This window comes from Flavobacterium esculini (assembly GCF_048284325.1).
Lineage (GTDB): Bacteria > Bacteroidota > Bacteroidia > Flavobacteriales > Flavobacteriaceae > Flavobacterium.
Map to the genome: position 1 here is coordinate 57,672 of NZ_JBLVPI010000014.1, position 57,671 is coordinate 115,342.

Sequence of the window (57,671 nt, forward strand, 5' to 3'; positions counted from 1 at the left end):
AACGTAAATGTGAGATAAACTTGAAATTGGGTCGTCAATTACGATGATTTTCTTTTTCCCAGTTTCTGTTGCTTCTTTCTTTCCTCTACATAACTCTATAAAGTAAAGGAAGCTAATAATCATTTTTTCTCCTTCACTTAATGAACGAAAAACTTTGTCTTCATTTTCTCCACGTACTATTTTATAGTGGTTTTCAGAATGTTTTTTGATTTCAAAATCTGTAATACCTAAATCAATCAAACCACTTTTTATATTAGCAACAGCTTCTTCGATATTTATAGTTTGTTTTTGCTGTTCAGCAATAATTGCGTTTTGAGCAATAATTTTTGTTGAAATTTCTTTTAACGAAACTACTAAAGAATCTGTTTTACTTTTTGAGGTCAATTTTTCTGTAGCAATAGAACTAATTTTATGGTCATAATCCCAACGCATTATTTCCCAAAAAGTTTTTTTAATAGTTTTTTTTACTGTTTCTTTTTGGTCAATATTATTATTGTGTTCAGCAATAAGCAAGTTGATTTTTGTAATAATATCGTTTAGTTCCTGCAATGATTCAGAGGAATTATTAAGAGTAATAGAAACGCTTGGCGTTTTTATTTTATCTTCAATAAGTTTTTTATTGTCTTCAACAACTTTTAAAAACGCATTGTATTTAATTTCAAAGTCCTTTTTGTAATTTTCAAACTTGGGATTTGCTTCAAAATTTGATTTACTTGGGATTTCTTGAATAGATTTTGAATATTCCTCTAAAAAAGATTTCAATGAATTTACGTCTGTTTCGTATGCTACATCAAAATAATTTTTTATGCTTTCAATTAGTTCATTTGAAATAGTTCTTTGTTGGCAAAAAGGGCAGATTGTATTTTCTTGAGTTTGTATTTCTGGTAAAAAAAGTAAACCTGTTTTTACCCAATCTGAATTACCAAGTACTTTGATTAATCGTGAAACAGAACTATTTTCATTACCTACAATTTGGTCGTTAAACAAACTTTCGTTTTCTACCCCTTGTGATGAAAAAGTAATTTGTGATAAAATAGCAAATTTTTGAGCGTTGTCGCCTGAAATTGATTGTAAATCACTTTTTAAATCGTCTATATTTTTTGTGGGTTTTACAGTTGGTTTGCTTAAACCAATAATTTGATTGAATAAACTATCTTTTGAACCTTTGTATCCTTCTAAACAAAATTCGAGAACTCTGTCGCCTCCACTATAATCTGTCTTAATTTTCCAAACAGAATCTTTTGCAGTATTTTCTTTTTGGTTAATTGACGACTTTTCAGTTTCAAGTTCTTTACTTTTCGCTTCTTCTTCAATTTTTAGCGTTGAAATTTCCTTTAATGCATTGGTAATGTTCGTTTCTGCAACTTTATTTTCTTTTGAAAGTGTAAAAATTCCTTTTAGATTTTCAGGTTCAAAAAAGTTTTCTAAAATAAATTTTTGATTGTAAACAAGTATTTCGTGGCTTTCGTCTAATCCTTCAATTGAACAATTTTTATATTTTTCGTCAGAGCTTTGATGTAAATAATTTGATAAGGTGCTTTTCCCTGTACCGTTTAAACCATAAATAAGATTTACATTTTTATCGGTTTCCAAAGCTGTAGAACTTTTGTAACTGGCTACATTATTTAGGTTTAATTTTGTAATCATTTCAAATTTGTATTTCGTTTAGCGGTGTCGTTTTTTAGCATGAGGCATAACTTGCATATAATAGCTACAAACTAGCTCATATCCATCCAAAATCAGGTTACTTTGCGCTACAAATAGTATTCTATATGTTCTGCTAATGTAGTTTATTTATTACGAATTATTGGTATTGAAATTGGTAAAGTAATCGAATAGAAACAAATGAAGTTAGGAATCAGATTTCCTAGCCCCGATAGTAGCGGCATCCTTTATGTTCTTTCTTTAAGAACATAAAGATACAGCGGAGAGCGGGAAGTAGCTCCATATTCCGACTTCCGCCAGAATGACAAACCCTCTGAAATGTCATCTTGTCAGATTTTTTTACGCCAATTTTAACATAAACTGACAATTTAAGGACGTGTATTGCATTGGCACAAAGATTGACTTATTGACTTCGAGCTATTAAAATGAGTATATAATAAAATTAAATATATTAAAAATGGGTAAAATAATCGGAATTGATTTAGGTACAACAAACTCTTGTGTTTCTGTAATGGAAGGTAATGAAGCAGTAGTTATCCCTAATGCTGAAGGAAAAAGAACAACGCCATCTATCATTGCATTTGTAGAAGGTGGAGAAATTAAAGTAGGAGATCCTGCTAAGAGACAAGCGGTAACTAATCCAACTAAGACTATTGCTTCTATCAAACGTTTTATGGGTCATTCTTTTTCTGAAGTTTCGGCTGAAGCAAAAAGAGTTTCTTACAAAGTAGTAAAAGGGGACAACAATACACCACGTGTTGATATTGATGGTCGTTTATACTCTGCACAAGAATTGTCAGCAATGACACTTCAAAAAATGAAAAAAACTGCTGAAGACTATTTAGGTCAAACAGTTACTGAAGCAGTTATTACTGTTCCTGCTTACTTTAATGATGCACAACGTCAAGCTACGAAAGAAGCTGGAGAAATTGCGGGTCTTAAAGTTATGCGTATTATCAACGAACCTACAGCTGCAGCTTTGGCATATGGTCTTGATAAAAAAGGTAAAGATCAAAAAATTGCTGTTTACGATTTAGGTGGAGGTACATTTGATATTTCTGTTCTTGAATTAGGAGACGGAGTTTTTGAAGTATTGTCTACAAACGGAGATACTCACTTAGGTGGGGATGATTTTGACCACGAAATTATTGACTGGTTAGCTGCTGAATTTTTAACTGAAGAAGGTATTGATTTACGTTTAGATCCAATGTCTTTGCAACGTTTGAAAGAAGCTGCTGAGAAAGCAAAAATTGAATTGTCTTCTTCAACTGAAACTGAAATCAACTTACCTTACGTAACTGCTACAGCTTCAGGACCAAAACACTTAGTTAAAAAATTAACTAGAGCTCAATTTGAAAAATTAACTGATTCATTAGTAAAACGTTCTATGGCACCAGTTGCTAAAGCGTTGAAAGATGCAGGTTTATCTGTTTCTGATATTGACGAAGTTATTCTTGTAGGAGGTTCTACTCGTATGCCAAGAATTGCTGACGAAGTGGAGAAATTCTTTGGTAAAAAAGCGTCTAAAGGAGTTAATCCTGATGAGGTTGTTGCTATTGGAGCAGCTATTCAAGGTGGAGTTCTTTCTGGAGATGTAAAAGATGTATTGTTACTTGATGTTACACCTTTATCTTTAGGTATCGAAACTATGGGTGGTGTTATGACAACTCTTATTGAGTCTAATACAACTATTCCAACTAAAAAATCTCAAGTTTTCTCTACAGCTGCAGATTCTCAACCAACAGTTGAAATCCACGTTTTACAAGGAGCTAGAGCAATGGCTGCGGATAACAAAACTATCGGTCGTTTCCATTTAGATGGTATTCCACCAGCACCAAGAGGTGTTCCACAAATTGAAGTAACTTTTGATATTGATGCTAATGGTATCATCAAAGTTTCGGCAACTGACAAAGGAACAGGTAAATCTCATGATATTCGTATCGAAGCTTCTTCTGGTTTAACTGCTGAAGAAATCGAAAGAATGAAAAAAGATGCAGAAGCTAATGCTGATGCTGACAAAATTGCAAGAGAAAGAGCTGAAAAATTGAACGAAGCTGACGGAATGATCTTCCAAACTGAAACTCAATTGAAAGAATTAGGTTCTAAATTATCTGATGAAAACAAAGTTGCTGTAGAATATGCATTAACTGAATTGAGAATGGCTCACCAATCTCAAGACATTCCTGCAATTCAAACGGCTCTTGACAACATCAATGCTGCTTGGAAAAAAGCAACTGAAGCGATGTATGCTCAAGGAGAACAAGGTCAAGGTGAAGCACAGCCTCAAGGGGATGCTGCTCAAGGAGACAATGTTGAAGACGTTGAATTCGAAGAAGTAAAATAATAATTTCCTGTACTGTAGAGACGCGATTTATCGCGTCTTTGCAATGGTATAAAGAAAACCGTTCGCCTTTGGTGAACGGTTTTCTTATTTGGTAAAATGACATAAAGACGCACTGCAGTGCGTCTTTACAATCATAAAATAAAAACCCTGCAACATAGTACGTTGCAGGGTTTTTTGATAAAAATGTTGCTGTACCAGCATTAATTATTTCAAGCTCCCAACCATGTCTTCCGGTTTAACCCAAGCATCAAAATCCTCTGAAGTTACATAACCCAAACCAACGGCTTCCTCTTTTAAAGTAGTTCCATTTTTATGTGCGGTCTGAGCAATTTCAGCAGATTTGTAATATCCAATTTTAGTATTTAAAGCGGTAACCAACATCAATGAATTGTCAACCAATTCTTGGATTCGTTTGTAGTTTGGTTCGATACCTTGTGCGCAATGCTCGTCAAAAGACATACAAGCATCACCTAATAATCTAGCTGATTGCAAGAAGTTTGTAGCCATCAATGGTTTGAAAACATTCAATTCATAATGACCTTGCATTCCTCCAACAGCAATAGCTACATCATTCCCCATAACTTGTGCGCAAACCATAGTTAATGCTTCACATTGTGTTGGGTTTACTTTTCCTGGCATGATAGAAGAACCTGGTTCGTTTTCCGGAATAATGATTTCTCCAATTCCTGAACGTGGTCCAGAAGCTAGCATACGGACGTCATTGGCAATTTTATTCAATGAAACCGCTAGTTGTTTCAATGCACCGTGTGATTCTACGATGGCATCATGTGCTGCTAAAGCTTCAAATTTGTTTTCGGCAGTTACGAATGGATGACCCGTAAATTCAGCGATATATTCGGCTACTTTTACATCGTATCCTTCTGGCGTGTTTAATCCGGTTCCCACAGCTGTTCCTCCTAAAGCCACTTCTGATAAGTGTGCCAAAGTATTTTTAACTGCTTTTAAACCGTAGTTCAATTGCGCTACATAACCTGAAATTTCTTGTCCTAATGTCAATGGCGTAGCATCCATTAAATGCGTGCGACCTATTTTAACCACAGTATTAAATTCAACTGCTTTGGCATGAAGGGTGTCTCTTAGTTTTTCAACACCAGGAATGGTGATTTCTACTACCGCTTTGTACGCTGCAATATGCATTCCAGTAGGGAATGTATCATTCGAAGATTGTGATTTGTTTACATCATCATTAGCTTTGATGAATTGCTCGCCTTCGCCAATGTTGAATCCTTTTAGAACTTGTGCACGATTTGCAACCACTTCATTTACGTTCATGTTACTTTGCGTACCTGAACCCGTTTGCCAAATTACCAATGGAAATTCGTCATCTAGTTTTCCGGCTAGGATTTCATCACAAACGGCTGCAATTGCATCGCGTTTTTCGACTGGTAAAACGCCTAAATCGCAATTAGCGTAAGCCGCTGCTTTTTTTAAGAAAGCAAAACCTTCAATAATTTCTTTTGGCATGGAAGCCGATGGACCTATTTTGAAGTTGTTTCGGGAACGTTCTGTTTGTGCGCCCCAATATTTGTCTGCAGGAACCTGCACTTCACCCATCGTGTCTTTTTCTATTCTAAATTTCATTGTGTTGTTATTTATAAGTATTAAGTAGTTTAGTAGATTTTTAGCCCCGATAGCAGTAAAAATCCTTTTATGCCGTCCCGAAACTTCGGGACGGCATAAAAGATTGCAACGGATAGCGGGATCAGCTCCAAATTCTGAGCCCAAAAATACGGATAATTCCCTTTTTATAAAAATTGATTGGTAGTTTTTGTTACTTTTTATTGGTAAGAAAAGGAATTAAACTTACATTTGTGGCTACATTCAAAAATTCCGGAAAACATGTTTGAATTTTCACAGTACTTAGGCTTTTTACTTTTCTTAACCGTTCTTACAATAGGATTTTGGTTAATGTTTTTTCTTGTTGGTTTCGTATCCTATTGGGTAGGAGGAGCGACTTGGGAAGCATATAAAGAGAAAAGAGCAAAAAAGAAGCAAGAACAATCAGTATAATCTAATTGTTTTATAAAAAAAGGACCCGTGAAAACGAGTCCTTTTTTTTTGTGGTAAAAGATACTTCCGGAGCTATTTTATAAGGAAGAGCATTAATTGTAATAGATTTATTCTTAAATAAAAAAGGACCCGTTTTCACGAGTCCCTATTATTTTATCCTTGAAAATCGCCTCCATCGCCATTTTCATTTTGATTTTTCTTAGGTTTTTCTTTTTCATTTTTAGGTTTGTTGAAACGATACGTAAATGATACGTTAAACTGTCTTACTCTCCACTGCATTTCAGAATAAGAATTCAGCACGCCTGGAAGATTTGTTTCCATAATTCTTTTTCGGGAATTGAATACATCACTTACATTAAAAGAAAGGGTTCCTTTGTCTTTCATCACATCTTTGCTGAATGCTAAGTTGGCACTAAAATTACCTAGACTTCTACCTTGTGCGTTGTCTTGTGGGCCATTATAGGTTGCATTAGTTTGCCAGTCAATTTTGTAGGGTAAATTAACTTTTGATGTTATACGAGCGAACCAGGAAGTTGTTGTATTGTCAAAATTTTGTATAACTTCTTTATCATTAAAATCAATATATTTAAAATCACCTTGTGTTTGGTTTCTGAAGAAATTGAAGTTCCCGTTTAATTTCCACCATTTGTATGGAGAATAATTTAAGGTAAATTCAAATCCAGTTCTATACTCTGTAGCCAAGTTTATTGGGGAACTGAAAATAACTGGTGTTCCATTTACAAAATCGCCAGACTCTCTTCTTGCAAATTGGAATGCACCGCTGGTTTTGTTCACGTATAATGAAGTGTTGAAGGTTAATTTATCCCAACGTTTGAGATATCCTAAATCAATAGCATCACTGAATGCCGGATCTAAATCAGGATTTCCCATAAAAATATTGATGTTACTGGATAAATTGCTGAATGGATTGATCATTCTCCCTCTAGGTCTTTGAATTCTTCGGCTATAGCTTATGGAAGCACTACTTTTCTCTGAAAGTTCATAAGTCAAGAAAGCACTAGGGAAGAAGTTATTGTATTTTTTAGTGTTGAAATCATTCGTTGCCAATTGGTTGATTTCTATATTTGAATCTTCAAAACGCAATCCTAAAAGGGCTGAAAATTTATTTACTTTCATACCATATTGCGTGTAAATGGCATTCACTTTTTCTTTGTATTCTAATGTATTGGTGAAGTTTGGGTCAATCACTCCATCATTTTGCACTTGGTAATCAGTGACTAATTTAGAGAAATCACCGCGATATCCTGCCTCAAATTGACTTCCTTTTCCCAAAGGTAAAACATAATCTGCTTGAAGTAAATTTCTGTTTTGAGTTTGATTGTTTATCGTTTTATCAAATAAAACTGCACTTGAATTTGTGGATGTGTCAGTAATTAAAGCGTTATTTTTATCGTCGTTAGAGGAAAACGAACCGTCAACAGTTAATTTATGGCCGTCTTTTTTAAAGTTTTTGATAAAATTTGTTGCAAACTCTACATTTTCACTTTTACTGTCTTCTTTGTTGATACGAGTTCGAGTATAGTCGTAAACACGGTTAGCATTATAGTTTTTTTGGAAAACATTATCCGTGTTATCACCATTATTTTTTCTGTAATTAAAAGTATTAGTCCACGAAGTAGATTGGTCTATATACAATTCGATACCAAAATTCCCATTATAACCTTTGCTGAATCTATCGTTATCTCTATTTTCATCCACATAATTTCGAATCGAATTATCGGAATTTAAATATTCAGTATTTGTAATCATATTTCCAGGGCTACTTCTGTAATTATAACCTTGATTGGTAAAAAGATTAAAATTCTTTGATTTAAAATTTAAAGTACCGCTCAAGCCATAATTTTCAGGATAACCTGTAGAAGCAATAAAAGTTCCATTTAGTCCCAGATTCTTTCCTTTTTTTAAAATAATATTCAATAAACCACCTCCGCCTTCCGCATCATATCTGGCCGAAGGATTCGTTATAACTTCTACTTTTTCGATAGCATCAGCAGGAATTAATCGCAATGCATCAGCTATATTTATCGCATTTGAGGGTTTTCCATCGATAAGTATTTTTACATTGTCATTACCACGAAGACTTATATTTCCTTCCACATCCACTGAAACTGATGGAATATTGTCAAGAACATCACTAACTGTTCCTCCTTTTACCATTAAATCGCTACCCACATTATAGACTTTTTTGTCTAATTTTATTTCAACAGTCGTTTTTTCAGCTCTTATGACCACTTCATTCAATTGCGCCGCATCTTCATCTAAGGCAGTTGTGCCTAAATTAATATTTTGCTGAATGCTTTTTTCCTTGATTTCAGATAATTTGAAAGAGATAAACTCAATTTTTATATTATAAATGCCAGGATTCACATCAATACTGTATTCTCCTTTTGCATTTGTAATTCCGCCGGCAAGTGCTTTTGGGTTTTTAGCGTTTATGAATGTGATTGTTGCGTATTCTAACGGTTGCTTGCTCACTTTTTCAATTACTTTTCCGCTTACTTTTACTTTTTGTACAGGGCTAGATTCCTGAGCAAAATTTATTAGGCTTGTAAATAAGAATGCAAGCGCTAAAAGGGTTTTTAACTTTTTGGGCATTTTTGTAGTTTTAGTTTTTCTTTTTAGATTGTAGAAAACAGCTTTGGTTTAATTTGTAAATCATAAAAAAGTGTTAATTTAATTATAGTAAATCAGTCACAAGATCTAGATCTCTACCTATTATTGCTTTGTTTCCTTTGATGACAATAGGTCTTTCAATCAGAATTGGATTAGAAACCATTGCTTCAATGATTTCGTCATTCGTCATTGGTTTATTTTTGAAATTTTCTATCCAAATTTTCTCCTTTTGGCGCACTAATGCAAGAGGTTCAAAATTTAATTTTTGAATAAGACTTTTTAATTCATCAAATGTTGGAATGTTGTCAAGATAATTAATGATTTCAAATTCTTTTTCGGATTTTTTTATAAAAGTGAGGCAGTTTCTTGATTTTCCGCAACGCGGATTGTGGTATATTTGTATCATCTGTTTTTTAAGTAAATTGAGAATTAAAATTTTATTGTTAGAGTGACAAAAGTAAAATTTGTTACTCTAATTTTAATACTATATAAAAATAAAAAATCTATGTTTATAGAACTAGGAATAAAGTCTGAGAATAAGTTTTGGAAGTATATTTTAGGATCAGTAATAATTATTTGTGCTTCTTTTTTAGGTCAGGCACCTTTACTAATTGCGTTGTTTTATGAAACACTTGTAAAAGGGAAACCATATCCTACTACCAATAATGATATTATGCGTTTTTTTGAACCAAATTTGACTTTGTTTTTGATATTAATTTCATTTGTTTTTGCAATGCTTGGAATTTTATTTGTTGTCAAATATTTGCACCGTCAAACGATGCTTTCCATAACTACATCAAGAATTAAGGTAGATTGGAACAGGGTATTGTTTTCGTTTTCTATTTGGTCAATTTTCACCATTCTGTCAACAGTATTATTTTATTTTTCGAATCCAAGTGATTTTGTAATTAATTTTAAACCCATTCCATTTGTAATTTTAGTTATTATAGGAACGTTATTAATACCAATTCAAACCAGTACCGAAGAATATATTTTCAGGGGCTATTTGATGCAGGGTTTTGCGAATCTTGCTAAAAATAAATGGTTCCCATTAATTATGACTTCTGTTATTTTTGGAGCCATGCATATTTCAAATCCGGAAGTTTCTAAAATAGGGAACATTGTTTTAGTGTATTACATTGGAACAGGATTATTATTAGGAATCATTACCTTGATGGATGAAGGAATGGAGCTGGCCTTAGGTTTTCATGCTGCCAATAATTTAGTTAGTGCTTTATTAGTGACTTCTGATTGGTCTGCGTTTCAAACCCATTCTATTTTTAAAGATATTTCGGAGCCTTCGGCTGGTGTAGATGTTATATTGCCTGTTGTAATCATTTACCCGATACTTTTATTTATCTTTAATAAAAAATACAATTGGACAAACTGGAAAGAAAAATTAACAGGAAAAATGGAAGAACCAACACCTTATAATCATTTAAAATCAATATAATTACCATGGATAAAATCACTTACAAAAACGTGAATAATCATTTTAAGCTAAATGGGTTTCATCTGAATCGAAAAGATTTATGTAGAGTAGCGTACAGTTTTATTAAAGAAGGTGAGGAGCACGAAAAATCTGTTGGGGATTTTATACTCGATTGGTTTGATAAAAAAAGCTACATCGAATTAAATACATCTGGAACTACAGGAAGCCCAAAAATTATTCATATGGATAAACAGGCCATGGTAAATTCGGCTTTGGCAACAGGCGATTTTTTTGATTTACGTCCAGGAGACAAAGCCTTACATTGTTTGCCAACGAAATATATAGCAGGAAAAATGATGTTTGTCAGAGGTTTTATTTTGGGGCTTGACATGGATTTTGTTGCGCCAAGCTCGCATCCGCTGTTGCATAATGAAACTAAATATGATTTTGTTTCGATGGTACCTTTGCAGGCTGAAAATTCATTAACGGAATTAAAAAACGTAAAGAAAATGATTGTTGGGGGCGCTAGAATGAGTAGTCCGCTAGAAAAAAGCCTCTCTAAATTGAGTACTAAAGGGTATGAAACTTATGGCATGACAGAGACAATTACGCATATCGCTGCCAAGAAAATAGGAGAGAAGGCATTCACTGTCTTACCTAACATAAAAATATCTCAGGATGATAGAAATTGTCTGGTTATCAATGCGCCAAAAATCTCAGAAGAAACAATTGTAACGAATGATTTGGTCGAATTGATAAATGAAAATGAATTTGTTTTTTTAGGTCGAATTGATAATGTAATAAATAGCGGAGGAATTAAATTGATTCCCGAACAAATTGAGGAAAAGTTATCGAATAAAATTCTTTCAAGATTTTTTGTGACTGGAATTCAGGATGCTACTTTGGGCGAAAAATTAGCCTTAATTATCGAAGGTGAAAAACAACCTTTGGACGAAACGATTTTTGATGGTTTAGACAAATATGAAAAACCCAAAGAAGTGTTTTATGTTTCAAAATTTATAGAAACCCAAAATGGGAAAATAAAGAGGAAAGAAATTCTGGAACGTATTTAGAATATTCTATCTAGTTACTTGATATAAAAAAGCATCTTGTTTAAAAACGGGATGCTTTTTTAGTTTTTTATTATTGTTGCATTTTAAAATAGTAATCGGCTGAATGTTTCCCGCTTCCATAAAATAAGAAAAAGACGCAAATTCCTAGTATGAGTATTGCTAACGATAAATTTTGCGAATGCATTTCTCCCATAAAATTTACAATAATTGCCCCAATCAGTATTGGTAATTGCGCTATTATTGCCCATCTGGTAAGTAAACCAAAAGCAATCATTATTCCCCCAACCATATGTGCCGGTGCGATGTAATGTATCAGAAACATTCCCCCACCAATTTTGTCGATTGGAGATATTAAATCTTGTAAGTATTGGATGTTTGTTATAAAAGAAATTCCTTTCATAAACAAAAAGATTCCAAGTGCTATTCGTACCAAATCAAGTGATAAATAAGTGTGTGCATTTGCCCACTTATTTAAATTTTTTACGTTGCTCATAATACTATAATTTAAAATAATTAACACTAAGTTACTGATTTTTATAGATATATAAAAATATTTTTTTTTAAATTTAAAGCATTTATTTTTGACTATTATTGAACCGGAATACCGTTTTCTAATAAAAAAGCGGTATTAGCGATAAGAAAACTCAATATATGAAACGGTATTTTACCTTGAGACCAAGACTATTTTCAGCATGACCATGTGCTAAAAATTGAGTGAAATCCATTGATAAACCGAGTTTGTTTTTTTTACTACCAATGATAAAATACCTTCCCATATAGAAAGCTGAAGAAAGTCCAAATTGCTGGGCTCCTCCGCCAAATTCAGATACAAAGCCTAATCCGAATTTTCTGTCTGCATCTGAAAGGGCGTACCCTAATCCGGATTCTATTCCCCAATACCATTTGGGAGTAAAACTATATTGCGTATTAACCTTTATGGAAAAGATACTAAAGTTACTGTATAAGGTCCTTTCTTTTAATGTGCTCTCAGGTGTTAATGTAGGTGTGTTTTTTTTTACAAGCCAGTAATCATAATCGATTTTAACACCCAAGTCCCATTTTGGTGAAACTTTTTTCCATGCCCTTATGTTAATGCCAATTTCAAATTTATGGGAGCGATACATTTGAATGTGTACCGGCAATGATAGATTAATACCGGATTCTAAATAAATTTTTTTGTTTTGTTCAGATGAAATCTCATTTTCAGATGCTGTCTGTGCAGTAACAAACTGTACAAATAGCAGCACCATGCTTAAGAATACAATCGGAATCTTTTTCATTTTTTCTGAGAATTAATTAATTTAAATATTCAGAAATTACTTTATTGCATTGAAAAAAATAAGATAGTAAAGACGATTGGTATTTGTTGTTTAATAAGACAAAACAAAGATACAAATAACTATTAATCAATGATATAAAGATTAATTAAATATTGATTCTAAGTTTTTGTTGAGTGTGTAAAGTATATTATAAATTTGGAAACGATTTTTTAAATGCCTGATTTTATATCATCTAAAATCCAATTCATTTCAGGGCCATTTTCTTTTGTTCGATCTTCAATTGTAGGAATTATTTGCATATCAGGAAATATGCCACGACCTTCTAAAGTTGTTTTGAAATAAGGAGCCATATACATTAATCCAATGCGAATTTGGATGTTAGTATTTGGCAATTTTACACGAGGCATAAAACCAGCAACGGTCCCATTATAGGCTCCACCTGTTTCTTCGCCTACAAAATAGGTTCTTTTGGAACCTTTTAAATTAGAAGAAATAATGCTTGAAGCCGAAAAACTTCCGCCATTGATAAGAACATAAATTTTTCCTTTGAAAGCATTTTTACTCACTTTATGAGGCTTAGTTTGTGTTGCATAGTAATTTTTTCCGTTTAGGTTTTTATGAACAGTGAACAGTAAATAACTATACACTATTGGCGAAAAAATCGTTTTTAAAGCTTTAAAACCAAAAGAACCACCGCTTAGATAGGCTCCTTTAAATAAGCTCGATTTTGAAACGACCTCAGATTTATCCAAAAATACAAAAGTGGAATCTGCTAAAAAGGAATATAAATCGACAATTTCACTTACTCTTCCGCCTCCATTATTTCTAAAATCAATAATAAGCGTTTTTGACTGATGCATTGCAATTTTACTAAAGCTTTCTTTGTAAAAAGTTTTATAATCGCCAATTTTGAAACTTCTAATTTTCATTATGGCTATACTGCTGTCTTTTTCTAAAAAGTGCAGGTTCCGATTATAATTTTTTTCAACGGAATAATAACCATTAACCTTTTTCTTTTTTCTGATTTCTTTCGACTTGGCTTTATCTTTAAGAACCCGCTTTTTTTTGATTTTTTTAGAATGCGTGCCATTTGTATCTTTCTTTTTTCTTTTTATTGTAATGGTTTTTAAGCTATCATTAAATTTGAAATCAAATTTCAGACTATCCTTAATTCCATATTCATTGGTGAATAGTGTAGAAAAACGTTTGCCTGAATAATTGGTTTTGTAAGTGGTATTATAACCGTCAGAACTATAATATTGGTTGTATTCCTGAATTAAATCGCTTGGCTTTGTATTGTTTACAGCAATGACTTCAGTTCCTATTTTTATAGTTTTGTCATATGACTTGTTTTTTACAACATACAATTTTTCATTGAAAAGCTCAAAATCAAATTGTGAAAAAGGGCCCGCTCCTTTTTTAATTAAGACTTTGGTTTCTGCTTTTGTCAATAATTTCGTTGGTGGATAAACCAAAAGATGTCCTTGTCGCACCGCAGCAACCACTGGACTTAATTTTTTGTAAAAATTAAAAGAGGTTATTGGTTTTGTAATTGTTGCTTTTAGACTGTCAAATTTATAATCTAAGGCTTCCTTACTTATATACCAGTATAAATTGGGGTGTAATTCCTGTAATTTTCGATAAGTAAAATCAACATCCGATTTTAACTTCTCTTCCGATATCAAATCATTCAAATGCTTGTTGTGCTTTTTTATGGAAGCACATTGAACAAAAAAGAATACTATAAAGAGGTATAGAGCTGTTTTTTTCATGTTTTTAACTACGTAAGTTTTTCCTGAACACTGACTGCGATCTAAATTTAGAAATTTGCTGTCCGGAATTTAAACCTGAATAACTCCTAAATTAAATTTCTTTTCAATAGGCGAGTGGTTGGCCGCTTCGATACCCATAGAAATCCAGGTTCGGGTGTCTAAAGGATCAATTATGGCATCAGTCCATAATCTGGAGGCAGCATAATAGGGCGAAACTTGTTCGTCATATCGTGCCTTTATTTTATCGAATAATTCTTTTTCTTTAGTTTCATCCACAACTTCCCCTTTTGCTTTAAGCGAAGAAGCTTCAATTTGTGCCAATACTTTGGCTGCTTGCGTTCCACCCATAACGGCTAGTTCCGCACTTGGCCAAGCAAAAATTAATCTTGGATCATAGGCTTTGCCACACATGGCATAATTTCCTGCTCCATAGGAGTTTCCAACAATAACTGTGAATTTTGGAACAACTGAATTGCTTACGGCATTCACCATTTTCGCACCATCTTTAATAATTCCGCCATGTTCTGATTTAGATCCTACCATAAAACCGGTAACATCTTGAACGAATACTAAAGGGATTTTCTTTTGGTTGCAATTAGCGATAAATCGGGTGGCTTTGTCCGCGCTATCGGAATAGATTACGCCTCCAAACTGCATTTCGCCATTCTTTGTTTTTACCACTTTTCGTTGGTTGGCAACAATTCCTACTGCCCAACCGTCAATTCTGGCATAACCGGTTATAATGGTTTGTCCGTAACCATCTTTGTATGCTTCAAATTCGGAATTATCAACTAAACGATTGATGATTTCCATCATGTCATATTGTTCATTACGAGCTTTTGGCAAAATACCATAGATTTCATTTTCGTCAAATGCTGGTTTTTCCGATTTAATTCGGCTATAACCCGCCTTATCGAAATCACCTATTTTATCAACTATATTTTTTATTTTGTCTAATGCGTCTTTATCATCTTTGGCTTTATAATCTGTCACACCTGAAATTTCACAATGTGTGGTTGCTCCGCCCAATGTTTCGTTATCAATGCTTTCGCCAATGGCAGCTTTCACCAAATAACTTCCCGCAAGGAAAATACTTCCCGTTTTTTCGACAATTAAAGCTTCATCGCTCATAATTGGCAAATAGGCCCCACCGGCAACACAACTTCCCATTACAGCAGCGATTTGGGTAATTCCCATGCTGCTCATTTGGGCATTATTTCTAAAAATCCGACCAAAATGTTCTTTATCCGGGAAAATTTCATCTTGCAAAGGCAAATAAACGCCTGCACTATCTACTAAATAAATGATTGGTAGCCGATTTTCCATCGCAATTTCCTGCGCACGTAGGTTTTTCTTTGCGGTAATTGGAAACCAAGCACCCGCTTTTACGGTAGCATCATTGGCCACAACAATACATTGCTTTCCTTTGATATAACCTATTTTAACCACAACACCACCTGAAGGACATCCGCCGTGTTCGGCATACATTCCTTCACCAACAAATGCGCCAATTTCTATGCTTTTAGCTTTGGCGTCAAGCAAATAATCGATGCGTTCCCTAGCGGTCATTTTGCCTTCACCATGTAATTTTTGGATGCGTTTTTCACCACCACCTAATTTAACGACCGTTAATTTTTGTCGCAATGCTGAAAGTAAAAGTTTATTGTGGTCTTCGTTTTTGTTGAAATTCAAATCCATGATGAAAGAATATTAAAAAAATAGTTTGCGCTAAAATACAAAATCCAACGAAATAAATTTTATTATTTTAATTGGTTTAGAAAGAAAATCGAATGTATGTTTGACATTAAAACAAAAAAACAGAAGGTAACTTCTGTTTTTTTATGAATTTAATAAAAAAGTGATAATTTATTTTTTCGAATCATTTACGAGTCTTTTCAAAATTGCCCATTGTTTTAATGCATCACGAGCTTCAACGGCCGGATAGCCTAACATGGTTTTTCCTGCAGGAATATCTCCCGTAACACCAGATCCAGCACCTACAATGGCACCGTCGCCAATAGTGGTGTGGTCTTTTATAGAAGCGCTTCCGCCAATTATAACCCCGTTTCCTAGTGTTACGGAACCAGCCAATCCACTATTTCCGGCCATGATACAAAAACGGCCTAATTTACTGTTGTGGCCAATTTGGACTAAATTATCAATTTTACAACCATCACCTAAAACGGTAGAACTGAATTTCCCTCGGTCAACGCAGGTATTGGCGCCAATTTCAACACTATTTCCTATAATAACATTTCCAATTTGTGGGATTTTAACCAAACCTCTTTCGGGATCCGGTCGAAAACCAAAACCATCTGCTCCAATTGTCGCATTGGGATGTATAATACAATCATTTCCTATGTGACAACGCTCTCTGATTACAGCTCCTGACCAGATTATAGTATTTTTTCCTACGGTACATTCATCCAAAACAGTAACATTAGGATATAGTGTTGTATGGTCACCAAGTACAACTTTAGGGCCTATGTAACAACCTGCGCCAATTCTAACGCCATTACAAATAATCGCTGTTTGGTCGATAACTGCAGTTGGATGAATATCAATGTTAAATAACGGGGTTGGAGGGGCAAAAAGAGCTAAAACTTGCGACATGGCTAAATCCGCATTTTTCACCTTAATAAAAGCTCTGTTTTCTCCTGGCTCTATCGAAATATCCTCGTTTACAACTGCAACACAAGCTTTAGAAGTTGCCCAAAGTTTTTCGTATTTTTTGTTTCCAATAAAAGAAATTTCGGATTCATTAGCTGCTTCAAGTTGTTCAGGAGCAGTGATATTTTGGATCGTACTTCCGACAATAACCCCTTTTAAAATTTCATTTATTTCTTGGATGGAATAGGATTTCATTACGTATTAGATTTGAATTTGGTAATTTTATCAAATAAAGCAATTTAGAGTTAAAATTCCTAATGCTTTATTTATTACCAAGTTTTAAAATTCGTAGAATAAAAAATTGGAGTTAGAACAGTATAATAGTTTTATGATAAATTTGCTACGTTTGTAAGTAAGAATACAATTCGAATTTAGAATGCTAATGTGATTTTCTTGATGGCTATTTAATAATATCCCCAAAATAATGAAACTTTTAAACCCATTTTTGTTTTTGCTTGCAATACTATTTTTTTGTGATACCCTAAAGGCTCAAACAAATACTACTACGATTAAAAATGCATTATTAATTGCAGCGCTTAATAAAAGTAAGTTAGAAAATAGCAAACAATTATTGGTAGTGTACAATTATCAACCGGAAAGTTCTACTGCTTTTTTTGTAGCATTAGAGAAAAAAGATAAGTGGTTGGTGAAATATGGTCCAGTAAAAGTTGGTATTGGTAAAAATGGTTTTGCACCGCCACTTAATAAACGTGAAGGTGATGGAAAATCCCCAACAGGAATATTTAGTTTTGGAAAATTATATACGTATGAAAAACAACTAAACACACTATTGGAAAACCAACAAACAACTGCCGAAGATAAATGGATTGATGATCCTAATTCAGAGGACTACAATACGTATGTGAAAGGTGCTACCAATGCAAAATCGTATGAAAATCTATTATTAAAGACTGATGCTTACAAGTATTGTATGGTTATAGAATATAATATGAACCCAATTATAAAAGGAAAAGGGAGTGCAATATTTTTTCATTTGGCTGTTAAAAAACCTCTTTTTACTGCTGGTTGTGTTGCTATTGATGAAGAAAATATGAAGTTGATGGTAAATTGGTTAGATCCTAAACGAAACCCAACAATTATTATGGGGAATTTTAATGTTTTGAAAAGCGGTTTGTAAATCTTAGAACATTAAACGTCTGAAAATAAGCTATTATAATTAAAAAAAAATCCTCTCAAACATTTCGATAAACGAAAGTGGAGAGGATTTTTATATAAAATTTGGGATTTCTCCTTCTCCCGAAACTTCGGGAGAAATAATAAGTTAGAGACTGAAAGCTGAAAACTATTCCTCTTCTTTCTGTCCCATCATCATTAAATAGGCTTTCAAGAATTCATCAATTTCTCCATTCATAACGCCGTCAACATTGCTGGTTTCGTGACCTGTTCGAACGTCTTTTACTAGTTTATAGGGCTGCATCACATAATTCCTGATTTGTGAACCCCATTCTATTTTCATTTTACCAGCTTCGATATCAGCGCGTTGTGCCTGTTTCTTTTTTAGCTCAATTTCGTATAATTGAGACCGTAACATTTGCATCGCACGTTGTCTGTTATCTTGTTGGGAACGTGTTTCGGAACATTGTATTTGAATTCCCGTTGGTTTGTGAAATAATTGTACTTTGGTTTCGACCTTATTTACATTTTGTCCACCTGCGCCACTGGATCTTGAAGTTGTAATTTCAATATCAGCCGGATTAATATCAATTTCGATACTGTCATCTACAAGCGGATAAACATAAACGGAAGCAAATGAGGTGTGACGCTTAGCATTACTGTCAAAAGGCGAAATTCGAACCAATCGGTGTACGCCGTTTTCTCCTTTTAAATAGCCAAAAGAATAATCGCCTTCAAATTCGAGTGTTACGGTTTTTATACCCGCAGATTCTCCTTTTTGGAAATTCAGTTCTTTTATTTTGTATCCATATTTTTCGCCCCACATCATGTACATGCGCATGAGCATTTCGGCCCAATCGCAACTTTCGGTTCCACCGGCACCAGCAGTTATCTGCACAACAGCACTCAAAGTATCGCCTTCGTCCGAAAGCATGTTTTTGAATTCTATTGCTTCTATATGATTGGCAGTAGTCGAGTATTGCTCGTCTAATTCTTCGGCCGTAAGTTCTCCTTCTTTATAAAAATCATAGGCGAGTTGCAACTCATCAGTCATTTCGACTGCTTTGTTGTAATCTTCAATCCACTTTTTCTTGTTTCTAAGGTTTTTTACAATGACTTCAGCTTCTTTTGCATTGTTCCAAAAGTCGGGAGCAAAAGTTTTTTCTTCTTCGTTTGAAATTTCAATTAGTTTGGCATCAACGTCAAAGATACCTCCTCAACGCACCAAGGCGCTCTACAATACCCTTTATTTGTTCGGTAGTTGTCATAAATTATATTAAATTAAATAGGTCGGTTTTCCAATATTTATACAAAATGCCGTTATATCATTCATTTAGATTAGTTTTAACTGAACTAGCTTGAATTAACAAACGGTATTATGTAATTTTGTGGCACAAAAATAGAAAAAATTTACGAAGGGACAATTCTTGAATTGTCCGTACTGAAAATAAAAATAGATATGGAAATAAATTTAGTTAGCGATACGATTACCAAACCTTCTCGCGAAATGTTAGTGCATATGTTGAATGCCAAAGTGGGAGATGACGTATACAAACAAGACCCGACTGTAATTGAGCTCGAAGCTAAAGTTGCCGAAATGTTCGGGATGGAAGCAGGGCTTTTTTTTCCATCAGGAACTATGGCAAACCAAACGGCTATAAAATTACATACACAACCAGGGGAACAATTAATTGCTGATAAATATGCGCATGTCTATCATTACGAAGGTGGTGGTGTTTCTTTTAACAGCGGTGTCTCCTGCTGTTTATTAGACGGAAATCGCGGAATGATAACTGCGGAACAAGTGGCTGGAGCAATTAATGATCCAGAGTTCTATCACAGTCCGTTAACGAGTTTAGTTTGTGTGGAAAACACAACTAATAAAGGTGGCGGTGCTTGTTATGAATTGGAAGATTTACAAAAAATAAAGCAGGTTTGCGATGCCAATAATTTGAAATTTCACATGGATGGCGCCCGAATCTGGAATGCATTGGTAGCCAAAAAGCAAGATCCTAAGGCATTTGGAAAACTATTCGATACTATTTCGGTTTGTTTGTCTAAAGGTTTGGGAGCACCAATAGGTTCGGTTTTACTGGCTGACAAAGCGACGATTCACAGAGCGTTGCGAATCCGAAAAATATTAGGCGGCGGAATGCGTCAGGTTGGTTATTTGGCGGCAGCCGGAATTTATGCCTTAGATAATAATATGGAGCGTCTTGCCGATGACCATCGAAGAGCTAAAGAAATTGCCGAAGTGTTAAAAAACGTAAGTTGGGTAGCTTCGGTAGAGCCGGTGGAGACTAATATCTTGATTTTTTCATTAGTTCCAAATTGCATTGAAAAGAATTTAATTGAATTGTTAAAACAAAAAAACATTTCGATAAGTTCTATGGGGCATGGAAAATTGAGAATAGTAACGCATCTTGATTACCGTGAAGTGATGCATACGTATGTTATGGAAACCCTACAAAAATTAGTGTAATTCTGTTTGGAAAATTTGTTTGAAGTTTAAGGTTTAAAGTTTTTATCGCAATCAAAAAATGTTAAACCTTAAACTTTAAATTTTTTATTTAAAAAGATTATCCATTCCTGGAATCATTGGCATATCCATTTTTGCAACAGCATCAAGTTCAGCTTCATTTGTTTTAGTCGCTTTTTCAATCGCTTTATTTAGGACTAAAATCATATAATCTTCCAGTTGTTCTTTGTCTTCTAAAAGAGAATCGTCAATAGTGATTGATTTTATTTTTCTGTTGGCTGTCAAAGTAACTTTCAACAAACCGTCGGTACTTTGCTCGTCAATAAGCACAGTGTCTAAACGCTTTTTAGTGTCTTCTATTTTTTGTTGGGTTTCCTTAAGTTTTCCCATCATTCCCATTAAATCCATTTTGATAAATTTTAAATATTGAACTACGAAATTACTACATTCGGGTTAATAAGCATGTTAAATAAGATAGAAAATTGAATCGTTTTAAAATGTCTTTGTGCTATTTTTGTAGCTTCACTTAAATATAAAGAGCAAACGATGCCAGAAAATATACAACCACCAGTTGCCAAAATAATTCCAAAAACATTAGAAAACCTAGGTGATTCAAGAGTTGATAATTACTTTTGGTTAAACGATAGAGAAAATCCTGAGGTTATTGATTACCTGAATAAAGAGAATGAGTATTACCATAAAATGACGGATCCTACCAAAGAGTTCCAAAAGGAATTATTTGAAGAAATGAAGGGGAGAATTAAGGAAGATGATGAGTCTGTTCCCTATTTATATAATGGATATTACTACATCACCCGTTTTGAAACTGGAAAAGATTATCCTATTTATTCTCGAAAAAAAGAAAGTCTTTCGGCAAAAGAAGAAATCATGTTCGATTGTAATGAGTTGGCCAAAGGACAATCTTATTTTCAATTGGGTGGTTTGAGTATTAGTCCGGATAATAAATTAGCTGTTTTTAGCACGGATACGATTGGGCGACGTATATATACTATTCAGGTTAAGAGTTTAGAAACCAATCAAATTTTAGAAGATAAAATAGAAAAGATTACAGGAACTGCTGTTTGGGCAAATGACAATAAAACCATTTTTTATTCTTCGCAGGACGAAGTTACGTTGCGATCTGATAAAGTCTTCAAACATAAATTAGGTTCAAAACAAGCGGATGATGTTTTAGTTTATTTTGAAAAAGATGATACGTATAATGTTGAAGTTGCAAAATCTAAATCCAGAAAATATCTGGCAATTGAGTCTGGAAGTACCCTGACAACCGAATATAGAATTCTGAATGCAGACAATCCGGATGGAAAATTTGAAATTTTTCAAAAACGAATCCGAGGAGTAGAATATAGCATTAATCACTATAAAGACAGTTTTTATATTTTAACCAATAAAGATGATGCCGAAAATTTTAAATTGATGAAAACGCTGGAAACATCCACATCACAAGAAAATTGGACGGAAGTTATAGCGCATCGAGAAGATGTTTTATTGGAAGACATTGAAATTTTTGCTAATTATTTAGTAGTTGAAGAACGCTCGAATGGTTTGAACAAAATCAGGATTATGCCTTGGAATGGGGAAGGGGAGTATTATTTGCCTTTTGAAAGCGAAACCTATACCGCTTACACCACAACCAATGTTGATTTTGAAACAGAAATTTTGCGTTACGGCTACCAATCCATGACAACTCCCTCTTCGGTTATTGATTTCAATATGACAACCAAGGAAAAAGAGGTCAAAAAAGAGCAACAGGTTCTTGGAGGCAAATTCGATAAAAATAATTATAAAGAAGAACGTGTTTGGGCAACAGCAAAAGATGGAACCAAAATTCCAATTTCGATGGTGTACAGAAAAGAGTTGAAAAAAGACGGGCATAATCCCTTGTTGCAATACGCTTATGGTTCTTATGGACATTCTATGGATGCCACTTTTTCTTCTACACGATTAACATTATTGGACAGAGGATTTATATTTGCGATAGCGCACATTCGAGGCGGTGAAGATTTGGGACGACAATGGTATGAGGACGGAAAATTATTAAAAAAGAAAAATACGTTCACTGATTTTATCGATTGCTCTAAATTTCTGATTGATCAAAAATACACTTCCCCGGAACATTTATATGCCGAAGGGGGATCTGCCGGAGGTTTATTGATGGGAGTTGTGGTGAATTTAGCACCTGAATTGTATCATGGAATCATAGCACAAGTACCTTTTGTGGATGTAATTACTACCATGCTTGATGATAGTATACCGCTTACAACTGGAGAATATGATGAATGGGGGAATCCAAATAAAAAGAAATATTATAAATACATGTTGTCGTATTCTCCTTACGACAATATAAAAAAACAAAATTATCCTAATATGTACGTATCTACAGGTCTTCATGACTCACAGGTACAATATTGGGAGCCAGCGAAGTGGGTCGCAAAATTACGAACAATTAAAACGGATGCAAATGTTTTATATCTGGATACCAATATGGATGCAGGTCACGGAGGAGCATCTGGGAGGTTTGAAGCTATAAAGGAATTAGCAAAAGAATTTAGTTTTTTATTAGATTTAGAGAAAATTAAAAAGTAATTAGATTTTTTTTGTTAAATTTGCAACGTTCGTGGTTAAATTAAAAATTGCCTGCGACTAACTATTTTTTTATGAAAGAAGAAATAAACGCTTATAATAATGTTTTAGAATTAATAGGTAACACTCCACTTATTAGGCTAAATAAAGTCACCGAAGAGTTAGAAGGTAATTTCTATGCAAAGGTAGAAGCTTTTAATCCAGGACATTCTTCTAAAGATAGAATAGCATTATACATAATCGAAGAAGCTGAAAAAAGAGGGATTTTATCTCCTGGTGACACCATTATCGAAACTACATCGGGGAATACCGGTTTTAGTTTAGCGATGGTAAGTATCATAAAAGGATATAACTGTATTTTAGCAGTAAGTTCTAAATCATCTAAGGATAAAATAGACATGTTACGCAGTTTGGGAGCAAAAGTTTATGTTTGTCCTGCACATGTCTCCGCAGATGATGAGCGTTCGTATTATAATGTAGCCAAACGTTTGCACGAGGAAACTAAAGGTTCTGTTTATATCAATCAATATTTCAATCAATTGAATATTGATGCACATTATAAATCTACTGGCCCTGAAATTTGGAAACAAACAAATGGTAAAATTACACACCTAATCGCATGCAGCGGTACAGGAGGAACCATTTCTGGAACAGCAAAATACTTAAAAGAACAAAACCCTAATATTAGAATTCTTGGAGTTGATGCTTTTGGTTCGGTATTAAAAAAATACCATGAGACCAGAGAATTCGATAACGATGAGATTTATCCATATAGAATTGAAGGTTTAGGTAAAAATTTAATTCCATCTGCAACTGATTTTGACCTTATTGATAAGTTCATGAAAGTTACTGATGAAGAAAGTGCGCATTCTGCCCGAGAAATTGTAAAAAAAGAAGGTTTATTTGTAGGCTATACTTCTGGAGCAGTAATGCAAGCAATAAAACAATATGCTGACGAAGGTGAATTTGATAAAAACAGTAATGTAATTGCCATATTCCCTGATCATGGTTCTCGATACATGAGTAAAGTGTTTAGTGATGACTGGATGAATGAACAAGGTTTCTTTGACAGTATTAACGAAGAAGAAGCGCAAAAAATTGAATTTATAAAATAAGTACTGAGATTTTAGAATCAAGTATTAAGATAAAAAACTCCATCAGCTTTAAGTTGATGGAGTTTTTCAGTTTAAGTGATATTCCGTTTCTTAGTTATAAATAAATTAGAAGGTATATAAACAAAAACTCCAGATTACTCTGGAGTTAAGATGTAATATTAAAACCGCGATTTGATAGCTATTCTTCTTCCATTGTATGATACACGTTCATCACGTCATCATCTTCTTCCAATTTTTCAATTAGTTTTTCCACATCGGCAACTTCAGCTTCAGACAGTTTTTTAGTTATTTGAGGAATTCTTTCAAATCCGGAAGAAAGAATTTCTAATCCTCTGTTTTCTAATTCTTTTTGAATAGTTCCAAAACTTCCAAACGGCGCATAAATTAATATACCATCTTCGTCTTCAAAAACTTCTTCTGCACCAAAATCGATTAATTCTAATTCTAATTCTTCAGGGTCGGTTCCATTTGCTGGAATTCTAAAGTTACACGTATGGTCGAACATAAATTCAACCGAACCTTGTGTTCCCATTGTTCCGTTACATTTGTTAAAATAACTTCTAACATTAGCAACGGTCCTGTTATTATTATCAGTAGCGGTTTCAACCAGAATTGCAATTCCATGAGGAGCATATCCTTCAAATAAAACTTCTTTATAGTTAGCGGTATCTTTATCGGTTGCTTTTTTGATTGCACGTTCTACGTTTTCTTTTGGCATATTAACTGCCTTGGAATTCTGAATAACTGCTCTCAATCTTGAGTTGGCATCAGGGTTTGGTCCACCTTCCTTTACAGCCATCACAATATCTTTACCAATTCTGGTAAATGCTTTGGCCATTGCTGACCAACGTTTCATTTTTCTTCCTTTTCTGAACTCAAACGCTCTTCCCATTGCTAGTTTATTATTTTGATTTGCAAAAATACAGTTATTCCTTATTTTACCAAAATCAAATTAAATTCTTTTATCTAATTTAAATAAATTTGTAGTATTATTTTACTTCAAAGTATTAAAATCTTCAATTATCGTAATGGCTTCATTTAAATAATGATTCTTTTTTAATGCATCTAACTGGAATTGATTGTTGCTTTTTTCTAATGGATGAATGGCCAGAAGGAATTTGTTGAAATTTGAATTGTAAACATTCAAATTAATATTTCCGGAATCAAAAGAATTAATATCGGCCCATAAATTACTGACTTCATTTTGTTCCTCAAAAACCATATCAATTGTCAATGGTATTGCTTTTTTTGGTTGGTTTACTAAATCATCGATTCGTCTATTAATCGTTTTTATAGCATTAAAATAAGAATCGTTAATGATTCGGAGTTTACTGTTTTCTGCTACATTTTGAATTAAATGATTTTTCACATAAGGTTTAAATTTAATAAAAGTATCAATACTGTCATTTTTGAAAGCTGTAGGAAAGTCATTTTCTTTTTGAAAGATTTTTTCATAGATTTCCGGCATTTGAACATTTGGAAATACACCTACACTTTGATGACTTCCCCCAGTTATTCTGTAAAATTTATTGATGGTTAATTTTATAAAATTTTCAGTATCATTTTCTTCTAAAGGGACTATGGTTTGCATAGTTGCTTTTCCTAAAGTAGTACTGCCGATTAATAATGCCCGATGATAATCTTGAAGAACCGATGCGAAAAATTCACTCGCTGATGCTGAATTACCATTTATTAAAAGTACAATTGGATCTTTGTAAATCATTCCTTTATAGGGATCATAAATTGTAGTTTTCCCTTTTTTATTGTCAATTACTACGGATATTGGACCGTTATCAATAAACATTCCGGCTAACTTTATCGCTTCTTCCATCGATCCGCCCCCATTATCCACTAAATCAATAATTAATCCCTTAATGTTATCTTTCTTTAATTTTATTACTTCATTGGCAACATCTTGAGCACAACCTTTACCGCTGTAGCCCTCTAAATCTGCATAAAAACTAGGGATTTTTATATATCCTATTTTGCTGTCTTTTTCAACAATAAAACTGTAAACAGTGTTTTCTTCGTCTTTTATGACTTGCTTCTCGATTAGTACTTCAAAATTTTTTCCAGAATTACGGCGCAGTGTTAATATGATGTTTTTATTGGCTTCTGAGAGAATCATGTTCGAAATAGATTCCAGTGAAGCACAAGAAACCAGTAAAGTCTGTTTTAGGTTTGAAATTGAAATAATCTGATCTCCTTTTTTTATTTTTCCAGTTAAAAATGCGGGACCATTTGGATCTAATTCATCTACAATAATTTCACTTTTTTCATTTAAGCTTACATTTAGTCCTAATGATAAATGTTCCTTGGATAACGAAGCTACAAAACTTGACTTGGAATCATCACTAAAATAAGCGGTATGTGGGTCGAAATAACTGCAAAAATGATTGTATAGACTTTCGGCTAAGTTCGATTCATTTTGTAAAATGCTATTTATTCTGCAAAGTTCATTTTGAATAATAATGTTTTTCGAATGAATGGCCAATACATTAAAATTGGTTTTAATAGAATCCAGATTTTTGCTTACTTGAGAAACATCATCCAGAATTTCGTATCGAATTTTTTTTCTCCAAACTTTTTCGACTTGATTGTCTACCAAATAGATTGGAAATGCTTTTTTATAAAATCGAATCGTATCTTTCCCTTCGTAGTCGATAGTTTCTTTATCGATTTTTTCTAAAATGTTCTTATTTCTTAAAATATCCTTTTTGTAAACAGAAGCAATATCGGTCAGAAAAGTACAATCCTTATCTTTGATGAGGTTGTCAATATTAAAACGGTATTTTTGAGATAAAATATCATATTCTGATTTTAGAAAAACAGTTCTCGAAGGATCAAGTTGGTCGATAAAACTATCAAAAACAAAAACCGATAAACTGTCGTCTACCGGTTTTGGATTAATATGTTCACGTTGTATTAACGCATTTATTTTAGAAAGTGTTTCACAAGTTTTTACCTCATTTTGACCTAAAAGTGAAAATGTAGTCAGCAAGAATACAAGTAAAAGTTTCTTCATTTATTTTTATTTCTTGTAAAAAGGTAATTTCACTACTTTGGCAGGAACATCATTTTTACGGATTCTGATAAAGATTTCACTCTCCAAAGCACTGTTTTCTACAGTTACATAACCCAAACCAATTCCTTTATTCATTGATGGTGACATGGTTCCCGAAGTTACAATTCCTATAGAATTTCCGGTAGTATCAACGATTTCATAATCGTGTCTTGGCACCGCACGTTCCTGCATTTCAAAAGCCACTAATTTTTTAGTAACTCCTGCTTCTTTTTGTTTTTTCAGGTTTTCTGAATTCGTGAATTCTTTGGTGAATTTAGTAATCCATCCTAAACCAGCTTCCAAAGGAGAAGTACTGTCGTTGATGTCATTTCCATACAAACAAAATCCCATTTCTAATCGTAACGTATCACGAGCGGCAAGACCTATTGGTTTAATCCCAAAAGAAGCACCAGCTTCAAAAACTTTATTCCAAATTTGTTCTACTTCTGAATTTTTGCAATAAATCTCAAATCCTCCGGAACCAGTATATCCTGTAGCCGAAATAATTACGTTCTCAATTCCTGCAAAATCACCGACTTCAAAATGGTAATACGGAATAGCTGATAAATCCTTAGAAGATAATGATTGCATGGCTTCAACAGCTTTAGGACCTTGAATTGCCAATAGCGAATAATCATCAGATAAATTTTTCATTTCGACTCCTAAGTCGTTATGAGCCGAAATCCAATCCCAATCTTTATTAATATTCGAAGCATTTACAACTAATAAATACTGCTCCTCTTTTATTTTGTATACGATTAAATCATCTATAATTCCGCCATCATTGTTTGGTAAACAAGAATATTGTGCTCTTCCAATTGTCAAAGTAGACGCATCATTAGAAGTTAGTTTTTGTATCAAAGCCAAGGCATTTGGTCCGGTAAGCAAGAATTCACCCATGTGAGAAACATCAAAAACACCTACTGCATTTCGAACCGTTTCATGTTCTGCATTCACACCTTCATATAAAATAGGCATATTGTATCCGGCAAACGGAAGCATTTTTGCTCCCAAATTCTCGTGTATGTGCGTAAGCGCAGTATTTTTCATTGTTGTTTTTTGTATAGAATTTCAAGTGGCTAATTTATTGATTTTATTTCGGGTGACAAAGACGTAAAGAAGCTAAATTTAAAGTTTCAAACGTTTTCGTAATAACAGACGGAACATTTTTTTAAATAATTCTCAGGATTTAATCCAATGAAGTTAGGAAGCTATTTCCTGCTATTCATTACTATCTTTTCCTTTTTAATGTTTAATTTTACAATTAATTAATTTGAGGTCTCTCAATTTGCGAGAACAAAAAATCAACCATCATGAAAAAAAGGATATTAGTTATTATAACACTGTTTTTTGTTACTATTTTCTATGGTCAAAATCAAACGGTTATTGGTAAATGGAAAACGATTGATGATGAAACTGGAAAAGCCAAATCAATAGTGGAAATCTACGAGAAATCTGGAAAAATTTATGGTAAAGTAATTGAAATTCTCGAACAAGAACATAGAAAAAAGGTTTGTAGTAATTGTTCAGGCGAGGATAAAAACAAACCTATTCTTGGAATGATAGTGATAAAAGGATTGACAAAGGAAGGAAATGAATATACAAGAGGTAAAATCTTAGATCCCAAAAACGGGAAGCTTTATAAATGTTACATTACTTTAGAATCAAAAGACAAACTTAAAGTTCGAGGTTTTATAGGGATTTCATTGTTTGGACGAACACAATATTGGTACCGTGTAAAAAGTTAATTCAAATAGAATGAGTTCAATACCTATCCAAATAATAATAAATACCTAAAACTTAAAAATGCATTTCGTCGAAGTAATTTTACCCCTTTCTCTTGCTAAAACTTTTACCTACAGCGTTTCTGAAGCCGAATTTCATTATATTAAGAAAGGAATGCGTGTGGCAGTGCCTTTTGGTAAAAGTAAAATTTACACGGCGCTGGTTATTGAAATTCATCAAAATGAACCCACTTTATACGAAGCCAAAGAAATCCACCAAATTCTGGATGAAAAACCTATCGTTACCGAAATCCAAATTACCCATTGGCAATGGATTGCTTCTTATTATATGTGTGCTATTGGTGATGTGTATCGAGGCGCGATGCCAAGTGCACTTTTGCTCGAAAGCGAAACCATAATTTCTCAAAAGCAAGATTTGTTTGTGGATGAAAGCCTGCTATCCGATGATGAATTCCTGGTTTATCAAGCCTTGCAACAGCAAAATTCGCTCAAAGTACAAGACATTATAGCTATTTTAAACAAGAAAAATATCTTTCCTGTTATTCAGAAATTGATTGACAAAAATATATTGGTACTTCAGGAAGAAATTTCAGAAAGTTACAAACCAAAGTTAGTTCGTTACGTGCGTTTGCATTCTAAATACGATTCGAATGCAGGTTTGAGTGAATTGTTGGAAACGTTGAAAAGCGCCAACAAGCAAAAGGAAATAGTACTGCGTTATTTTCAATTGAGCGCTACCGAGAAAAAACCGATAACCGTTAAAAAATTGGTTGAAGCGGCTCATTCCTCTTCGGCGATTATAAAAGCATTAATTGAAAAAGAGATATTCGAGGATTATTTTCTTCAGGAAGACCGAGTAAATTTCAATGGAAAAATAAGAGAAGATCAACTGCAATTAAGCCAAGAACAGCAAACTGCTTTTGAAGAAATTAAAGATAGTTTTTCTCAAAAAGAAGTCTGTTTGCTCCATGGTGTAACTTCCAGTGGAAAAACCGAAATTTATATTAAGCTCATTGAAGAATATCTGGAAACGGGAAAACAGGTATTGTATTTATTGCCCGAAATTGCTTTGACGACGCAATTAGTAGGGAGATTGAGGACTTATTTTGGAAATAAAGTAGCCGTTTTTCATTCGAAATATAATAATAATGAACGTATCGAGGTCTGGAATCAAGTTTTGGCAAATTCAGAGAAAGCGCAAGTGGTAATCGGAGCGCGATCCGCTTTGTTTTTGCCTTTTCATAATCTGGGATTTATAATTGTTGACGAGGAGCATGAACAAACTTTCAAACAAGTAGATCCAGCGCCACGCTATCATGCGCGTGATGCGGCGGTGGTTTTGGCTCATTCGCATAAAGCAAAAATTTTATTAGGTTCGGCAACACCAAGTATTGAGACATATTTTAATGCAAAATCAGAGAAATATGGTTTAGTCGAAATTTCGAAACGCTTTGGAAACGTGATGATGCCAAATATTGAATTGGTGGATTTGAAAGACAAATACTTTCGCAAAAAAATGACAGGACATTTCAGTGATGTTTTAATTGAAGAAATCAACACAGCTTTGTCATTAGGTGAACAAGTGATTTTATTTCAAAACAGAAGAGGGTATTCACCTATAATAGAATGTATGACTTGTGGCAATGTTCCACAATGCCAGCAATGCGATGTAAGTTTGACCTATCACAAACATAAAAACCAGTTGCGTTGTCATTATTGTGGATATACAATGGCAAAACCTACGCATTGCCATTCGTGTTCCAGTGTTGATTTGACGACAAAAGGCTTTGGAACAGAACAAATAGAACAAGAATTGATTTCGATTTTTCCAAATTCAAAAATAGGAAGAATGGATCAGGATACCACACGTGGTAAATTTGGTTTTGAGAAAATTATCGATAGTTTTAAGAATAGAGAAATTGATGTTTTAGTGGGAACGCAAATGCTTGCTAAAGGATTGGATTTTGACAATGTAAGTTTGGTAGGAATCATGAATGCGGATAATATGTTGTATCATCCCGATTTTAGAGCTTTCGAAAGAAGTTTTCAAATGATGACGCAGGTAGCAGGTCGGGCAGGGCGTTCGGAGAAACAAGGGAAAGTTATTATTCAAACGTATAATCCCAATCACAATACGATACAGCAGGTAACCAATAATGATTATTCGGGAATGTATAAAGAGCAATTGTATGACAGGCAAATCTATAAATACCCACCTTATTTCAGAATCATAAAACTAACCTTAAAACAGCGTGATTTTGATAAGCTAAAGGAAGGTGCTATGTGGTTGTATCAGGTAATGAGTCAAAATCTTGCTATGCCGGTATTGGGCCCTGAGGAACCCGCTATAAACAGAATTAGAAATGAATACATACGAACGATTATAATTAAAATTCCACAAAATACGTCTATAGTAAACACAAAAAAAACTATCCAAAAGATATTGAATAGTTTTGAGGCTGTGGCTCAATATAGAGCTATAAAAGTTACATTAAACGTCGATTTTTATTAAAAGTAATTTTAGGCAAATGAAAGGGCTTTAACTAAATCTTCTTTTTTATTTCTACTCAAAGGTATTTTAGTAACTCCAATTTCGGCAAACTTACTGTTGAAGCGTTCCACTTTGTCTATATTTATAATATAGGACTTGTGAACTCGGATGAATTTTTCTTTAGACAAATCATTTTCAAAAGATTTCATCGTAGAAAGTACTAAGTTACTGTCTTCTTCTGTAACAACTCTAACATAGTCGCCAAAAGCTTCAATCCATTTAATTTTAGAAGTAAAGATTTTTAATTTTTTCAGATTGCTCTTAATGAAAATATGTTCCCCTTCTTCTTCTTTATTTTCTTTTTTAAGAGAATATAAATCCATAGCTCTTCTAACAGATGCATTGAAACGGTCTATAGCTATAGGTTTTTGCAGATAGTCGGTAGCGTCATAATCAAATGCCTTCATGGCATACTCCGCTTTAGAAGTAATGAAGATTATTTGGGGTTTGATTTTTAAACCATCTAAAAAATCAAAACCGCTTATTACGGGCATTTCAATGTCTAGAAATATTAAATCCACATTATGCACGGACATGCAGCTTCTAGCTTCAATTGCATTAGAAAAATCACCAATTAAATGCAGATTTGGATGATTATTCACTAACTTTGCGATGATCATTCTTTGAATGGAACTATCGTCAACTACTACACAATTAAGTTTCATAATTTTTGAATTTTAAGATTTGGAATAGTAAATTTAATAATCATTTATTTAAAAAACTAATTTTCGTCGGTTTTTTTTACCATACAACGAATAAAGTGAAATTGTTATTGTTTGTTTAAAATAATTGATTACTTTCGCAGCCAAATTAACAAATAAATAAAATATTTATGAATCATTATGAAACTGTTTTCATTTTAAATCCCGTTTTATCTGAAGTTCAGGTAAAGGAAACAGTAAGCAAATTTGAAGATTTTCTTACTAGTCGTGGAGCTGAAATGGTATCGAAAGAAGACTGGGGTCTTAAAAAGATGGCTTACGAAATTCAAAACAAAAAAAGTGGTTTTTACCATTTATTCGAATTCAAAGTAGCAGGAGAAGTTCTAATTGCTTTTGAAACTGAATTTAGACGTGACGAAAGAGTAATGCGTTTCTTAACTGTAAGTTTAGACAAACATGCTATATCTTGGGCTGAAAGAAGAAGAACTAAATTAAAATCTACAAAAGCTTAATTATCATGGCAACATTACAACAATCGGCTTCAGGAAAAAAAGACGGAGATATCAGATATCTTACTCCTTTAAACATAGAAACAAACAAAACTAAAAAGTACTGTCGTTTCAAAAAATCAGGTATCAAATATATTGACTATAAAGATGCTGATTTCTTATTGAAATTTGTAAACGAACAAGGGAAAATTCTTCCTCGTCGTTTAACAGGAACTTCATTGAAATACCAAAGAAAAGTGTCTGTAGCTGTAAAAAGAGCGCGTCACTTAGCTTTAATGCCATATGTGGCGGATTTACTAAAATAATAAAAATTAACAGTTTGTTGGTTTTCTGAAATATGAAACCTAACTTCTATAAAAAAGGACAACAACATGGAACTTATTTTAAGAAAAGATGTTCAAAATTTAGGATTTAAAGATGACGTAGTAAATGTGAAAAACGGATACGGTCGTAACTTTTTAATCCCACAAGGTCACGCACATTTGGCTACTTCTTCTGCAAAGAAAGTATTAGCTGAAAACCTAAAACAAAGAGCTCACAAAGAAGAAAAAGTAGTTAACGATGCTAAATCATTAGCTGAAACTTTGAAAGCTATCGAAATTAAAATTTTCGCAAAAGCAGGTGGTGAAAAATTATTTGGTTCAATCACAAATATTGACATTGCTGAAGCTCTAGCTAAAGGTGGTCAAGTAATTGACAGAAAGTTTATTACTAGTGGAATCGTTAAACGTACAGGAAAATATGCTGCTAGCGTTAGATTACACAGAGATGTAATTATTGAATTACCTTATGAAATTGTTGCTGAAAAAGCATAATTCATAAATTTATATAATTAAATCCCGATGGAAGTCGGGATTTTTTTTTGTTTAATCTGAACTGGTTTCAGATTCTTTAACTTATAAAAAAAAGAGCATCTTAATTATTTAAGATACTGAAATAAATTCAGCATAAATGAAATACTCAAGATTAACAAAAGAGCAATTTGAAGAATTAGTACCTGAATTTACTAATTTTTTAGCTACTCAAGCAATTGATAAAGCGGAGTGGGATAAAATTAAAAATGAAAAACCGGAAGTTGCAGAACAAGAGCTTGATGTTTTTTCTGATTTGGTTTGGGAAGGGGTTTTAACAAAAGCAGAATATTTAGAACATTTTTCTAAAAATCATATTTTCCTTTTTCATTGTTTTGAGACTTATGTTCAATCTATTGTTTTGAAATCATTGGTTCCAGAAACAGATTTTCTGACCAAAGAAGGATTGCAATGGCTTAGCGATAACATGTTTACCGATACAATTGAAATGAAAGTAGGGAAAAAGGAGTTTTCTGATGCGCGTAATACTTCTGTTTTCGAATTAATCCAACAAGGTTCTTTTTTAAGTGATGGTCTTTTATACAAACAAATAAATACGATTATACAGTCATAATTGTATTGCTGTTTCTTTTAATTTGGTTATTTTAGTACACTTTTTCAAATACTAAAATAGCCAATTTTTATTTTCTATGGATATTCAAAATACAATTCAAACTTTAAGAGAGGAATTAAATCAGCACAATTATAATTATTACGTGTTGGATACACCAATAATTTCTGATTATGAATTTGATTTGAAATTAAAGCAGCTTCAAGATTTAGAAAATAAATATCCAGAATACTTTGATGAAAATTCCCCTACGCAACGAGTAGGCGGTACGATTACAAAAAACTTCCAAACCGTTCCTCACGAACACCGAATGTATTCTCTTGATAATTCTTATTCTAAAGAAGAATTAGTCGATTGGGAAAAGCGGATTCAAAAAGTTCTCGGGGAAGTTCCATTAGAATATACCTGCGAATTAAAATATGACGGGGCATCAATCAGCATAACTTACGAAAACGGAAAATTAAAACGGGCAGTTACTCGTGGTGATGGTTTTCAAGGGGATGATGTGACTAATAATATTAAAACCATAAAATCAATTCCGCTTAAGCTAAAAGGAAATTTTCCTGATAAATTTGATGTGCGAGGTGAAATCATTTTGCCTTTTGCCGGTTTCGAAAAAATGAATCAGGATTTAATCGAAATTGGGGAATTACCGTATTCAAATCCTAGAAATACGGCTTCGGGAAGCTTGAAATTACAAGACAGTGCCGAAGTTGCAAAAAGACCGTTGGATTGTTTGTTGTATTTTTTAATTGGAAATAATCTGCCTTTCAAATCGCAATATGAAGGATTAGAAACGGCTAGACAATGGGGATTTAAAGCACCAAAAGAAGCAAAACTTGCTCATAATCTAGAAGAAGTTTTTCAATACATTGATTATTGGGATACACATAGGCATACTCTTCCTTATGAAACGGATGGTGTTGTGATAAAAGTAAATTCTTTTCACTACCAGGATGAATTAGGCTTTACAGCTAAATCTCCGCGTTGGGCAATTGCTTATAAATTCAAATCAGAACAAGTTTCAACAAAATTAAGCTCTATATCCTATCAAGTAGGACGAACCGGGGCTATTACTCCAGTGGCAAATTTAGAGCCAGTACAATTAGCTGGAACTATTGTAAAACGTGCTTCTTTACACAATGCTGATCAAATTGAGAAATTGGATATTCGTGTAGGAGATACCGTTTTTGTAGAAAAAGGAGGAGAGATAATCCCTAAGATTATTGCAGTTGATTTAGGCAAACGTCCAGAAAATACGCAGCCTACAAAATACATCACGCATTGTCCGGAATGTAATACAGAATTGGTCAGATCGGAAGGCGAAGCGAATCACTATTGTCCGAATTTTTATGGTTGTCCTCCACAGATTATTGGACGAATACAACATTATATTTCCAGAAAAGCTATGGATATCGAAGGCCTTGGCGGAGAAACAGTTGCGTTACTTTTTAATAATGGATTGGTTCACAATTATGCTGATTTATATGAATTGACGGTAGAACAAATTCTTCCTTTGGAAAGAATGGCTCAAAAATCTGCTCAAAATTTGGTGAAAGGGGTAGAAAATTCGAAAAATATTCCTTTTGAAAGCGTTTTATTTGCTCTTGGAATCCGATTTGTTGGTGAAACAGTGGCTAAAAAATTAGCGAAGCATTATAAAAGTATAGACGCTTTGAGTCAGGCCACATTGATGGATTTGATTTTAGTGGATGAAATTGGAGACCGAATTGCACAAAGCGTGATTGATTTTTTCGAAAATCAAGAAAATAGGATTATAATCGAAAGATTAAGAAAACATGGCATACAATTTGAAATTGTTGAAAAAATAAATCCAAATGCCACGGATAAACTTTCTGGAAAAACCTTTGTAGTTTCAGGTGTTTTTGAGAAGTTTTCTAGGGATGATTTAAAAAAAGCCATTGAAGATAACGGTGGGAAAGTGGCAAGTTCTATTTCTGCCAAAACAGATTATGTTGTTGCCGGAGATAATATGGGACCGGCTAAACTAGAAAAAGCCAATAAACTTAATGTCCCGATAGTTTCTGAAGATGATTTTATGAAACTGATAAATGAAAGCTAGCACACCTTCTCTTATACTTTATTTTTCCGCTTGTATATTGACTGTTTTATTTGATTTACTAGGGCAAGAATCATTAGTGCTTTATGCAAATTCTATTGTAGTGCCTTCAATCTTTATTTACTATTTAACAACAAATAATTACAAAATTGATTTAATAAAAGCGAGTGTTTTTCTCTTTTCTTTTATAGGTGATGCTTTTATTTTGGTGAATTATAATGATTCAGAAACAGGTTCTGTTTTAAGTTTTTTGATTGTCTATATGTTATTAATGGTTCATCTTTTTCAAAGCTTAAAAAAAATAAAGTTTGATCGAATAGCTGTTTTTTCATTGATAATTGTAATAATTGCATTGGTCATTTTGTCGACTACAATTTTGAGTTTGCAATTTGAGAAAATGAAAACAGATTTTTCAATTATTATAATTTATAGTATTGTTTTAAGTATGTTGATTTGCATATCTGTTGTAAATTACATTGCAAAAGGAACTTTTGCTTTTCTAAATTTACTTCTAATGTCAGTTTTTTTTATGTTTTCTGATATTTTTTATGTTCTAAATGGATTTTATCTAAAGCTTTCTGTTTTTAGTCTAATCGAAATGGCAACTCAGGTATTTTCTTATTTTTTTATGGTAAATTACTTTATTGCAAATGATAAATCTATCAATAAATTAAACAATAATTGATGTTCCTTTGGATGCATTCCGTTTATTGTTATCCAAATAAAAATCAATTCGGCCTAAATTAATTCCATAACAGCCCACTTGATTTACTAAAACTTCTTTGCCAATAATATTTTTTGCAACCGTTGGTTTATCAAGAAAAGTATGCGTGTGACCGCCTATTATTAAGTCAATATCCTGGGTCAGTTCCGCTAGTTTTAAATCACAAATTTTATTGGGTTCGTCTTTGTATTTATACCCTAAATGCGACAAACAAATCACTAAATCACATTGTTGCTCTTTTTTTAAAATCCGAACCATATCATGTGCAGCCTCAACAGGATTGTTGTAAACAGTTTCTTTATACATTCCTTTATCCACTAATCCATCGAGTTCTATTCCAAGGCCAAAAACTCCAACTTTGATTCCGTTTTTATTAAATATTTTATACGGTTTTACAAAACCGTCCATCACGGTGTTTTTAAAATCATAGTTTGCTGATAAGAATTCAAACTTCGCATGAGGCATTTGTGCATACAAACCTTCAACGCCATTATCAAAATCATGATTCCCTATTGTAGAAGCATCATATTGCATCATGCTCATCAATTTAAATTCTAATTCTCCTCCATAATAATTAAAATAGGGGGTTCCCTGAAAAATATCACCGGCATCAAGCAACAATACATTTGAATTTTCTTTTCTGATTGATTCTATAAGAGCCGCTCTTCGTACAACTCCGCCCATATTAGGATTTCTGGGATGATTCGCCGGAAAAGGATCTATATAACTGTGAACATCATTCGTATGTAGAATTGTCAAGTGTTTCGTCTCTCTAGATGTAAAGCTGGATAATGGCAATCCTAAACTCAATAAAGCGGTACTTGCAGCGGTTTTTTCTATAAAATCTCTTCTTTTCATTTTCGTTTTTTTGGAGCTATTTCCTGCTGTACGCTATATCTTTATGTTTTTAAAGAAAAAACACAAAGGATGCCGCTTTCATCAGGGCTAGGGCTATATGTTTATGGAACTATTTTCTTTTTTAAACCGAATTCTTTTTTATTCAACAATAATTCTGGTATCATTTATCACTGGAATTGTATCCACTTCTTTAAAATAATCAATTAAAATATTCCGTAATTTATAATCCAAAACATATTTCTGAACGCCTTTTTTAAAGAAATTCATATTGTCGCCACCATTGGATAAATAATCATTGGTGGCTACATAATAAATTTGGTCTTTTTCAATTGGTTTTCCTTGAACTAAGATATTTTTGGCTGTATTATTTTTGTCAATCGTAAAGGTTATTCCAGATAAAGGATGTGGTTTTTTTTCGGCTATAAAATAATCAACTAATTCAAAAATTTGCGCTCCTTTTAAAGCAATGACTACCATACTGTTTTCAAAAGGCATAATTTCAAAAGCAGTTCTGCTGGTAACATTCCCTTTTGGAAGAATTGAGCGAATACCGCCATGATTCAGTAAACAGATATCGATATTCTTTTTTTCTCTGATATTAAAAACTAAATTGCCTCGCATTAAGCTAACATCAGCCAGTAAATTTCCAATAGTTGTCTGCCATTTGCCGGAATTTTTATCTAAAGTTACCGGACAATACGCCAGAACGCTGTCTAAATCTTTATTAATGTGTTCGCGGTAGGGTTTGATAAAGTGCTCAATTTGCTTCGTTTGTTCCCTATCTGGGCTCGTGTCAGGAGCTTGGTTTTCCTTTTCAGTAATTGGAATTCTTTTACCTTCTATCTTCGTAGTATAATAATTTTGTTTACTACAGGAAGTAATAAAAACAAATGTTAAGAATATAACAAAAAGTTTTAAAACATCGTTATACTTTTTTAGATTTACCATTTCAAATGCGACTTAATTAATTAATTTTGTAATCAAGTAAAAGTAATATGTTTTTAAATTACATAAAGGATTTTTCTGTGAAAAAAATATTAAAAAACAGCTTGCATAATGTTAAAAGCAGCTCGCTTTCAACTTCTATACAAACTGTAGGTTTACTTATAGATGCCAGTTATTTTTCGGAAAAGGAGGCCTTGATTAACGAGTTAATAGCAAATGGAATTCCAGCAGACAATATTAAAATTATTGTTTACAAAGATAAATTTAAAAAAAGCGATGCGCTGGCGAATCCGGCTTTTGGAGCGAAACATCTCAATTGGAAAGGAGAGATTACGCATCCACAAGTAAATGATTTTGTAAACGAAAAGTTTGATTTGCTAATCAATTATTATGATGTTGAAAAAGCAATTTTAATGGTTGTTACTCATAATTCAAAAGCACAATTTAAAGTTGGATTTTCATCAATAGATAAAAGATTAAATCATTTTATGATTAATACCAATGTCGAAAATTATAACGTTTTCACTCACGAATTATTTAGATATTTAAAAATATTAAACAAATTATAATCCAATATGCAATCATTAATAGGAACAGGTGTTGCCCTTGTGACGCCATTTAACGAAGATTTTTCAATTGATACTGAAGCATTAAAAAGAATTGTAAATTTCTCCATTGATAATGGAATTGAATATCTTGTCGTACTTGGTACAACTGCTGAAAATGCAACATTGTCCCAAGGCGAAAAAGAATTAGTTATCAAAACGGTAATAGAAACTAATAATGGAAGATTGCCATTGGTATTAGGCGTTGGAGGTAACAATACAATGAAAGTCGTAGACGAGCTTAAAACGAGAGATTTATCAAAATTTGCTGCTATACTTTCAGTTTCGCCATATTATAGTAAACCAACCCAGGAAGGGATTTACCAACACTTTAAAGCTGTTGCTGAAGCTTCTCCAATTCCGGTCATTTTATACAATGTACCGGGAAGAACGGCAAGTAATATGTTGCCGTCAACTGTTTTGCGTTTAGCAAATGATTTTGAAAATGTGGTGGCTATCAAGGAAGCGGCTGGAGATATTGTCCAAGCGATGGAAATATTAAAAAACAAACCAAAGGATTTTCTTGTGATTTCTGGCGATGATATGATTGCTTTGCCCATGATTTTGGCAGGTGGATCTGGTGTTATATCCGTAATTGGACAAGGTTTTCCAAAAGAATTCTCTGAAATGATTCGATTGGGTTTAAATAGAAAAGTAGAGGAAGCGTTCAAAACACAATACCTATTATCAGATTGTATTGATATGATTTTTGAGCAGGGAAATCCTGCAGGAATCAAACAAGTGTTTCTCTCACTGGGAATCGCTGAAAATACAGTGCGTCTACCATTAGTAAATGTAGATGAGTCATTGGCAAACAGAATTGGTCAATTTGTTGAAAAAATGAATAAACAAGCGTAAAAAGCGGTGTCTTTTTTTATGCAAAAATATATTTTGTAGTAGCTAAATTAATAACTAAATTTGCCACCGAAACTTCGGTATGATTTTTTGTAGGTTGAATGCAACCAAGGAATCGTAAAAAAAGTAAAAAAATGAAAAAAATAATATCTCTATTGCTTCTTGTTACCCTTTTTTATTCTTGTAACGAGTATCAAAAAGCACTAAAAACCGAAGATGTTGCTGTAAAATTTGACATAGCTACTAAATTGTACGATACAGGTAAATATTCAAAAGCGATTCGTCTTTTTGAACAAATTGCCCCGGCATACAGAGGGAAACCACAAGCGGAAAAGTTGTTTTACATGTTTGCACAATCGTATTACAAAACCAAACAATATTATTTAGCAGGATACCAATTTGAAAGTTTTGTTTCTGGTTATCCAAAAAGTGAAAAAATACAAGAAGCGGCTTATTTAGGTGCAAAAAGTTATTCAATGCTATCTCCAGTTTACAGCTTGGATCAGGCAGATACAGTGAAAGCGATAGATAAATTACAAGCATTTATTGATACTTATCCTAATTCGGAATACTTAGCAGAGGCTAATGCAACTTTAAAAGTGCTAAGTGATAAAATAGAGAAAAAGGTATATGAAAATGCAAAAGGGTACAATACTATTTCCGATTTTAAATCAGCGATAGTTGCTTTTGATAATTTTATAGCTGATTATCCCGGAACAAAATTCAAGGAAGATGCATTGTTTTACAAATATGATTCAGCTTATCAACTGGCAATCAATAGTGTTCCTGCAAAAATGGAAGAGCGCTTAAATGTTGCGAAAGTGGCACATTCAAATTTGGTTAAATTTGATGCCAATACAAAATATAAAAATAAAGCAGACGAAATGTTCGCTAGAATTGAAAAAGATTTACAAAAATTTACTAAATAAATAAAGTCATGGATTTAAAAAAGACGAATGCTCCGGTAAATACAATAACATACAACAAAAATGTTATTGAAGAACCTACTGGAAACGTGTATGAAGCGATAACCATTATGGCTAAAAGAGCAAACCAAATCAATTCTGAAATCAAAAAAGAATTGACTGAGAAATTGGAAGAATTTGCTACATATAATGACAGTCTTGAAGAAGTTTTTGAAAACAAAGAGCAAATTGAGGTTTCAAAATTTTACGAAAAATTGCCTAAGCCTCACGCTTTAGCGGTTCAAGAATGGTTAGATGGTAAAATTTACCACAGAGATTCAAATAAGTAATAGTAGTAATGTCAGTTTTAAACGGTAAGAAAATTTTACTAGGTATTTCTGGTGGAATTGCAGCCTATAAAACAGCTTCATTAATACGACTTTTCATAAAAGCAGGTGCGCATGTCCAAGTGATAATGACACCTGCTTCTAAGGATTTTATAACTCCATTAACGGTATCTACGTTATCTAAAAATCCCGTATTTTCTAGCTTTTACAATCAAGACGACGAAAATGAGAAATGGAATAATCATGTTGAATTAGCACTTTGGGCTGATTTGATGGTTATTGCTCCAGCAACTGCTAATACCTTGTCCAAAATGGCAAATGGCACTTGTGATAATCTTTTGATTGCAGCTTATTTATCGGCAAAATGTCCCGTTTATTATGCTCCTGCAATGGACTTGGACATGTACAAACATCCCTCTACCATTGCTAATTTTTTCTCGCTTACTGAATTTGGAAATACTATAATTCCTGCTGAAAGCGGAGAATTAGCCAGTGGACTTTCAGGAGAAGGAAGAATGGCTGAACCGGAACATATTGTTGCCTTTATTGAAGCTGATTTAGAATGCAGATTGCCATTGAAAGGTAAAAAAATATTAATTACTGCCGGTCCTACCTATGAAGCGATAGATCCTGTACGGTTTATAGGAAATCATTCTTCGGGAAAAATGGGTTTTGATATTGCTTCAAGTGCTGCCAATCTGGGAGCTTCAGTGCTATTAGTGACTGGTCCTACACATTGTATAGCAACCAATCCATTGATAAAAGTGATTCCTGTTATTTCTGCTCAGGAAATGTATGATGCCTGTCATCTTTATTATGCGGATGTAGATGTTGCAATTGCAGCTGCCGCAGTTGCGGATTATAAGCCTAAGAATGTAGCTTCACAAAAGATAAAAAAGAATGCAGATGATTTCACTATTGAATTGGAGAAAACAAAGGATATCTTAGCATCTTTAGGACAAAGTAAAAAAAATCAGTTTTTAATTGGTTTTGCTTTGGAAACAGAAAATGAAATTGAAAATGCGAAGTTGAAAATTCAGAAAAAAAACTTAGATTTGATAGTTCTAAATTCGTTGCAAGATAAAGGTGCCGGTTTTGGAAAGGCAACAAATAAAGTTACCTTCATTGACAAGTTTTTTACTATCGAAGCCATGGAATTGAAATCGAAAGAAGCAGTTGCAGATGATATACTAAATAAAGTAATTGCTCACTTTTATGAAATGAGCTAGCGGATTGCAATTCAAACGGCAATGAAGGTTAGTGATTTATAGATGACCCATAAGAAACAATAGAAAGCTACAGATGAATAAAATAATTACTTTTCTTTTACTCCTGACTTTTGGGTTTTTACATGCGCAACAATTAAATTGTACAGTGACAGTAAATGCACAAAAATTAAGTAATGCAAATCAGCAAGTTTTCAAGACACTGGAAACGTCAATAAGTGAATTTGTAAACAAAACGGATTGGACAGGGCAGACTTTCAAACAAAATGAAAAGATTAATTGCTCTATGTATATTACTGTTTCTTCGAATAGTTCGGATCAATTTACGGCGACTATTCAGGTGCAATCATCGAGACCCATTTTTAATTCTTCCTACGCATCTCCAGTATTAAATTTTAATGATAAAGACTTTAGTTTTAGATATACGGAGTTCGAAAATTTAATTTTTAATCCAACAACTTTCGATTCTAATTTAGTTTCAGTAATTGCTTTTTACAGTTACGTGATTTTAGGAATGGATTTGGATACTTTTGTTTTGGAATCCGGAAATCCAAATTTTGAAATTGCCCAGAATATTTCTAATGTGGCGCAACAAGGAGGATCTAAAGGATGGGGACAAACGGATGGAAATCAAAATCGATATTTTTTGATAAACGATATTTTATCCCCGACATTCAAACAAGTCAGACAAACCCTATATGACTATCATACCGGATTAGACTTGATGAGTCAGGATTTAAAGGCCTCGAAAGAAAAAATAAAAGGATCGTTAATTAATCTGGCAAAATTAAATGCTTCAAGACCTAATGCCTTTTTAACGCGTGTTTTTTTTGATGCTAAATCAGATGAAATAGTTTCTATATTTTCTGGCGGACCAAGTATTACTATATCAGATTTAGTCGATAATCTGAATAAAATTTCTCCTTTGAATTCAAGTAAATGGGTGCTAATAAAATATTAATTGGTTTTCAATTTTTAATTTAATCTTTAGCTCCTCATTCCAAAACAATATATAGATGATAACGTCACTTTCGATAAAAAACTATGCTTTAATAGAAAAATTGTCTATCGATTTTTCAAAAGGTTTCTCAACAATCACAGGAGAAACAGGAGCTGGTAAATCAATAATTTTAGGAGCATTGGGACTGGTTTTAGGAAAAAGAGCCGACTTGACTTCTTTGAAAAATAAAGAAGAAAAGTGCATCATTGAAGCTCATTTTGAAATTTCAAAGTATAATTTGTTGCCATTTTTCGATGCCAATGATTTAGACTATGAAAATGAAACTATAATTAGACGGGAAATCCTGCCTTCAGGTAAATCCAGGGCTTTTATCAATGACAGTCCGGTAAACCTTCAGGAACTTCAGGAATTGAGCTTGTTCTTGATTGATATTCATTCGCAACAGCAAACCCAAGAACTTTCAGATGAAAATGTTCAGTTCGATATTATTGATGCCATTGCCAATAATAAAGAAACGATTCTGGATTACCAATCGCTTTTGAAAAGTTATAAATCGGATAAATCCAAATTGAATTCGCTACTGAAAAGACAAAGCGAATCTAAAAAAGAACAGGAATACAATACTTTTTTATTGGATGAATTGGTTGCGGCTCAATTAAAATCAGGTGAACAAGAAACTCTTGAAGCCGATTTTGAGAAGTTAAATAATGTTGAAATTATTAAAGAATCTATCGATAAAGGGTTGGCTATTGCCAATGAAGAACAGATAGGAGTATTAAATAATTTGAAAGAAATTAAAATTGCATTGCAAAAAATCGCTCCTTTTTCAGCAGATTATCATTCTTTGTTGGAAAGAATTACAAGCGTAACGATTGAGTTTGATGATATTTCAGAGGAGATGAATCGTTGTTCGGAAAAACTAATTAATGATCCGGAACAATTGGACTTAATTAGCCAAAAGCTTCAGAGTATTTTTAATTTGCAAAAGAAACATCAGGTAAATACTGTGGATGAATTACTGGAAATTCAAACAAATTTAGAAAATTCAGTTTTAGAGTTAGGAAATATCGAAGAAGAAATTATCGCATTAACGCATTCGATTGAGCAAAAAACGACGACATTAGATACTATGTCGACTATAATTCATGATAATAGATTTGAATCTATTCCGGTTTTATCACAAAAATTGATCGCTATTTTAGAAACTTTGGGAATGCCGAATGTACGTTTCAAAATCGATATTAATGTTAGTGAAACGTATTTTCAAAATGGAAAAGATGAACTTCAGTTTTTATTTTCTGCCAATAAAGGAACTGATTTTGGCTTATTGAAAAAAGTGGCTTCTGGTGGAGAAATGTCCAGAATTATGCTGGCTGTTAAGGCCATTTTGGCACAATATTCAAAATTGCCAACACTAATTTTTGATGAAATTGACACGGGGGTTTCCGGAGAGATTGCCATCAGAATGGGTGAAATTATGAAGGAAATGAGTCAGCAGATGCAAATTTTTGCCATCACGCATTTGCCTCAAATCGCTGCAAAAGGGAATGCACATTTCAAAGTGTTTAAATCAACTGTTGGTGATGATACACAATCGGAACTAAAGTTGTTAAACGCAGAAGATAGAGTGGTGGAAATTGCGCAAATGTTATCAGGAACAATCGTTTCTGAATCAGCCTTAAATCACGCAAAAGCCTTGTTGAACTAATATTTTGCTTTATATTTGTTCCCTTTTAGGAAGCATTTTACAAAAGCTTAAAAACAATTATACGAAAAATTAAATTAAAGAATAACCAAATATGATTATAGAACCTAGAATGAGAGGATTTATTTGTACGACATCTCACCCAAAAGGATGCGAACAAAATGTTAAAAATCAGATAGAATATATACAATCAAAAGGAAATATTAATGGGGCTAAAAAAGTCTTAGTAATTGGAGCTTCAACCGGTTTTGGGTTGGCTTCTAGAATTACAAGTGCTTTTGGTTCTAATGCAGCAACGATTGGTGTATTTTTTGAAAAAGCACCTTCGGAAGGAAAAACGGCTTCACCAGGTTGGTATAATTCTGCAGCTTTCGAAAATGAAGCGCATAAAGAAGGTTTGTATGCAAAAAGTATCAATGGAGATGCATTTTCGAATGAAATAAAAAAACAAACATTAGATCTAATCAAAGCTGATTTAGGCCAAATTGATTTAATTATTTATAGTTTAGCTTCCCCTGTTCGTGTTCATCCGGTTACTGGTGTTATGCATCGTTCTGTTTTGAAACCAATTGGTAGTACTTTTACGAACAAAACGGTTGATTTCCATTCGGGTAAAGTTTCCGAAATTTCTATTGAGCCTTGTAGTGGTGATGACATTGAAAATACGATTGCTGTAATGGGTGGTGAAGATTGGGGTATGTGGATTGACGCTTTAAAATCGGAGAATTTATTGGCACCTGGAGCTACAACTGTTGCTTATTCTTATATTGGACCATCATTGACTGAAGCAGTTTATAGAAAAGGAACAATAGGTCGTGCTAAAGATCATCTTGAAGCGACAGCATTTGCTATCACTGACAGTTTAGCGGATATTGATGGAAAAGCATATGTTTCTGTAAACAAAGCATTAGTAACTCAAGCAAGTTCTGCGATTCCTGTTATTCCATTGTATATTTCTTTATTGTACAAAATAATGAAGGAAGAAGGAATTCATGAAGGTTGTATTGAGCAAATTCAGCGTTTATACCAAGAAAGATTGTATACCGGAAATGAAGTTCCTGTAGATGAGAAAGGAAGAATCCGTATTGACGATTTAGAAATGCGTCCTGATGTTCAAGAAAAAGTGGCTAAATTATGGATTGAGGCTGTTACCGAAAACTTATCTGAAATAGGTGATTTAGAAGGGTATAGAAAAGATTTTTACAATCTGTTTGGCTTTAACGTTCAAGGAGTAGATTATAAATTAGATACAAACGAAGTGGTAAACATCGAAAGTATTGCGTAAGCTTAATTTACTAAATTAAATATTAAAACCATCAATTAATAGTTGATGGTTTTTTTATGGATAAAGATTATATTTGTTAAAATTTTTTGAGTCTCAAAAGCATCTTTAATACCACATTCTTAATTTATGTTATTTTCCCTGATTATACCAGTTTACAATCGTCCTGACGAAGTTGATGAACTTTTAGAAAGTCTGTCTCATTCAAGTTACAACGAAATTTTTGAAATTGTTATTATTGAAGATGGCTCTTCCATAGTTTGTAAAGATGTAGCTCAAAAATATGGTGACAGACTTGATATTTCCTATTATTACAAGGAAAATTCTGGGCCCGGAGATTCCAGAAATTACGGAATGAAAAAAGCTAGAGGAGATTATTTTATCATTTTCGATTCGGATTGTATTATTCCAAAAGACTATTTATCAGAGGTTTATAAAGCTTTAAAACAGAATTATGTAGATTGTTTTGGTGGACCTGATAAGGCTTTAGACAGTTTTTCAGATATTCAAAAAGCAATTAATTTTGCAATGACCTCGTTCCTTACTACTGGCGGAATTAGAGGTGGTTCTGAAAAAATAGATAAGTTTCAGCCTAGAAGTTTTAACATGGGATTGTCTCGTAAAGCTTTTGAAGCATCGAAAGGTTTTGGGAACATTCATCCAGGTGAAGATCCGGATCTATCAATTCGTTTGTGGAATTTAGGTTTTGAGACTAAACTTTTTCCTAAAGCATTTGTATATCATAAGCGAAGAATTGATTGGGATAAATTTTCCGTTCAGGTGAATAAGTTTGGTAAAGCAAGACCCATTCTCAATAGTTGGTATCCGCAATACAATAAACTCACTTTTTTCTTTCCTTCGGTTTTTATAATAGGTTTTTTTATATCCTTACTATTATTGGTTTTTAATTTTGATCAGCTACTTCAGTTATATTTTATTTATTTTTTGGTACTGTTTTTGGTGTCTACGTATCAGAACAAGAGTGTTAAAATTGGGTATTTATCATTAATAGCAGTTTGGAAGCAATTTTATGGCTATGGATTAGGATTTTTAGAATCATTTATAAAAATCATCATTCTGAAGCAAAAACCGCAAGAGGTATTTCCTGAGTTATTTTTCAAAAAATAGTATGACAAAAATAATTGGTTTAACAGGCGGTATTGGAAGTGGAAAAACAACCATTGCTACTATTTTTCAATCATTTGGTATTCCAGTTTACATTGCCGATGATGAGGCCAGAAAAATTATGCAATCATCAGAAATTATTGATGCCATCAAAAAGGGATTTGGTAATTCTATTTTTGAAAATGATGTATTGAGTAGAGAAAAATTGGCTAAGATTGTATTCAATGATCCTGAAAAACTAGAAGAACTCAATAAAATTGTTCACCCTGCCGTAAAAAGCGATTTTGATCAATGGCTTTTACAACATGCAGCAGCACCTTATATTATTTATGAAGCAGCCATTTTATTTGAAAGCGGGAGTTATAAAAAATGCGATTTAATTATAACGGTCAAAGCACCAGTAGAATTAAGGGTTCAAAGAGTTATAAAACGAGATAAAACTACAGAAGAACTTGTTCTAAAGCGAATAAACGCACAATGGACTGACGAACAACGCATCTCAAAAAGTGATTTTGTTATAGAAAATACTTCAATTGAAACAGCCAAATTAGAAGTTGTTAAAATTCTTAAAATTTTAAAGATTAAACAAAACGAGTCTTAGATGTTAATCTTTGGTTAATGTATTATTTAATATATTGTTAAAATACTAATTTTGTCTCGATGAATAAACTTTTTTTTAGATTACTTGTATTGTTGATGAGTTTGTCTCTGATAGGAATAATTCTTGTTCAGGTGTATTGGTTTAATACCTCATTTAAAAACAATGATGAACAATTCAAATTTCATGTCAAGCAAGTTATTGGTAACGTAGCCGATAAATTGCAACAACACGAAGCATACAGTTTTTATGACAAATACAATCATTATAAAGATAGTACCGGAAAGGTTCCGAAAAAGGATGATTTATTAGAATTTTATTATGTTCAAAAGAATCCGAAAACAAATAAAACGATAATATATTCAAATAGTATAATATCAGAGGATTACAATATATCTTCAACGCTCTTTGATAAAAAATTTGACAGTGAAAGGTTTAAGAATTTTAATTCTAAACGGGTTACCGAAGTTTATAACAATAATAACATTGATAATCCTGGCGTTCAGCAAAGTTTGATACCAGATGTAAGGATTGAAAAATCTGGAAATTTAGATGTTTTAGACAATGCACAATTTGAAATTTTCTTTAAAGATATTGCTTCTGCAATGCCTCTGGAAGAAAGAGTTTCAAAAGAGACATTAAATAAACTTATAAAAAAAGAATTGGAAGAATATGGTGTAAATACAAAATTTGAGTTTGGTATATACAGTAATAATTTGGCAACAAAAATTAAGTCAAATAATTTTAAATATGATAAGGAAGCCACATACTCGATTCCTATACTCACTGATAATGAAGGGAACAATAAATACCAATTATTGGTTACTTTTCCTCATAAAAAGAAATTTTTATTGTCGGAACTCGTTAGTATAACAATATTGTCAATCATATTTACGCTTATTATTCTTATAGCATATTCTAGTGCATTGAACCAATTGATTCGTCAACGTCACATATCTGAAATAAAAACGGATTTCATTAATAATATGACCCATGAATTTAAAACTCCTATAGCGACGATTAATTTAGCTTTGGACGCTATTAAAAATCCAAAGATTATCGATGATAAGGAAAAGGTGTTTCGATACCTCCAAATGATTAGAGATGAAAATAAAAGAATGCATGCTCAGGTTGAAAATGTTTTAAGAATTTCTAAACTGGAGAAAAAAGAATTAGACATTAATAAAGATTCTAATAATATTCATGAGGTAATTAACGATGCGATTGAACATGTAAATTTGATATTAGAAGACAGACAAGGAACTGTTACAAGTCATTTTGATGCCAGTAGAACCACTGTTTTAATCAATGATGTCCATTTTACAAATGTGCTTGTTAATATTTTAGAAAATGCAATAAAATATTCCCCAAATGTCCCGGAAATTGATGTTTTTACCGAAAATGTTAAAGACATGGTTATTATCAAAGTTAAAGACAATGGTTTGGGAATGAGTAAAGTGGCCCAAAAAAGAATTTTTGAAAAGTTTTATAGGGAACATACAGGAGATATACATAATGTTAAAGGCCACGGACTAGGTTTAGCGTATGTAAAAAGAATAGTTGAAGACCACAACGGTCAAGTTTATGTAGAAAGTGAAAAGGGAAAAGGAAGTACCTTCATAATAAAATTACCATTAATAAATTAAAATATGGAAAATGTAAATAAAAAAATACTTTTAGTGGAGGATGACCTTAATTTTGGTGCAGTACTAAAAGATTATTTAATGCTAAATGATTTTGATGTCACTTTGGCTAAAAACGGAATGGAAGGATTTGAAAAGTTCAAAAAAGATACTTACGATTTGTGTATTCTAGATGTAATGATGCCATATAAAGATGGCTATACATTAGCTAAGGAAATCAGAGAGAAGAACAATGAAGTACCTATTATTTTCTTGACAGCTAAATCTATGAAAGAGGATGTGTTGAAAGGATATAAAGCTGGTGCTGATGATTATTTGAATAAACCTTTTGATTCTGAAGTATTGTTGATGAAAATCAAAGCTATTATTCAAAGAAAATCGTCTGATACAAAAGCGGAACAAGTTCAATTTGAGTTTAACATTGGTAAATTTCATTTGAATTCTAAACTTCGTTTTTTAACATATGATAACGAAGAACCAATAAAATTGTCTCCAAAAGAGAATGAATTATTAAAAATGTTGATTCTTCACGAAAATGATTTAATGCCGAGAGAATTGGCCTTAACAAAAATATGGAGAGATGATAACTATTTTACCTCAAGAAGTATGGATGTTTACATCGCTAAGCTAAGAAAATACCTGAAACTTGATGAAGATGTTGAAATATTAAACATTCATGGTGAAGGATTTAGATTAGTTGTAAAAAATAAAACAGCAGTATAAAAAACAGTAGGCTTCGAGAAATCGGAGCCTTTTTTTTGAAACCATGTCGCAGATTATCTGTAATTAATTTTCCCTACTGTTTATATGTTTTTTAGAAAAGAATTTATTCTAAATTTAGCTGTAATGCATAACAATTTTTATTTTCTTTCGTAATACTAAAAATGGTTTCATTTTCAGAAATATTTTCATGAATGATTACTTTATCTTTTAAAGACAATTCTTTTAGAAAATTCATTTCAAAACTTTTAATCTTTTGATTCAGAATTAATTTTTCATCAACTAAATCCAAACACCATTCCAGGTATTTTACATTGTTGACATGATTTACAATATCTAAATCCGACAAGAATACGGTTTTTTCAAAAGCGATCTCTTTTTCATGATTGAAATTAATCTTAGAAAAACCTTCCACAGTGGCTCTTTTTTCCGAATATAATTCAAAATGGTCAAACGGTAAGGCCAATCCTTCCGGTCGGCGGGTTTTAGTGTTGAAAACAGCCCAAAAAGTCTCCGATCCTACAATTTTTTTGCCATTCATATGCATTTCTAAAGCACGCACCGAACGGGAATTTTCTAGCGAATTGATCCATGTTTTCACAGTTACAAGATCTCCCCATTTGGGTAATTTAGTGATTTCAACACGCATTCTGCTTAAAACCCAAGCTTGGTTGAATTCCTGCATATCCAAAAAACTAATCCCGCCAATTTCAGAATGTGCCGCAGCCGTTAATTGCAAAATATTACACAAATCAGTATATTTTAAAAATCCATTTGGCGCGCATTGCGTGAAATTGATTTCCCAATCTTTGCTTAAAATAGAAGTGAAATTTGGAGCTATTGGCATATAAATAATTATGAATTATGAATTATGAATTTGTATTCTTAGATTTAAGTTTTATTTTTTGGAATTGATATAATCAACAATAACTTCATATGGAGTTTCAAAATCAAACCATTTGGTATTTTCATTTCTTTTGAACCAAGTGAGTTGTCGTTTAGAAAACCGTCGGGTATTTTTCTTTATTTCTTCAATAGCAAATTCTAATGATATTTCTCTGTCAAAATAACTAAACAATTCTCTATAACCTACAGTTTGTAAGGCATTCAAATCTTTATTTGGGAATACTTTTTTTGCTTCTGCTTGCAATCCTTCCTTCATCATGATGTCAACACGTTGATTGATGCGGTTGTAAATGATCTTTCTGTCGGCCTCTAAACCAATAAGAATAGGAGTGAAGTTTCTGCTGTTTTGTTTCTGGTTTAAAAACGATGAATACGGTTTCCCGGAACCCAAACATACTTCCACAAAACGCATCATTCGCTGTGGGTTTTGTAACGTTTGCGGATTTTCGATTGTCAAGCTTTTATAATAATCGGGATCCAGCGCTTCTAGTTTTTGTTGTAAATATCCGATTCCTAGTTTTTCATAATTAGCCGTTATTTCAGAACGTTTTGCTGGATCAATTTCAGGAAATTCATCAAAACCTTTCAGAATCGCATCTACATACAAACCTGAACCACCAACGAGAATCGCATAATCATTTGTCAAGAATAATTCGTTGAGTTTGGCAATGGCTTCTTTCTCGAAATCACCAACGGTATAATTCTCGAATATGGATTTGTTTTGGATGAAATGATGCGATGCTGCCGCCAATTCGGATGCGCTTGGTACAGCTGTCCCGATAGTCATTTCCTTAAAAAACTGTCGGCTGTCACAGGAAAGAATATCACATTTGAAATAATTGGCTAATACAATACTCAAGGAAGTTTTCCCTATTGCCGTTGGTCCGATTATGGTTATTAAGTATTTCATATTTTTTTAGCCCAGATGGAAACGAAAACCCCGGAGTTATGAAAGTTCTTTTTTCTTGGTGTAAAAGAGCGACCAAAGGAAGCTCCTTTTATGTCTTAGAAAAATAACTTGAATGACGAGGAGTTGCAGTGTACAGCTGGAATTAGCTTCAAATTAGTATTATTTTAGAACTGCACCACAATGGTAACAGTATTTTGCGTTATAATTATGCCCTTCTGTTCCACAATTCGGACAAGGATTAATTTTATCAGACACCGTTTTTTTACGAAAATTGTTAGCAAATTCGGCTGTGACAATTCCTGTGGGTACCGCAATAACGCCATATCCCATTATCATAACGATAGAGGCAATGAATTGTCCCAAAGGCGTAATAGGTGAAATATCTCCATAACCCACCGTGGTGAGTGTTACAATAGTCCAGTAAATACTGGTAGGAATACTTGTAAAACCGCTTTCTTCTCCTTCAACCACATACATTACAGAACCGATTATGATGCTGCTGATTAGCATAAAATAGATAAAAATAAGAATTTTTCCTCTACTCGCAATCAATGCTTCCTTTAAGTGAATGGACTGGCTGGAAAATTTGGGATGTTTCAAAATCTTGAATAAACGCAGTAATTTAATGGCTCGAATGACCGTTAAAATACTTGCTCCTGCCAAAATAAAGGACAAATACATAGGCAAAATAGCCATTAAATCAATAATCCCATAGAAACTAAAAATGTACTTTATAGGTTTGTTTATTGACAGAATTCTAAGAAGGTATTCTAGTGTAAAAAAAACGGTAATAATCCATTCCAGCACAATGAGTTCATGATGGTATTTTATATCAAAACCTTTGACTGTTTCTAGCATAACTATGAAGACGCTCAGTAGAATAACCCCTAAAAGAATAAGGTCAAACAGGCGTCCGGAAGCCGTATTTGTTCCGTAGATTACAATATTGGTTTGATGTCTGAAACTGTCAAATTTCGATTTTATTGTTTTCATATTTGATTGATAATAAATATAATATGATTAAAATCGTATAATTTTGAGCGTTTTACTTTTTCGAATCTGACTTTGAATGATATTGCGAATATCCCGGTTGCTTTGCATTGGGATTATAATGTTTTTAAGGATTTCGATATTGTTGATTTGATAATTTAAATCATAAAAAGCATATCCTTTATAAATCCCATTTTCTATCAAAACTGCAGAGCGCTCATTGATGGTTCTTCCTCGATCAATAAGCATCATATTTTGATTTTCAAAACTGTTTTTGTCGATGAATGCCTGAACTCTTGCGTTGTATTCTTCGGCAGAAATTTCGCCTGTGCAAGCACCGTCACATTCTTTTATATTGTATTGAAAACAGTTTGTTTTTGAAGTATACAAACCCGTTAATTTTTGGCATAAATTGTAATGGGAAGTGATTCTAAACAAGGCGTCTTTTCCTTCTTGTAACGAAGTAAATGAAGTTATTTCTTTTTTTCGACCGTCCGCTTTTTGAAGTTTTAAATTGAGATAACCCTTTTCGTCTTTTTCGGCATATAAAGCCAATTGGAAAATGCTTTTTCTTTGCGCCCGATTATGGATTGGTTTATTGACTTTTATTTCTTCGCTTTCTTTTAAAAGTGCGATTAATTCACTTCCGGTTTCATCATAAGTTACCGTGAAAACCTCGGCTTGGATTTTCTTACATTTAGTAGAAGTTCCCGTAAAATGTTGGTTGATTCGTTTTTTAATGTTTCGGCTTTTGCCAATATAAATCAGATTTCCTTTTTCATTGTGAATGTAATACGTTCCCGTTTTGGCAGGTATGCTTGCGACAATATCCAATAATTTTGGAGCGATTCCTTTTTCGATTTCTAGCTTTATGAAATCTTTTACAATTTCTTTTTCTACATCTTTCTCTAAAAGGATTTTAAATAGTTTTACCGTCGCCAACGCATCACCACTCGCTCTATGTCTGTCTGCCATTGGGATTCCAAGGGCGCGTACCAGTTTTCCTAAACTATGGGAAGGTTGCTCTGGTAATAATTTTTTTGATAATTCAACTGTACAAAGTGTTCTGGCTTCAAAATCGTATCCCAATCGTCTGAATTCGGTTCTTAAGATTCTGTAATCAAAGGAAGCATTATGAGCGACTATGACACAATCATTCGTCATTTCGATAATGCGTTTGGCTACTTCAAAAAACTTGGGAGCAGAGCTCAACATGGCGTTATTAATCCCCGTCAATTTTACAACAAAAGGCTGAATTGGAATTTCGGGATTGACCAAACTGATGAATTGATCCACAACTTCATGACCATCAAATTTATAGATGGCGATTTCAGTAATTCCTTCTTCGTTGAATTGTCCCCCAGTGGTTTCTATGTCTAGTATTGCGTACAAATTTTAGTCTTCAGTGTTACTTTTTTAGTAATCAGTTTTTTAAGTAGTAATTTTCAAATCTGAAATTAAAAATATTAATCCTCAATCAAAAATCAAATTATCTTACTCCAAAGATACTACTTCCTATTCGAACCATCGTGCTTCCGCATTCAATTGCGAGTTGATAATCACCAGACATTCCCATTGATAATATTGATGCCGTAGAGACGCGATGAATCGCGTCTGTACTGCTAATCGTGTCAAAAATCGATTTCAAATGAGTGAATTCTTTCTTGATTTGCTCTTTATTATCGGTAAAACTTGCCATTCCCATTAGTCCTAAAATCCGAATGTTTTTCATTTCCTGAAATTCACTTGAAGATAGGAGAGATGCGAGTTCTTCCTCGTCAAGTCCAAATTTGGTCTCCTCTTCGGCAATATGAATTTGCAATAAACAATCGATAACTCTATTATTTTTTTGCGCTTGTTTGTTGATTTCCTGCAATAATTTCAAACTATCCACTCCATGAATCAAGCTCACAAATTGTGCCATAAATTTGACTTTATTGGTCTGAACGTGACCAATCATATGCCATTGAATGTCTTTGGGCATTTGTTCCCATTTCTCGGCCATTTCCTGGATTTTGTTTTCCCCAAAAATACGCTGTCCGGCCGCATAAGCTTCCATCAAATCAGCAACAGGTTTGGTTTTTGAAACAGCAACAAGAGTTACGTGCTCTGGTAAAGTAGATTTTATTTTGAGAAGGTTTTGTACGATTGACATATTAAATAAATTGTTTAGCAATTTTCTCTGCTTTTTTGCTTTCAGAATAATCGTAGAAACCTTCACCGGTTTTCACTCCCATTTTTCCTGCACGAACCATATTTACTAATAATGGACAAGGAGCATATTTTGGGTTTTTGAATCCGTCGTACATTACATTTAAAATGGCTAAACAGACATCAAGACCAATAAAATCAGCTAGTTGTAAAGGTCCCATAGGATGGCCCATTCCTAGTTTCATAACCGTGTCAATTTCATAGACACCTGCCACTTTGTTATATAATGTTTCGATGGCTTCGTTAATCATGGGCATCAAAATTCTATTGGCAACAAAACCAGGATAATCGTTTACTTCAACAGGCGTTTTTCCTAATTTCTCAGATAAGTCCATGATGATTTTAGTCACTTCGTCGCTCGTATTATACCCACGAATGATTTCCACCAATTTCATAATAGGCACCGGATTCATAAAATGCATTCCAATAACACGTTCCGGATGTGCTACCACCGCTCCAATTTGTGTAATGGAAATGGAAGAAGTATTGGTTGCCAAAATCGTATTATGAGAACAAGCTTCGTTTAACTGTTTGAAAATATTCAGTTTTAATTCAACATTTTCCGTAGCTGCTTCAATCACTAAGTCAACACCTACAACACCATCTTTGATATCTGTGTAGGTGATTATATTGGTAATTGTTTTGGCTATATCTTCTTGAGTGATGGTTCCTTTGGTAAACATTCGGTCTAAATTAGCAGCAATAGTTGCCATTCCTTTATCTAAAGATTTTTCGGAAACATCAATTAATTTTACGGTAAAACCACTTTGGGCAAAAGTATGGGCAATTCCGTTACCCATTGTTCCAGCTCCGATTACAGCTATTGTTTTCATTGGTATTTTGTTTAAAGTCAAAAAAGTTTAACGTTTAAAGTACTATTGAATCCTTTAAACCTTAAACTTTAACGTATTTTTTAATTTATTTTTTAAAACAATTGATAATTTGGTATGCCACTCTTAAAGCTTCGGTTGCTTGTTCTAATGTTACAACTGGAGTAGTATTATTGTTGATGGCATCAGCAAATGATTCCAATTCGTCAAGAATAGCATTGTTTTGTTCCACATCAGGATTGGAGAAGTAGATTTGTTTTTTTACACCTTCAGCATTTTGTAGAATGATATCAAAATCACCAGGCACTTCTGGAGCATCTTTCATTTTTACCACTTCGCATTTCTTTTCAAGGAAATCAACTGAGATATAGGCATCTTTCTGAAAGAAACGCGATTTACGCATGTTCTTCATCGAAATTCTGCTCGCTGTTAAATTAGCTACACAACCGTTTTCGAATTCGATTCGGGCATTGGCAATATCAGGAGTTTCACTTATAACGGAAACGCCACTGGCATTAATATTTTTTACTTTAGATTTTACAACGCTCAAAATAGCATCAATATCATGAATCATCAAATCAAGAACAACTGGAACATCCGTACCACGAGGATTGAATTCAGCCAAACGGTGTGTTTCAATAAACATAGGATTTTCAATCATGTTTTTGGTAGCGATAAACGCTGGATTGAAACGTTCTACATGTCCTACCTGTCCTTTGATATTGTATTCTTTGGCTAAAGCAATTATTTCTTCCGCTTCTTCAACAGTTGTAGAAATGGGTTTTTCAATAAAAACGTGCTTTCCTGATTTGATAGAAACTTTAGCACATTTGTAATGAGAAAGGGTAGGAGTGACGATGTCTATAACATCAACAGCATGAATTAATTTGGCTATAGTCTCAAATTGTTTGTAGCCAAATTCAGCAGCGATTTTGGCTCCATTTTCAAGATTTTCATCATAAAAACCAACCAATTCATATTTTTCTGATTGTTGTAATAAACGCAAATGTATTTTTCCTAGATGACCGGCACCTAATACTCCAATTTTCAGCATAATTA

At 33.2% G+C, this 57,671-nt stretch carries 52 protein-coding genes (1 of these 52 only partly in view); 28 read left to right on the forward strand and 24 right to left on the reverse strand.

The annotated features are described in order from the left end of the window. Positions 1 to 1,647: the 5' portion of an AAA family ATPase gene (locus ACNQGG_RS12615; RefSeq protein ID WP_417964498.1), read on the reverse strand. The gene continues 576 nt to the left of window position 1, outside the view; the window shows 1,647 of its 2,223 coding nt (coding positions 1-1,647); it begins with the start codon at positions 1,645 to 1,647; its stop codon lies beyond the left edge, outside the window. Positions 1,648 to 2,122: 475 nt separating this feature from the next. On the opposite strand from ACNQGG_RS12615, the gene dnaK reads away from it, so the two are divergent. Then, complete coding sequence (dnaK, locus tag ACNQGG_RS12620) at positions 2,123 to 4,009, forward strand: molecular chaperone DnaK (protein WP_417964500.1); 1,887 nt, start codon at positions 2,123 to 2,125, stop codon at positions 4,007 to 4,009. Between the two features lie 204 nt (positions 4,010 to 4,213). Here dnaK and fumC read toward each other — a convergent pair whose 3' ends face one another. After that, a complete protein-coding gene (fumC, locus tag ACNQGG_RS12625; protein WP_417964502.1) occupies positions 4,214 to 5,611 on the reverse strand; it encodes a class II fumarate hydratase in 1,398 nt (465 codons plus the stop codon). Between the two features lie 258 nt (positions 5,612 to 5,869). Between fumC and ACNQGG_RS12630 the strand changes: the two genes are divergently transcribed. Continuing rightward, positions 5,870 to 6,040, forward strand: coding sequence for a hypothetical protein (locus ACNQGG_RS12630; RefSeq protein WP_143386564.1), 171 nt, complete (start codon positions 5,870 to 5,872; stop codon positions 6,038 to 6,040). Positions 6,041 to 6,193: 153 nt separating this feature from the next. On the opposite strand, the gene ACNQGG_RS12635 is transcribed toward ACNQGG_RS12630, so the two are convergent. Together ACNQGG_RS12635 and arsC are read right to left on the reverse strand one after the other, a co-directional pair. Continuing rightward, positions 6,194 to 8,656, reverse strand: a complete 2,463-nt coding sequence (locus ACNQGG_RS12635; protein WP_417964504.1) for a TonB-dependent receptor — start codon at positions 8,654 to 8,656, stop codon at positions 6,194 to 6,196. 82 nt (positions 8,657 to 8,738) lie between these two features. After that, positions 8,739 to 9,080 (reverse strand): arsenate reductase (glutaredoxin), encoded by a 342-nt coding sequence (arsC, locus tag ACNQGG_RS12640; RefSeq protein ID WP_417964505.1) that lies wholly within the window; start codon positions 9,078 to 9,080, stop codon positions 8,739 to 8,741. Positions 9,081 to 9,179: 99 nt separating this feature from the next. Between arsC and ACNQGG_RS12645 the strand changes: the two genes are divergently transcribed. Both ACNQGG_RS12645 and ACNQGG_RS12650 read left to right on the forward strand, forming a co-directional pair. Further along, on the forward strand, positions 9,180 to 10,127 hold the full coding sequence (locus tag ACNQGG_RS12645; protein WP_417964507.1) for a CPBP family intramembrane glutamic endopeptidase: 948 nt from the start codon (positions 9,180 to 9,182) through the stop codon (positions 10,125 to 10,127). Positions 10,128 to 10,132: 5 nt separating this feature from the next. Continuing rightward, positions 10,133 to 11,179, forward strand: a complete 1,047-nt coding sequence (locus ACNQGG_RS12650) for an AMP-binding protein (protein ID WP_417964509.1) — start codon at positions 10,133 to 10,135, stop codon at positions 11,177 to 11,179. Between the two features lie 70 nt (positions 11,180 to 11,249). Here ACNQGG_RS12650 and ACNQGG_RS12655 read toward each other — a convergent pair whose 3' ends face one another. From ACNQGG_RS12655 to lpxD, 5 genes are all read right to left on the reverse strand, one after another. Then, the gene (locus tag ACNQGG_RS12655) at positions 11,250 to 11,672 is read right to left on the reverse strand and encodes a DoxX family protein (RefSeq protein WP_417964511.1); all 423 of its coding nucleotides are present in this window, start codon (positions 11,670 to 11,672) and stop codon (positions 11,250 to 11,252) included. 151 nt (positions 11,673 to 11,823) lie between these two features. Then, the gene (locus tag ACNQGG_RS12660) at positions 11,824 to 12,459 is read right to left on the reverse strand and encodes a hypothetical protein (RefSeq protein ID WP_417964513.1); all 636 of its coding nucleotides are present in this window, start codon (positions 12,457 to 12,459) and stop codon (positions 11,824 to 11,826) included. Between the two features lie 209 nt (positions 12,460 to 12,668). Further along, positions 12,669 to 14,231 carry a S41 family peptidase gene (locus ACNQGG_RS12665; protein WP_417964515.1) on the reverse strand — a complete coding sequence of 521 codons (1,563 nt, stop codon included), beginning with the start codon at positions 14,229 to 14,231 and terminating at the stop codon, positions 12,669 to 12,671. Positions 14,232 to 14,300: 69 nt separating this feature from the next. Continuing rightward, positions 14,301 to 15,929, reverse strand: a complete 1,629-nt coding sequence (locus ACNQGG_RS12670; RefSeq protein ID WP_417964517.1) for an acyl-CoA carboxylase subunit beta — start codon at positions 15,927 to 15,929, stop codon at positions 14,301 to 14,303. Positions 15,930 to 16,097: 168 nt separating this feature from the next. After that, positions 16,098 to 17,096 carry a UDP-3-O-(3-hydroxymyristoyl)glucosamine N-acyltransferase gene (gene lpxD, locus ACNQGG_RS12675; protein WP_416858382.1) on the reverse strand — a complete coding sequence of 333 codons (999 nt, stop codon included), beginning with the start codon at positions 17,094 to 17,096 and terminating at the stop codon, positions 16,098 to 16,100. 229 nt (positions 17,097 to 17,325) lie between these two features. On the opposite strand from lpxD, the gene ACNQGG_RS12680 reads away from it, so the two are divergent. Then, positions 17,326 to 18,039 carry a L,D-transpeptidase family protein gene (locus ACNQGG_RS12680; RefSeq protein WP_417964519.1) on the forward strand — a complete coding sequence of 238 codons (714 nt, stop codon included), beginning with the start codon at positions 17,326 to 17,328 and terminating at the stop codon, positions 18,037 to 18,039. Between the two features lie 165 nt (positions 18,040 to 18,204). On the opposite strand, the gene prfB is transcribed toward ACNQGG_RS12680, so the two are convergent. Then, positions 18,205 to 19,303 (reverse strand): peptide chain release factor 2 gene (gene prfB, locus ACNQGG_RS12685; RefSeq protein ID WP_417964521.1). Its coding sequence is split into 2 segments (ribosomal slippage): positions 18,205 to 19,239 and positions 19,241 to 19,303, totalling 1,098 coding nucleotides; the frame shifts between segments, so codons are not numbered across the junction. Between the two features lie 191 nt (positions 19,304 to 19,494). Here prfB and ACNQGG_RS12690 point away from each other — a divergent pair. Continuing rightward, positions 19,495 to 20,517 carry a threonine aldolase family protein gene (locus ACNQGG_RS12690; RefSeq protein WP_417964523.1) on the forward strand — a complete coding sequence of 341 codons (1,023 nt, stop codon included), beginning with the start codon at positions 19,495 to 19,497 and terminating at the stop codon, positions 20,515 to 20,517. 84 nt (positions 20,518 to 20,601) lie between these two features. Here the strand turns inward: ACNQGG_RS12690 and ACNQGG_RS12695 are convergent, their stop codons facing one another. Continuing rightward, positions 20,602 to 20,922, reverse strand: a complete 321-nt coding sequence (locus tag ACNQGG_RS12695; RefSeq protein WP_035671607.1) for a YbaB/EbfC family nucleoid-associated protein — start codon at positions 20,920 to 20,922, stop codon at positions 20,602 to 20,604. Positions 20,923 to 21,060: 138 nt separating this feature from the next. Between ACNQGG_RS12695 and ACNQGG_RS12700 the strand changes: the two genes are divergently transcribed. After that, complete coding sequence (locus ACNQGG_RS12700; protein ID WP_417964525.1) at positions 21,061 to 23,121, forward strand: S9 family peptidase; 2,061 nt, start codon at positions 21,061 to 21,063, stop codon at positions 23,119 to 23,121. A gap of 71 nt (positions 23,122 to 23,192) precedes the next feature. Continuing rightward, a complete protein-coding gene (locus ACNQGG_RS12705; RefSeq protein ID WP_417964527.1) occupies positions 23,193 to 24,233 on the forward strand; it encodes a cysteate synthase in 1,041 nt (346 codons plus the stop codon). 178 nt (positions 24,234 to 24,411) lie between these two features. On the opposite strand, the gene ACNQGG_RS12710 is transcribed toward ACNQGG_RS12705, so the two are convergent. From ACNQGG_RS12710 to gcvT, 3 genes are all read right to left on the reverse strand, one after another. Then, positions 24,412 to 25,125, reverse strand: coding sequence for a YebC/PmpR family DNA-binding transcriptional regulator (locus tag ACNQGG_RS12710; RefSeq protein ID WP_417964529.1), 714 nt, complete (start codon positions 25,123 to 25,125; stop codon positions 24,412 to 24,414). A 102-nt stretch (positions 25,126 to 25,227) separates the two neighbouring features. Further along, the gene (locus ACNQGG_RS12715) at positions 25,228 to 27,258 is read right to left on the reverse strand and encodes a S41 family peptidase (RefSeq protein ID WP_417964531.1); all 2,031 of its coding nucleotides are present in this window, start codon (positions 27,256 to 27,258) and stop codon (positions 25,228 to 25,230) included. Positions 27,259 to 27,264: 6 nt separating this feature from the next. Further along, complete coding sequence (gcvT, locus tag ACNQGG_RS12720; protein ID WP_417964533.1) at positions 27,265 to 28,347, reverse strand: glycine cleavage system aminomethyltransferase GcvT; 1,083 nt, start codon at positions 28,345 to 28,347, stop codon at positions 27,265 to 27,267. A 263-nt stretch (positions 28,348 to 28,610) separates the two neighbouring features. Here gcvT and ACNQGG_RS12725 point away from each other — a divergent pair, with 263 nt between their 5' ends. Continuing rightward, positions 28,611 to 29,045 (forward strand): DUF2147 domain-containing protein, encoded by a 435-nt coding sequence (locus tag ACNQGG_RS12725; protein ID WP_417964535.1) that lies wholly within the window; start codon positions 28,611 to 28,613, stop codon positions 29,043 to 29,045. A gap of 58 nt (positions 29,046 to 29,103) precedes the next feature. Next, entirely contained in the window at positions 29,104 to 31,554 is a 2,451-nt protein-coding gene (gene priA, locus ACNQGG_RS12730) for a replication restart helicase PriA (RefSeq protein WP_417964537.1), read from the forward strand. Positions 31,555 to 31,562: 8 nt separating this feature from the next. Here priA and ACNQGG_RS12735 read toward each other — a convergent pair whose 3' ends face one another. After that, a complete protein-coding gene (locus tag ACNQGG_RS12735) occupies positions 31,563 to 32,258 on the reverse strand; it encodes a LytR/AlgR family response regulator transcription factor (protein WP_416844320.1) in 696 nt (231 codons plus the stop codon). A 167-nt stretch (positions 32,259 to 32,425) separates the two neighbouring features. Here ACNQGG_RS12735 and rpsF point away from each other — a divergent pair, with 167 nt between their 5' ends. The 6 genes from rpsF to ACNQGG_RS12765 all read left to right on the forward strand — a co-directional run bounded on the left by rpsF (position 32,426) and on the right by ACNQGG_RS12765 (position 36,951). Continuing rightward, on the forward strand, positions 32,426 to 32,767 hold the full coding sequence (rpsF, locus tag ACNQGG_RS12740; RefSeq protein WP_035671622.1) for a 30S ribosomal protein S6: 342 nt from the start codon (positions 32,426 to 32,428) through the stop codon (positions 32,765 to 32,767). Positions 32,768 to 32,772: 5 nt separating this feature from the next. Next, positions 32,773 to 33,069, forward strand: coding sequence for a 30S ribosomal protein S18 (gene rpsR, locus ACNQGG_RS12745; protein ID WP_007138295.1), 297 nt, complete (start codon positions 32,773 to 32,775; stop codon positions 33,067 to 33,069). Between the two features lie 66 nt (positions 33,070 to 33,135). Continuing rightward, positions 33,136 to 33,579, forward strand: a complete 444-nt coding sequence (rplI, locus tag ACNQGG_RS12750) for a 50S ribosomal protein L9 (RefSeq protein WP_417964540.1) — start codon at positions 33,136 to 33,138, stop codon at positions 33,577 to 33,579. A 136-nt stretch (positions 33,580 to 33,715) separates the two neighbouring features. Then, complete coding sequence (locus tag ACNQGG_RS12755; protein WP_417964542.1) at positions 33,716 to 34,189, forward strand: DUF6495 family protein; 474 nt, start codon at positions 33,716 to 33,718, stop codon at positions 34,187 to 34,189. 76 nt (positions 34,190 to 34,265) lie between these two features. Then, entirely contained in the window at positions 34,266 to 36,269 is a 2,004-nt protein-coding gene (ligA, locus tag ACNQGG_RS12760) for an NAD-dependent DNA ligase LigA (protein ID WP_417964544.1), read from the forward strand. Further along, entirely contained in the window at positions 36,259 to 36,951 is a 693-nt protein-coding gene (locus tag ACNQGG_RS12765) for a lysoplasmalogenase family protein (RefSeq protein WP_417964546.1), read from the forward strand. The genes ligA and ACNQGG_RS12765 overlap by 11 nt, the downstream gene beginning before the upstream one ends. Here ACNQGG_RS12765 and ACNQGG_RS12770 read toward each other — a convergent pair. Both ACNQGG_RS12770 and ACNQGG_RS12775 read right to left on the reverse strand, forming a co-directional pair. Further along, positions 36,937 to 37,848, reverse strand: a complete 912-nt coding sequence (locus tag ACNQGG_RS12770) for a bifunctional metallophosphatase/5'-nucleotidase (protein ID WP_417964548.1) — start codon at positions 37,846 to 37,848, stop codon at positions 36,937 to 36,939. The two genes, ACNQGG_RS12765 and ACNQGG_RS12770, sit on opposite strands and share 15 nt — an antisense overlap. A gap of 138 nt (positions 37,849 to 37,986) precedes the next feature. Further along, positions 37,987 to 38,796 (reverse strand): 5'-nucleotidase C-terminal domain-containing protein, encoded by an 810-nt coding sequence (locus ACNQGG_RS12775; protein WP_417964550.1) that lies wholly within the window; start codon positions 38,794 to 38,796, stop codon positions 37,987 to 37,989. 77 nt (positions 38,797 to 38,873) lie between these two features. Here ACNQGG_RS12775 and ACNQGG_RS12780 point away from each other — a divergent pair, with 77 nt between their 5' ends. From ACNQGG_RS12780 to ACNQGG_RS12835, 12 genes are all read left to right on the forward strand, one after another. Beyond that, positions 38,874 to 39,362, forward strand: coding sequence for a DUF6913 domain-containing protein (locus ACNQGG_RS12780; RefSeq protein WP_417964552.1), 489 nt, complete (start codon positions 38,874 to 38,876; stop codon positions 39,360 to 39,362). 6 nt (positions 39,363 to 39,368) lie between these two features. After that, entirely contained in the window at positions 39,369 to 40,256 is an 888-nt protein-coding gene (gene dapA, locus ACNQGG_RS12785; RefSeq protein WP_417964554.1) for a 4-hydroxy-tetrahydrodipicolinate synthase, read from the forward strand. Between the two features lie 131 nt (positions 40,257 to 40,387). Beyond that, positions 40,388 to 41,182, forward strand: a complete 795-nt coding sequence (locus ACNQGG_RS12790; protein WP_416858366.1) for an outer membrane protein assembly factor BamD — start codon at positions 40,388 to 40,390, stop codon at positions 41,180 to 41,182. An 8-nt stretch (positions 41,183 to 41,190) separates the two neighbouring features. Further along, entirely contained in the window at positions 41,191 to 41,508 is a 318-nt protein-coding gene (locus ACNQGG_RS12795) for a DNA-directed RNA polymerase subunit omega (protein WP_035671643.1), read from the forward strand. A gap of 8 nt (positions 41,509 to 41,516) precedes the next feature. After that, positions 41,517 to 42,734 carry a bifunctional phosphopantothenoylcysteine decarboxylase/phosphopantothenate--cysteine ligase CoaBC gene (gene coaBC, locus ACNQGG_RS12800; RefSeq protein ID WP_417964556.1) on the forward strand — a complete coding sequence of 406 codons (1,218 nt, stop codon included), beginning with the start codon at positions 41,517 to 41,519 and terminating at the stop codon, positions 42,732 to 42,734. A 73-nt stretch (positions 42,735 to 42,807) separates the two neighbouring features. After that, positions 42,808 to 43,692 carry a type IX secretion system protein PorD gene (gene porD, locus ACNQGG_RS12805; RefSeq protein WP_417964558.1) on the forward strand — a complete coding sequence of 295 codons (885 nt, stop codon included), beginning with the start codon at positions 42,808 to 42,810 and terminating at the stop codon, positions 43,690 to 43,692. Positions 43,693 to 43,747: 55 nt separating this feature from the next. Beyond that, positions 43,748 to 45,400 (forward strand): DNA repair protein RecN, encoded by a 1,653-nt coding sequence (gene recN, locus ACNQGG_RS12810; RefSeq protein ID WP_417964560.1) that lies wholly within the window; start codon positions 43,748 to 43,750, stop codon positions 45,398 to 45,400. Between the two features lie 91 nt (positions 45,401 to 45,491). Further along, positions 45,492 to 46,682 carry an enoyl-ACP reductase FabV gene (gene fabV / locus ACNQGG_RS12815; protein ID WP_417964562.1) on the forward strand — a complete coding sequence of 397 codons (1,191 nt, stop codon included), beginning with the start codon at positions 45,492 to 45,494 and terminating at the stop codon, positions 46,680 to 46,682. A gap of 126 nt (positions 46,683 to 46,808) precedes the next feature. Further along, positions 46,809 to 47,807, forward strand: coding sequence for a glycosyltransferase family 2 protein (locus ACNQGG_RS12820; protein ID WP_417964564.1), 999 nt, complete (start codon positions 46,809 to 46,811; stop codon positions 47,805 to 47,807). A gap of 1 nt (position 47,808) precedes the next feature. Further along, complete coding sequence (gene coaE, locus ACNQGG_RS12825; protein WP_417964566.1) at positions 47,809 to 48,405, forward strand: dephospho-CoA kinase; 597 nt, start codon at positions 47,809 to 47,811, stop codon at positions 48,403 to 48,405. 59 nt (positions 48,406 to 48,464) lie between these two features. Next, complete coding sequence (locus tag ACNQGG_RS12830) at positions 48,465 to 50,048, forward strand: sensor histidine kinase (RefSeq protein WP_417964568.1); 1,584 nt, start codon at positions 48,465 to 48,467, stop codon at positions 50,046 to 50,048. Between the two features lie 3 nt (positions 50,049 to 50,051). After that, a complete protein-coding gene (locus tag ACNQGG_RS12835) occupies positions 50,052 to 50,768 on the forward strand; it encodes a response regulator transcription factor (protein ID WP_417957045.1) in 717 nt (238 codons plus the stop codon). 103 nt (positions 50,769 to 50,871) lie between these two features. On the opposite strand, the gene ACNQGG_RS12840 is transcribed toward ACNQGG_RS12835, so the two are convergent. The 7 genes from ACNQGG_RS12840 to ACNQGG_RS12870 all read right to left on the reverse strand — a co-directional run bounded on the left by ACNQGG_RS12840 (position 50,872) and on the right by ACNQGG_RS12870 (position 57,666). After that, positions 50,872 to 51,612 (reverse strand): acyl-[acyl-carrier-protein] thioesterase, encoded by a 741-nt coding sequence (locus ACNQGG_RS12840; RefSeq protein WP_417964570.1) that lies wholly within the window; start codon positions 51,610 to 51,612, stop codon positions 50,872 to 50,874. A 51-nt stretch (positions 51,613 to 51,663) separates the two neighbouring features. After that, positions 51,664 to 52,581 carry a tRNA (adenosine(37)-N6)-dimethylallyltransferase MiaA gene (gene miaA / locus ACNQGG_RS12845; RefSeq protein ID WP_417964572.1) on the reverse strand — a complete coding sequence of 306 codons (918 nt, stop codon included), beginning with the start codon at positions 52,579 to 52,581 and terminating at the stop codon, positions 51,664 to 51,666. Positions 52,582 to 52,740: 159 nt separating this feature from the next. Beyond that, positions 52,741 to 53,574, reverse strand: a complete 834-nt coding sequence (locus ACNQGG_RS12850) for an ion transporter (RefSeq protein ID WP_416858356.1) — start codon at positions 53,572 to 53,574, stop codon at positions 52,741 to 52,743. 27 nt (positions 53,575 to 53,601) lie between these two features. Further along, positions 53,602 to 54,963 carry an exonuclease domain-containing protein gene (locus ACNQGG_RS12855; protein ID WP_416858355.1) on the reverse strand — a complete coding sequence of 454 codons (1,362 nt, stop codon included), beginning with the start codon at positions 54,961 to 54,963 and terminating at the stop codon, positions 53,602 to 53,604. A gap of 97 nt (positions 54,964 to 55,060) precedes the next feature. Next, positions 55,061 to 55,726: a YggS family pyridoxal phosphate-dependent enzyme gene (locus tag ACNQGG_RS12860; RefSeq protein WP_417964574.1), complete on the reverse strand. Its 666-nt coding sequence runs from the start codon at positions 55,724 to 55,726 to the stop codon at positions 55,061 to 55,063. A 1-nt stretch (position 55,727) separates the two neighbouring features. Continuing rightward, on the reverse strand, positions 55,728 to 56,615 hold the full coding sequence (locus ACNQGG_RS12865; protein ID WP_417964576.1) for a 3-hydroxyacyl-CoA dehydrogenase family protein: 888 nt from the start codon (positions 56,613 to 56,615) through the stop codon (positions 55,728 to 55,730). Positions 56,616 to 56,700: 85 nt separating this feature from the next. Then, positions 56,701 to 57,666 carry a Gfo/Idh/MocA family protein gene (locus tag ACNQGG_RS12870; RefSeq protein ID WP_416836836.1) on the reverse strand — a complete coding sequence of 322 codons (966 nt, stop codon included), beginning with the start codon at positions 57,664 to 57,666 and terminating at the stop codon, positions 56,701 to 56,703. Positions 57,667 to 57,671 lie beyond the last annotated feature (5 nt).

Coding starts and splice junctions, on each gene's coding strand:
- coaBC (WP_417964556.1), top strand. CDS start 41,517: ATGTCAGTTTTAAACGGTAAGAAAATTTTACTAGGTATTTCTGGTGGA.
- ACNQGG_RS12835 (WP_417957045.1), top strand. CDS start 50,052: ATGGAAAATGTAAATAAAAAAATACTTTTAGTGGAGGATGACCTTAAT.
- rpsR (WP_007138295.1), top strand. CDS start 32,773: ATGGCAACATTACAACAATCGGCTTCAGGAAAAAAAGACGGAGATATC.
- ACNQGG_RS12830 (WP_417964568.1), top strand. CDS start 48,465: ATGAATAAACTTTTTTTTAGATTACTTGTATTGTTGATGAGTTTGTCT.
- lpxD (WP_416858382.1), bottom strand. CDS start 17,096: ATGAAATCCTATTCCATCCAAGAAATAAATGAAATTTTAAAAGGGGTT.
- ACNQGG_RS12700 (WP_417964525.1), top strand. CDS start 21,061: ATGCCAGAAAATATACAACCACCAGTTGCCAAAATAATTCCAAAAACA.
- dapA (WP_417964554.1), top strand. CDS start 39,369: ATGCAATCATTAATAGGAACAGGTGTTGCCCTTGTGACGCCATTTAAC.
- recN (WP_417964560.1), top strand. CDS start 43,748: ATGATAACGTCACTTTCGATAAAAAACTATGCTTTAATAGAAAAATTG.
- ACNQGG_RS12695 (WP_035671607.1), bottom strand. CDS start 20,922: ATGGATTTAATGGGAATGATGGGAAAACTTAAGGAAACCCAACAAAAA.
- ACNQGG_RS12715 (WP_417964531.1), bottom strand. CDS start 27,258: ATGAAGAAACTTTTACTTGTATTCTTGCTGACTACATTTTCACTTTTA.
- ACNQGG_RS12865 (WP_417964576.1), bottom strand. CDS start 56,615: ATGAAAACAATAGCTGTAATCGGAGCTGGAACAATGGGTAACGGAATT.
- ACNQGG_RS12665 (WP_417964515.1), bottom strand. CDS start 14,231: ATGAAAAAAACAGCTCTATACCTCTTTATAGTATTCTTTTTTGTTCAA.
- ligA (WP_417964544.1), top strand. CDS start 34,266: ATGGATATTCAAAATACAATTCAAACTTTAAGAGAGGAATTAAATCAG.
- ACNQGG_RS12670 (WP_417964517.1), bottom strand. CDS start 15,929: ATGGATTTGAATTTCAACAAAAACGAAGACCACAATAAACTTTTACTT.
- miaA (WP_417964572.1), bottom strand. CDS start 52,581: ATGAAATACTTAATAACCATAATCGGACCAACGGCAATAGGGAAAACT.
- arsC (WP_417964505.1), bottom strand. CDS start 9,080: ATGATACAAATATACCACAATCCGCGTTGCGGAAAATCAAGAAACTGC.
- ACNQGG_RS12690 (WP_417964523.1), top strand. CDS start 19,495: ATGGAAATAAATTTAGTTAGCGATACGATTACCAAACCTTCTCGCGAA.
- ACNQGG_RS12705 (WP_417964527.1), top strand. CDS start 23,193: ATGAAAGAAGAAATAAACGCTTATAATAATGTTTTAGAATTAATAGGT.
- fabV (WP_417964562.1), top strand. CDS start 45,492: ATGATTATAGAACCTAGAATGAGAGGATTTATTTGTACGACATCTCAC.
- ACNQGG_RS12710 (WP_417964529.1), bottom strand. CDS start 25,125: ATGGGAAGAGCGTTTGAGTTCAGAAAAGGAAGAAAAATGAAACGTTGG.
- rpsF (WP_035671622.1), top strand. CDS start 32,426: ATGAATCATTATGAAACTGTTTTCATTTTAAATCCCGTTTTATCTGAA.
- ACNQGG_RS12820 (WP_417964564.1), top strand. CDS start 46,809: ATGTTATTTTCCCTGATTATACCAGTTTACAATCGTCCTGACGAAGTT.
- ACNQGG_RS12765 (WP_417964546.1), top strand. CDS start 36,259: ATGAAAGCTAGCACACCTTCTCTTATACTTTATTTTTCCGCTTGTATA.
- ACNQGG_RS12735 (WP_416844320.1), bottom strand. CDS start 32,258: ATGAAACTTAATTGTGTAGTAGTTGACGATAGTTCCATTCAAAGAATG.
- ACNQGG_RS12755 (WP_417964542.1), top strand. CDS start 33,716: ATGAAATACTCAAGATTAACAAAAGAGCAATTTGAAGAATTAGTACCT.
- ACNQGG_RS12870 (WP_416836836.1), bottom strand. CDS start 57,666: ATGCTGAAAATTGGAGTATTAGGTGCCGGTCATCTAGGAAAAATACAT.
- ACNQGG_RS12650 (WP_417964509.1), top strand. CDS start 10,133: ATGGATAAAATCACTTACAAAAACGTGAATAATCATTTTAAGCTAAAT.
- ACNQGG_RS12840 (WP_417964570.1), bottom strand. CDS start 51,612: ATGCCAATAGCTCCAAATTTCACTTCTATTTTAAGCAAAGATTGGGAA.
- ACNQGG_RS12775 (WP_417964550.1), bottom strand. CDS start 38,796: ATGGTAAATCTAAAAAAGTATAACGATGTTTTAAAACTTTTTGTTATA.
- ACNQGG_RS12770 (WP_417964548.1), bottom strand. CDS start 37,848: ATGAAAAGAAGAGATTTTATAGAAAAAACCGCTGCAAGTACCGCTTTA.
- ACNQGG_RS12630 (WP_143386564.1), top strand. CDS start 5,870: ATGTTTGAATTTTCACAGTACTTAGGCTTTTTACTTTTCTTAACCGTT.
- ACNQGG_RS12795 (WP_035671643.1), top strand. CDS start 41,191: ATGGATTTAAAAAAGACGAATGCTCCGGTAAATACAATAACATACAAC.
- ACNQGG_RS12860 (WP_417964574.1), bottom strand. CDS start 55,726: ATGTCAATCGTACAAAACCTTCTCAAAATAAAATCTACTTTACCAGAG.
- dnaK (WP_417964500.1), top strand. CDS start 2,123: ATGGGTAAAATAATCGGAATTGATTTAGGTACAACAAACTCTTGTGTT.
- porD (WP_417964558.1), top strand. CDS start 42,808: ATGAATAAAATAATTACTTTTCTTTTACTCCTGACTTTTGGGTTTTTA.
- fumC (WP_417964502.1), bottom strand. CDS start 5,611: ATGAAATTTAGAATAGAAAAAGACACGATGGGTGAAGTGCAGGTTCCT.
- ACNQGG_RS12645 (WP_417964507.1), top strand. CDS start 9,180: ATGTTTATAGAACTAGGAATAAAGTCTGAGAATAAGTTTTGGAAGTAT.
- priA (WP_417964537.1), top strand. CDS start 29,104: ATGCATTTCGTCGAAGTAATTTTACCCCTTTCTCTTGCTAAAACTTTT.
- ACNQGG_RS12655 (WP_417964511.1), bottom strand. CDS start 11,672: ATGAGCAACGTAAAAAATTTAAATAAGTGGGCAAATGCACACACTTAT.
- rplI (WP_417964540.1), top strand. CDS start 33,136: ATGGAACTTATTTTAAGAAAAGATGTTCAAAATTTAGGATTTAAAGAT.
- ACNQGG_RS12790 (WP_416858366.1), top strand. CDS start 40,388: ATGAAAAAAATAATATCTCTATTGCTTCTTGTTACCCTTTTTTATTCT.
- coaE (WP_417964566.1), top strand. CDS start 47,809: ATGACAAAAATAATTGGTTTAACAGGCGGTATTGGAAGTGGAAAAACA.
- ACNQGG_RS12660 (WP_417964513.1), bottom strand. CDS start 12,459: ATGAAAAAGATTCCGATTGTATTCTTAAGCATGGTGCTGCTATTTGTA.
- ACNQGG_RS12850 (WP_416858356.1), bottom strand. CDS start 53,574: ATGAAAACAATAAAATCGAAATTTGACAGTTTCAGACATCAAACCAAT.
- gcvT (WP_417964533.1), bottom strand. CDS start 28,347: ATGAAAAATACTGCGCTTACGCACATACACGAGAATTTGGGAGCAAAA.
- ACNQGG_RS12680 (WP_417964519.1), top strand. CDS start 17,326: ATGAAACTTTTAAACCCATTTTTGTTTTTGCTTGCAATACTATTTTTT.
- ACNQGG_RS12635 (WP_417964504.1), bottom strand. CDS start 8,656: ATGCCCAAAAAGTTAAAAACCCTTTTAGCGCTTGCATTCTTATTTACA.
- ACNQGG_RS12725 (WP_417964535.1), top strand. CDS start 28,611: ATGAAAAAAAGGATATTAGTTATTATAACACTGTTTTTTGTTACTATT.